This window comes from Pseudoxanthomonas sp. LARHCG66, assembly GCF_052871755.1.
Map to the genome: position 1 here is coordinate 1 of NZ_JBIXJW010000003.1, position 54,865 is coordinate 54,865.

Genomic DNA, 54,865 nt, shown 5'->3' on the forward strand with positions numbered 1-54,865 from the left:
GCTGCTTTTGCATCTTGCCGTAGGCATCGCTCTGTTGGGCGCAGGCTTTTCCGGTCTGCGGGGCGGTGCCTAACAATTCATTCAAGCCGACGCCGCTTCGCGGCGCGGCTTAATTCAGGCGTTAGGCCTCATGGAAGCTCTCGTCGCAATTCTGTTAGCAACAGCAGTCCAGATCGCCATCGCGCTATCTGCCGTCGGTTTGGTCGTTGCACTGCTCCGCGTTCCCAAGTGCTCATCCCAGCGATACAAGGTAATTTGGGCCATTGGGGCAAGCGCTTTCATCGTCCTTGCCGTCTGGACAATGCGTCAGCAATCGAACATTCTCGCTGGCAGCATCACCCCATCTGACGCACAGCCGGTTGCAGTCGCAGTTAAGGGCACCGTCAGACACGTATCACAGGTTCAAGCGTATCGCTATGACTCGGCCATGTGGACACTCCTAGCCTTGATGCTGGCTTTCACTGCAATACACAAGATTTCGGGCACCTCGAATGAGGCCTAACAGTTCATTCAAGCCGAACCCGCTTCGCGGGTCGGCTAAATTCATGTGTTAGGCGACAGGACCATGATTAATTGCACCGACAACCCAGTGGGCTGGTCCCTGCTCCTTGACGACCTTGAGGATGCGCGTGAGCACTTGGACAACCTCATCAAGGAGATATCTGCGAGTTCAGGGTATGGAGAGCCTGAGTTTCGGATAGATCTAGGTCATGTGTATGCTCATCTCAATCGGGCATGGAGGCGTAGAGACATTGCTGAGGACTTTACGGACGGCGAGTGGGCAGCTGCCGGTGCATTTCCCAATGATCTTGAGCCAGTCGCCTAACAAATCATTCAAGCCGAACCCGCTTCGCGGGTCGGCTTAACTCAGGTGTTAGGTGCCATGGAAAAAACGTCATCGCCGAGCACGCTAAAGACAGACCTAGCTGTTTTCGCGCTATTGGCGGCCTTGGCAGTCGCTGCGTTCTTGTTTAGAGATGCCCTTGGTCTTCTGGTGTTCGTCGGGCTAATTGTTGCGTTACTGGTGCAGCTCTTTCGGTTCGCGTTCTTTCGCGGGCGGAGCGAGACACTCAAAAAGCTCTGGGATGGCGTCAAGGACGCATTCTGGGGCATTGGCTAAGCAACATACCTTTCAGAGATTAGCGACCATGGCACCTAACAAATCATTCAAGCCGAACCCGCTTCGCGGGTCGGCTTAATTCCGGTGTTATACGTGGGTGGGGCTTTGGTCGTGTCGGCTTCGATTGCGGGTTGGTCATGCGGCGCCCGCGGCTTCGGTGCTGATCGATTGTTGATGCAAGCCAACCAATCGCGTCCTTCTGACTTCGCTTCACTCGGCTTCGGGTACATCGCTCTCGCGCCGCGCGGCCTCCGGATGATCTCCCAGCTTGCGGACCGGCGTCGCGGTCGGCTTCGGTCTTTACGGGCCCCACCCTGCTACGGGCTGGCGGCGAGCGATTTCCTGCTCCCGGATGTTCCGGCCCCGTTGCAGGCCGCTGGCTTCGGGCTTACCTTGGCGCATAACTATTCGTTCAAGCCGAACCCGCTTCGCGGGTCGGCTTAACTCAAGGTGTTAGGCCGCTGATGACAGTTGTAATGATCTACGGGTTCCAAGGTCGCTTTTCCGGTGACTCCAAGTACACTTGGGCCCACCCCGACGTTGGCGCCACTCACAAATGCATGCTCTTCCTTAGGCAGCAATCTGAGGCCTACGACTTCGAGGCGGCGCTGGACGAGTGTGGCCGATACTGCTTTACCAATATTGGGAATATGCGCGGCGGCAAGCTCCAGATTGACGTCCTAAACACGGACCTCTATCGGGGGTTCGCTGGCTTCTATGAAGAAGCTCTGAGTTCGGGCGCCGCTCTGGTCTACTATCCTCACAAGGGCGCGGCAGATGGCGACGCGGCCTAACAATTCATTCAAGCCGAACCCGCTTCGCGGGTCGGCTTAATTCAGGTGTTATACGTGGGTGGGGCTTTGGTCGTGTCGGCTTCGATTGCGGGTTGGTCATGCGGCGCCCGCGGCTTCGGTGCTGATCGATTGTTGATGCAAGCCAACCAATCGCGTCCTTCTGACTTCGCTTCACTCGGCTTCGGACACATCGCTCTCGCGCCGCGCGGCCTCCGGATGACCTCCCGACTTGCGGGCCGGCGTCGCTGTCGGCTTCGGTCTTTACGGACCCCACCCTGCTACGGGCTGGCGGCGAGTGATTTCCTGCTCCCGGATGTTCCGGCCCCGTTGCAGGCCGCAGGCTTCGGGCTTACCTTGGCGTATAACTATTCGTTCAAGCCGAACCCGCTTCGCGGGTCGGCTTAACTCAAGGTGTTAGGCTGCAGGAGAAGGTAATGCCGGGACATCGCACAAACAGCGGTTCGAGGCTTCTCAGAGACTGGGCTATTCCTGCAAGGCAAGCCATGTATCACCAAGGCGGCACCTTCTTCATGCCACTCGACAAGTTCCCTGGCGCTTACTGCGACCCAGATGGCTATGTTGTCTTTGCTACCGAGAGTTCCTACAAATCCTGCCCAAACATCAGCATTGGCAAGCGCGCCAATGTTCATGGCGGCATTTCAAAGTTACCGGGCTACATTCGTGCTTCGTCGTCTGCAGCCTAACAATTCATTCAAGCCGAACCCGCTTCGCGGGTCGGCTTAACTCAGGTGTTAGGCCTTGGAACATACTTATCTGCTAGCTCAGGTAATTGCAGTAGGCTACATAGCGTTTAGCCTGTTCGGATTGCTTGTCATTTCTTTTCCGTCGAACCGCCAAAGCATGTTCGAGGAGCGTGGCATTGGGCCTTTCAGGGTGGCGCACGCCTGCCTCATGCTTGCACTAATCTTGGCTTGTGGCGCCTCGGTGTGGGCCTGGCCGACCGCGGTAGTTCCATTAGCCTTTGCCGTCCTTGCTGCCGTACTGATCGGAAAGGCGATCTGTGTCGCTCAGGGAGAGTGGCGTTACTGCAAGCGTTGTATTCTCGTCGGGCCAGTAGTTCTCACTGCCACAACAGCCATACTTGTAATGGCGTTCCGCTAGTGCAGCCAAGGCCTAACAATTCAATCAAGCCGACGCCGCTTCGCGGCGCGGCTTATTTCAGGCGTTAGGCGACAGGACCATGATTAATTGCACCGACAACCCAGTGGGCTGGTCCCTGCTCCTTGACGACCTTGAGGATGCGCGTGAGCACTTGGACAACCTCATCAAGGAGATATCTGCGAGTTCAGGGTATGGAGAGCCTGAGTTTCGGATAGATCTAGGCCATGTGTATGCTCATCTCAATCGGGCATGGAGGCGTAGAGACATTGCTAAGGACTTTACGGATGCCGAGTGGGCAGCTGCCGGTGCATTTCCTAATGATCTTGAGCCAGTCGCCTAACAAATCATTCAAGCCGAACCCGCTTCGCGGGTCGGCTTAATTCTGGTGTTAGGCCTTGATGGAAAAATTCATCGCAGCCGTATTCTTTCTTTCCGCAATTGCGGTCTTGCCTGTTTTCGCGGCGTCCGTCTATAGCTCCAACCGTCTTAACCGCTATCTTCAGCAGAGGCACCCAGACACTTGGCGCAGGATCGCGCCAGATTCACTTGCGGAGCCGTCCGTTTCTGCTCCGGTTACTAGATTTGTCACCCAGCGGACCTATAGAGAGATCGGCGACACTCACCTCAACGCCCTCGGTGACCATTGCTTTCGGCTACTCTACGTTGCGATAACGATCTTCCTCGTTCTCGTGCTTTCGGGACTGACATATGGCGCACTCAAGGTCTAACAATTCATTCAAGCCGAACCCGCTTCGCGGGTCGGCTTAATTCTGGTGTTAGGCGGCAATGACGAATCTATGCAAGCTTGCTGGACTTAGTCTGATGCTAATCAGTCTTTCCGGATGCGGGCCACGGCTCACAGATAGAGACGTTCTCAACTACGCGTCTAGCAGCTATGACAAAAATCTGTACCCCCAGCCACCCAAAGTACTTGGCAGGCTAAGAGGAGTGGATGTTGTAGTTGAGTACAAGTGCAGCGACATTTGTCCCAATTACGCCGTTCGCGTGATCCGATTCGAGTTGCCGCAGGGTAAGACCTGTGACGAAGCTGGTGGCCGCTACAAAAAGTTTGAGCTTCCCCCTTTCAGTATGCAGCCTGATGGTGGTTACTGCGTCCCCGCAGTACTGGTGGACAATTGGGCGCGGTACGTAAAATGAGTTGCCGCCTAACAATTCATTCAAGCCGAACCCGCATCGAGTTCGTTAGCTTCGGTTCGTTTCTGGGTAATATCGGCTTCGGTGCCAATCCAAGGCGGGTCGGCTTAATTCAGGCGTTAGGGCCCTCATGGCACTTTCCTTCTTAGCCAACCTGTTAGGCCACCGGCTTCGTGCCGGTAACCGGGTTCGGTTAGATGGCGGCTACGACATGGAGCCGAAATGGCTCAATGGCCGGATCGCCCACTTCGGGGAGTGCGTCGGTTTCATCCAAGGCGAGAACGGTCAATCTGCTGCGCTCATCCGGCTAGATGAGCCGGTCACCTCTAACGGAGTCACAGGATCGCACTTGGTTCTACGCCTCCGTTACGTTGGCGCTCGCTGGGCCAACCGAGAGACCGTGCACCTTGAGCTGTTCACCTCGCCTCCGGCGTCATTACAAGATCCCTCAACTCGCGGCGTGTGGATCGAGTCTCATGCCAGCTATCACGTAGAGGGCCCTAACAATTCATTCAAGCCGAACCCGCTTCGCGGATCGGCTTAACTCAGGCGTTAGACCCATGCCCAGACTTCTGCTCGCATTACTACTGACACCGCTAGTTCTCCAGTTGCCCTACCTGGTGCCGCCATACGGCACATTCACGGGTTGGTGGTTCCGCTTAGAGTTGGTCATTGCTTACACGGCAATGTTCTTGTTTGGTGCACCCTTGGTCTGGCTGTTCGTGCGCAAGCGTTGGGTCGCTTGGTGGCAATCTGTTCTTGGTGGTGTAGTCGTAGCCAGCTTTTTCCTCATTTTGTGGTTTGCCACTTCATCGTGGGAGCATTTCCTACTCAACGGACTCAATCTGACGTTGTACGCATGGGCCACAGCGGCTGCAGGCGGTCTGATCTTCTGGTTCATTGGCTTGTGGCGAAATCCTCGCTTTCATGGGCCTAGCAATTCATTCAAGCCGAACCCGCTTCGCGGGTCGGCTCAATTCAGGCGTTAGGTACCATCAAGTTATCTCGCCTCCGCAAGGAAGAACATGAACCAACAACACACCGGCTCCTGCCTTTGTCGAACCGTCACCTTCAAGATAGACGGCGCGTTTGAACGTTTTTTCCTTTGCCATTGCTCTCATTGCCGCAAAGACACCGGATCAGCGCATGCCGCAAACCTGTTCTCATCGGTCGCCAAGCTCGAATGGCTCTCTGGTGGGGAGAACGTGCAGACGTACAACCTTCCAAGCACCCGCCATACACGCTGCTTCTGTTCTGTTTGCGGTTCTGCAATGCCCCACGTCGGGCACGAGTTCGTTGTCGTACCGGCTGGTTGCCTCGACACGGATCTCACCATGACGCCTGACGCACATATTTTTTCTGGCAGCAAAGCCGCTTGGGACAAGAACCTCGCTTCCATCCAGGAATTTGATACGTTTCCTCAGAGCGACACCTAACAATTCGCTCAAGCCGGGCCCGCTTCGCGGTCTCGGGCGTAACCGGATCGTATCGGGCGGGCCGGCTTAACTCAGGCGCTAGGCTGCATGAAGAAACTTCTCGCGAACGTAGCTCTAGTTCTTGGCATAGCCCTCGCAGCCCATGGCCTACTCAGCATGCCTTTCATCCAAGATCTGCTGCCGGCTGACCTCGTTTCGCCGCTCGACAGCCAGAGCTCTCGATACTGGCGCGCGGTCCCCGCCGAGCCTCAGGACGACTTTTACCCGCCCTATGTCATTCTCGCGGCAGGGCTTGCGCTCTGCATGGCTGGAGTAGCGTCTCGTCGCAGGTTGGGCGGCACTGCGGCCTAACAATTCATTCAAGCCGGACCCGCTTCGCGGGTCGGCTTAATTCAGCAACTGTCTTCCAGCCAGCGGTCAGATGGAATGACCCAACGGTTTCTGCACAGGTCAGATCGCGTCGTGGGCCAGTTCGCGCAGTTTGCCCTCGTGCAGTTCCAGCACACGGTCCAGCCGGCGCGCCAGCCGGCGGTCATGGGTCACCAGCACGAGACTGGTCTTCTGCGCACGGTTGAGTTCAAGCATCAGGTCGAACACCGTCGCGGCTGTCTTTTCATCAAGATTGCCGGTCGGCTCGTCGCCCAGCACGCAGGCGGGCTGGTTCACCAGCGCCCGCGCCACCGCCGCACGCTGGCGCTCGCCGCCTGACAGCTCACCCGGCTTGTGCGCCAGACGATGACCAAGCCCCACCGCTTCGAGCAGCGACCTGGCCTTGCTGCCCGCGTCGTCCGTGGCGGCACCGCCGAGCATCACCGGCATCATGACGTTCTCCAGCGCAGTGAATTCAGGCAGGAGATGATGGAACTGGTAGACGAAGCCCAATGCCCTGTTGCGCAGCTGGCCACGCGCGGCATCGGACAATGAAGACATCTTCTGGCCGGCCACGTACACCTCGCCCGAGGTGGGCGTATCCAGTCCGCCGAGCAGATGCAGCAACGTGCTCTTGCCGGCACCGGATGCCCCGACGATCGCCACGGTCTCGCCGGGCTGCACGTTGAGCTCCAGTCCATCGAACACGGGTGTGCGCAGCTTGCCTTCCGCGTAGGTCTTGCCGAGGGCCTCGGCGTGGATGACGGCGGTGCGGATGGCGTCGTTCATGCGGTCCGATTCACTCATAGCGAAGCGCCTCCGCCGGTTGCGTGCGGGCGGCGCGCCACGCGGGATACAGCGTGGCCAGGAAGCTCATGGTGAGGGCGACGGCGGCGATCAGCACGACCTCGCCCGCATCGAGCTCATACGGCAGGCCGGTGATGTAGTACACGTCGGGAGGCAGCAACGTCACCTTGAACACCGCTTCGATGGCGGCAAGGATGTATTCCAGATTGATGGTCAGCAGAATGCCGCCGACCACGCCCAGCACCGTGCCCATCACGCCGATCAGGACGCCCTGCACCATGAACACCTGCATGACACCGCGCGGCGTGAGGCCCAGGGTGCGCAGGATGGCGATGTCAGCCTGCTTGTCGGTCACCAGCATGACCTGGGAGTTCACCAGCGAGAAGGCGCCCATCAGGATGATGAAGGACAGCAGGATGCCCATCACCGTCTTTTCCATCTTCAGAGAGTGGTAGAGATTGGCGTTCTCGCTGGTCCAGTCGCTGATGCGGTACGGGCCCTCCAGACGCAACGCCAGGTCGCGCGCCACTTCCCAGGACTGATACATGTCGTGCAGCTTCATGCGTACGCCGGTAACACCCTCGCCCATCCTCAACACGCGCTGCAGATCGCCCATGTGGACCAGCGCCAGGTTGCGGTCGACGTCGTTGTGGCCGACGGAGAAGATGCCGGTGACAGTGAACCGCTTGATCTTGGGCATCGCCCCCATCGGCGTACCCTGGAAATCACCCGCGGTGACGACCACGCTGTCGCCCACGCCCACGCGAAGCCATGCGGCCAGTTCCTGCCCCAGCAGGATGTGGAACTCGCCCGGCTGCAGCGATTCCAGCGTTCCGGCCTTCATCTTGTCGCCGATCACCGAGACCTTCGGCTCTTCGCCCGGAAGGATGCCGGTGACCAGGGCGCCCTGCGGATCGGCATTGCCGGTCAACATGGCCTGCACGTGGATGAAGGGCGCGGCCCCGGACACGCGCGGATCGTCCATTGCGATCCGGGTGGCGTGCGGCCAGTCCTGCATCGCCTCGCCCGCCCCCATCACGGTAGCGTGCGCGGTGGCCTGCAGCAGGCGGTCGCGGATCTCGCGCTGGAATCCGCTCATCACCGACAGCGTGGTGATCAGGATCATCACGCCCAGCGCAATGCCGACGACCGAGGCCAGCGAGATGAAGGAAATGAAACCGTTGCGGCGCTTGGCGCGGAGATAGCGCAGGCCGATGGCGACTGGAATGGGCTTGAACATAGGGCCCTATGGTGCCCGATCCCCCTGACGCCGCCCAGCGCCCTCCACGTCCGCAGCAAGGCGCAGTTCACGCCGCGATGCCGCCGGCAGCGTGTCGGGCCACCACGACACGTGCCGCCAGCGGCCGCCGGGGGCCTCGCGCCACCGCAGGAACGCCAGGGGCCCGCGCCAATGCAGGCGGGCCTGATGCAGGGGCACGCCATCGACCGTGGGCATGCGTCCGTTTCCCGGAAACCAGAACGCGAGGCGGGGGCTTCGGCTTTCGCTGCAGGCGCGCCACACGCCATAGACCAGTGCCGCCAGGGCCAGCGGCCAGGCGAACATGCGCGGCATCTCGCTGGCCAGCACCGACATCCCGCCCAGCAGTCCCAGCAGGATCAGCAACGCCTGCAGCAGGCGCGACGGTCGCCACTCAAGCCGGCAGTTGACGGATCCGTTCGACCAGCGCGGCGAGTTCGGCATCGGGACACTGCTCATAGCCCATGAACCAGCGCCAGAGCTTATCGTCTTCGCAATCGAGCAGCCGTAGGAAAACCACGCGCTGCGCCTCGGATTCCGTCGGCCAGCTTCGGTCGAGATAGCGTCCGAACAACTGGTCCAGTTCGCGCATGCCGCGCCGGCAGCGCCAGCGGATGCGCTTGAGTTCGGGATCGTCCGTCATGCGGTGCCCAGGGCGATGGCGAGCCGCACCCAGAACGCGATCAGCACCAGCGTCGCCAGCGCATAGGCGATGAAGCGGGTCATCACATGATTGAAGGTGCAGTGGACCACGCTGTGCACCACGCGCAGGCCGACGAAGGCCCATGCCAGCGTGAGCGATGCGCTATCCGATACGCCCAGTTGCGCGGCCAGCAGCACACCGGCGTAGAACAGGACCGGTAGCTCGAACAGGTTGCGGAAGTTGTCGGAAGCACGGGTATCGAGCAGCAGGCGGGCCGAATCGGCAGCACTGGCGAGCGCCTGTGCGTCGATGCGCTTGCGTGCCATTTCACCCAGCCGCAGGTGGTACAGCCTGACCCACACGAGGAAGGTCAGGCTGGCCATGGCCACCGCGGGCCAGAGGATCGCCGTGGCAGGTGCGCCGGTCATGCGATCAGGCGCGACGCGCCATCATCAGCTTCTTGATCTCGGCGATCGCCAGCGCCGGGTTCAGGCCCTTCGGGCAGGTGCGCGCGCAGTTCATGATGGTGTGGCAGCGGTACAGCTTGAACGGATCTTCCAGGTCGTCCAGGCGAGCACCGGTGTCTTCGTCGCGCGAGTCGATGATCCAGCGGTAGGCCTGCAGCAGGATTGCCGGGCCGAGGTAGCGTTCGCCGTTCCACCAGTAGCTCGGGCAGCTGGTCGAGCAGCAGGCGCAGAGGATGCACTCGTACAGACCGTCGAGCTTCTTGCGGTCTTCCGGCGACTGCAGGCGCTCGCGATCCGGCGGCGCCGGGGTCTGCGTGCGGATCCACGGCTTGATCGAGGCGTACTGCGCGTAGAAGTGGGTCAGGTCGGGAACGAGATCCTTCACCACCTCCATGTGCGGCAGCGGATAGATCGGCACTTCGGCCTTGGTGCAGTCACCGATCGCCTTGGTGCAGGCCAGCGTGTTGGTGCCGTCGATGTTCATCGCGCACGAACCGCAGATGCCTTCGCGGCACGAACGGCGGAACGTCAACGTGGGGTCGATCTCGTTCTTGATCTTGATCAGCGCGTCCAGGACCATCGGGCCGCACTTGTCGAGATCGATCTCGTACGTATCGGTGCGCGGGTTGGCGCCGTCGTCCGGGTTCCAGCGATACACCTTGAAGGTGCGCACGTTCTTGGCGCCCTTCGCGGGGAAGTGCTTGCCCTTGGTGACGCGCGAGTTCTTCGGGAGTGAAAATTCGGCCATGTGTCAGGTCTCCCGGGCTCAGTAGACGCGCGGCTTGGGCGGCACCACATCCACGTCCTTGCTGAGCGTGTACATGTGCACGGGACGGAAATCGAAGCTGCACTTGCCGTCGTCGGCGACGTTGACGAGCGTGTGCTTCTGCCAGTTAACGTCGTCGCGGTCCGGGAAGTCCTCGTGCGCGTGCGCGCCGCGGCTCTCGTGGCGCTGCTCGGCCGAATTGATCGTGGCCACCGCGCTGAGCAGCAGGTTGTGCAGTTCGTAGGTTTCGATCAGGTCGGAGTTCCAGATCAGCGAACGGTCGCTGACCTTCACGTCCTGGAAGCTGGAGAAGATGTCGGCCATCTTGTCGCAGCCTTCCTTCAGCGTCTTGCTGGTGCGGAAGACGGCGGCATCGGACTGCATCGTGCGCTGCATGTTGTCACGGATCACCGACGTCGGCGTGTCGCCGTTGGCGTTGCGCAGCTTGTCCAGGTGCGCCAGCGCCTTGTCGCAGGCGTCGCCCGCCAGCGGCTTGTGCGACGAACCACTCTTGATCGTCTCGGCGCAACGGTTGGCCACCGCGCGGCCGAACACCACCAGGTCGAGCAGCGAATTGGAGCCCAGCCGGTTGGCGCCGTGCACGGACACGCAGGCGGCTTCGCCGATCGCGTAGAGGCCGGGAACGACCGCATCCGGATTGTCGCCGACCTTGCGCACCACTTCGCCGTGGTAGTTGGTCGGGATGCCGCCCATGTTGTAGTGCACGGTCGGAATGACCGGGATCGGCTGCCTGGTCACGTCCACGCCGGCGAAGATGTGGGCGCTCTCGGCGATGCCGGGCAGCTTCTCATTGATGACCTCGGGGCCCAGGTGGGTCAGGTCGAGCAGGATGTGGTCCTTGTGCTCGCCCACGCCGCGGCCTTCGCGGATCTCGATGGTCATCGAGCGGCTGACCACGTCGCGCGAGGCCAGGTCCTTGTAATGCGGTGCATAGCGCTCCATGAAGCGCTCGCCGTTGCTGTTGCGCAGGATGCCGCCTTCGCCGCGCACGCCCTCGGTGATCAGGCAGCCCGCGCCGTAGATGCCGGTGGGATGGAACTGCACGAACTCCATGTCCTGCATCGGCAGGCCGGCACGCATCACCATGCCACCGCCGTCGCCGGTGCAGGTGTGCGCCGACGTGGCCGAGAAGTAGGCGCGGCCGTAGCCGCCGGTGGCCAGCACCACGCCATGCGAACGGAACAGGTGCAGCGTGCCCGTGGCCATGTCCAGCGCGAGTACACCGCGGCAGGCGCCTTCCTCGTCGAAGATCAGGTCCAGCGCGAAGTACTCGACCATGAAGCGCGCGTCGTGCGCCAGCGACTGCTGGTACAGCGTGTGCAGCATGGCGTGGCCGGTGCGGTCGGCGGCGGCGCAGGTGCGTTGCGCCGGCGGGCCCTCGCCGAACTTGGTGGTCATGCCACCGAACGGACGCTGGTAGATCTTGCCGTCCTCGGTGCGGGAGAACGGCACGCCGTAATGCTCCAGCTCGATGATGGCCGGGATGGCCTCGCGGCACATGTACTCGATGGCGTCCTGGTCGCCCAGCCAGTCCGAGCCCTTGATGGTGTCGTAGAAGTGATAGCGCCAGTCGTCCTCGCCCATGTTGCCCAGCGCGGCGGAAATGCCGCCCTGCGCCGCCACGGTGTGCGAGCGGGTCGGGAAGACCTTGGTCAGGCAGACGGTCTGCAGGCCCTTGGCGGCCAGGCCGAAGGTCGCGCGCAGGCCGGCACCGCCGGCGCCCACCACGACCATGTCGTACTTGTGTTCGGTGATCTTGTAAGCGGACATGGTGCTCAGTTCCCCAGCGCGATGCGGGCCACGGCGAAGACGCTCACGATGGCGCCCAGCACGGCGATGAATTTGACGGTGGTCTGCACCGCGAGGGCGAGCAGCGAGTTGTGGACGTAGTCTTCCAGCACGACCTGGAGGCCGAGCTGGGCGTGCCAGAACATGGCCACCAGGAAGCCGACCAGCAGCACGGCGTTCCAGGGCTTGGCAACCGCAGCGGTGGCGGTGACGTAGTCGGCACCGATCAGGCTGAGCACGAACACCAGGAACCAGATCGTCAGCGCGACCAGCGCGGTGGCGGTCAGGCGCTGGTGCACGAAGTGTTCGGTGCCGGTTTTCGCGGAGCCCAGGCCACGCGCATTCTTGATCGGCGTACGGAAGTCGCTCATGCGCCACCTCCCAGCAGCACATAGGCCCACACCAGGGCGGTGATCACCAGGCTGGCGATCACCGACAGCCAGCTGCTGCGCACGAACGTGGCAACGCGGTAGCCGATGGCGAAGTCCTGCACGATGTGCCGGATGCCGTTGCACAGGTGGTAGGCGAAGGCCCAGGTCCAGCCGAACAGGAAGACCTGCCCGTACCAGGCGCCCGCCAGCGTTGTGAAGCAGTTCCAGGCTTCAGGGCCGATCACCAGCGTCAGCAACCCCGCAGTGATCAGCAAGGCGCCGGCGGCGAGGACGATGCCCGTGGCGCGATGCAGGATGGAGGTCGCCATCTGGATCTGCCAGCGGTAGACCTGCAGATGGGGGGAAAGCGGACGTTGTGGAGTCGCCATTCGTTGCGCTCGTTGTCTCGGCTGGGCGGTCAGGACCGCGTTGGCTTTACGTACGCTGCTCAGAAATCGATGCAGCGCCCGTTCTTTTCCCAATCCCCGTAACGCGTGGGCTCGGGCCCGTCGCGTCCACCGATCTCCTTCTGCGCAGCCGGTTCCCCTGCCCCTGCGCCTGCGGTCGGCGGTGAGGTTTCGGGCGGCTGTGTTCCGGGATCGGGGTCGGGAGTCGGAGGAGTTTGACCTATCATGTTGGTCTCGCAACGCACAAAATTTTAATCCTCACCCCCTTGGCTTACAACCTTTCCCCTACCAGTGCACCGGTTTTCACCCTTCCCGACCATGCGCTGATAACGCTGGAAGGACCGGATGCCGTGGCTTTCGCCCATGCGCAGTTCGCCAACGACGTGGCAGGTCTTGCCCCGGGACACTGGCAGTGGAATGCGTGGCTGACGCCCAAAGGGCGCGTGATCGCGGTCTTCGCGCTGGCCAGGCTGTCCGGGGATCGCCTGTGGCTGGTGCTGCCCGATCACCCCGCCGACGTGTTTGCCGATGCCCTGCGGCGTTTCGTGTTTAGACGAAAGTTGAAGATCGAGGTGCCAGCAGACACCGGCATCGCGGGCACGTTCGCGACGCCTGCCAGCGCACAGGGTGCCGCCGTAGGCGAGCGACAGGGTGTGCTGGAACTGGATTTCAGTGGCGATGGAGGCGCGCGTACCTTGTACGCGGGGCGGCTGGTGGCGTCGGACGATGCCGCCCTGTCCGCCGCGTGGCGCGTCGCCGACCTGTCCCACGGCCTGCCACGCCTGCCCGAATCGCAGCGCGAACAATGGACGCCCCAGCAACTGGCTCTCGACCGACTGTCGGCGTACAGCGTCAAGAAAGGGTGCTACCCGGGCCAGGAGATCGTCGCGCGCACGCATTTCCTTGGTAAAGCCAAACGCGCCCTGCGCTGCTTCCGCACCGACGGCCCGGTAATCGCGGGCGTTCCGGTGCGCGAGAGCGACCGCGATATCGGCGAAGTCGTCTGCACGGCGCAGGACGGCGAGCGCACAATTCTGCTCGCGGTGCTACCGCTGGAGCATGCAGGTGGTGGGCTTGCCGCCGGCGACGGTGTACTGGAACCATGCCCCTTGCTGGACGGCCTGCGTCGCTGAGCATCATCTGCAGGGCGATTGATCCACGTCAATGACGCCCGCGCACGCCGCCCTAGACTGCTCGTGAACCCGAGCAGGAAGCCTGCGCATGCAGCATGACGTCATCATCATCGGGGCCGGACCGGCGGGTCTCTGCCTGGCCAAGGCCCTGTGCGACCTCGACCTGAAAGTGGCGCTGGTGGAACGCCAGCCCCGCGCGGCCATCGCCGAGCCCGCCTTCGACGGGCGCGAGATCGCCCTGACGCATGCGTCGATGCGGCAGCTGCGCGACCTCGGCATCTGGCAGCACCTGCCCGAGGACGCCTGTTCGCCGCTGCGCGCTGCGCGCGTGATGGAAGGCGATTGCCTGCACGACATGCGCGTCGATGCCGGCCTGGCCGGCAAGCCGGAACTGGGCATGCTGGTTCCCAACCACCAGATTCGCGCAGCCGCCTGGAATGCCGTTTGCGACCTGCCCCACCTGGACGTGTTCGACAACGCACGGATACACGCGGTCCGCACCACCGACGACCAGGCCTGCGTGACGCTGGGCGACGGCCTGCGACTGGAGGCGCCCTTGCTGGTCGCCGCGGACAGCCGTTTCTCCGAGACCCGCCGTGCCATGGGGATCGGCGCGGACCAGTACGACTTCGGCAAGAGCATGCTGGTGTGCCGGATGCACCATGAGCAGCCGCACCAGGGCGTGGCGTGGGAGTGGTTCGGCCACGGCCAGACGCTGGCGCTGCTGCCGTTGCAGGAACACCTGTCCTCCGTCGTCGTCACCCTGCCCGACAGTGCGGCCAAGCGCCTTGCATCACTGGACGTGGATGCCTTCGCCCACGAGATGGAACAGCGCTACGGGCATCGCCTGGGGCACATGCGGCTGGAGAGCAGTCGCCATGTCTACCCGCTGGTCGGCGTGTATGCTCGCCGCTTCGTCGGGCGCCGCTTTGCCCTGGTGGGCGACGCGGCGGTGGGCATGCACCCGGTGACGGCGCATGGCTTCAACCTGGGGCTTGCCAGCGTGGAGCGCTTGGGCGCAATGGCGCGCGACGCACGGCAGCGTGGCGGCGACCTGGGATGCGCGGAGGCCCTGGCGCGCTATGAACGCCGGCATCGTCGCGGCACACGGCCGCTCTACCTGGCCACCCGTGCCATCGTGGAGCTCTACACCAACGATCACGCGCCAGCACGCATCGTGCGCGAGGCCGTGCTGCGCGCAGGTCGCCGGCTTACCCCCTTCCGGCGCGCGCTTGCCCGGACGCTGGCGGACGAGCATCCGGCTGTCCGCCCGCCGCTGCAACGCTTGCGCGACGGGCTGGCATTGCTGCGCCCCTAGCGTGCACCGGGCAAACGCTACGCCGCCAACCAGCCTCCGAAGCGATCGAGGAACAGTTGCAACCGCTTGCGCAGGCGCTCATCGGTGATCGCCCCGTCCGCGTCGATCTGGCCCTCGCGGTACTGGATGGCGATCTCGGGCTGCGGCAACACCGCGACATCCACCGCCGCCAGGACATTGCGCAGGTGCTGCTGGGCCGACACGGTCCCGTGCGCGCCCGGCGAGGTGCCGATCACCGCGGCACGCTTGCCGGCAAATGAATTGCTCCCGCCCGGCCGTGAGCCGATATCGATGGCATTCTTCAGCACACCGGGAATCGACCGGTTGTACTCCGGCGTGATGAACAGCAACGCGTCGCAGATCTCCACTTGCTGCTTGAAGCGCAGGCCGGCGGCGGGGAAATCCGCGTCGTCATCCTGGTCGTAGAGTGGCAGGTCACCGATGTCGATGTCCTCGAAGGCGAAACGCTCTCCCGCCAGCGTTCGCACGGCATGGCCGAGCTGCCGGTTGAAGGAGCCTGCGCGCAGGCTGCCGACGATGATGCCGATGCGCGGCGCAGTCATGTTCCGATCTCCAGGCGGGGCTGGCGACATCATGCCAGCCGGTCCGCCGCCGCGACGATGTCCTCGTCGCCCGGGAGCACCAGGAATGCCGCGCCTGCCAGCGGCGTGTACGTATCCGCGCCGACCACGCGCTGGAACGGCCGCGCACCATGGCCCGCCTCCGCGATGGCGGTGATAACGCCCTCGCCCACTCCCGCCGCGTGGCGACCCTCGTCGACGACCAGGATGCGCCTGGCGGTCTTCGCCTGCGCCGCGATGAAGGCTTCGTTGAGCGGCACCAGCCAGCGCAGATCGACCACGCGCACCTTCCAGCCGTGCTTGTTCTCGATGCTGCGTGCCGCGCGCAGACTCATCGGCACGCCATTGCCGTAGGTGAAGATGACCAGATCGTCCGCATCCTCGCCATACACGCGACCTTCGCCCAGCGGCATCGCCTCGTCCTGCGCCGGATAAGGGAACAGCCATTGCCCGTCACCCGCCTCGTGCAGGTCCTTCGTCATGTACAGCGCGATCGGCTCCAGGAACACGCTCACGCGTCCGTCCACCTTCGCCAGAGCGGTCAGCGTGCGCAGCATGGTGGCCGCATCGTCGCCGCGCGACGGACAACCGACGACCAGGCCCGGGATGTCGCGCAACGCGGTGATCGAATTGTCGTTGTGGAAGTGGCCGCCAAAACCGCGCTGGTAACCCAGACCCGCGATCCGCACCACCATCGGATTGCGGTACTGGTCGTTGCTGAAGAACTGAAGGCTGGCCGCCTCGCCCCGGATCTGGTCGCAGGCGTTGTGGAAATACGCCAGGTACTGGATTTCCGGCAGAGGCAGCATGCCCATGTTGGCGTAGCCTTGCGCCAGGCCGAGGATCATCGTCTCGTCCAGCAGCGTGTTGAACACGCGACTGCCCTTGAACGCCTTCTGCAGCCCCTTCGTGACCGTATAGACGCCGCCCTTCTGCGCCACGTCCTCGCCGAACAGCAGTGCCTCGGGGTATTTGCAGAACAGGTCGTGCAGGGCGATGTTGATCTGGATGGCCAGATGCCGTGGCGGCAGCTTCTCCGGCAGCTTGTCTTCGCTGCCGAAGGCAGCGACGCGCACGTCGTGAGGTGCGGCACGCGCGGCTTCCTTCGCCACCGCGTCGGGCGTACAGGGCGCCAGCGGCGCCATCACGTGCTCCAGCGTGGTGATGCGGGGACGGCCATCGGCATCCTCGGCGGCCGCAAAGCAGCGTTTGCGCGTGGTTTCGTACAACCCCAGCAATGCCTCCTTCGAGAGCAGGCCGGATTCCAGGGCGATGGCCGCAGAACGCAGCAGCGGATCGGTCGCCTCCACGGCGCACAGTTCCTCCAGCGGGCGCCATTCGATCTCGAAGTCGGTACCCGCATGACCCATGATGCGGGTCGTGCGCAGATGCAGGAATGTCGGCCGGCGCGTGCGCCGGCAGTGATCCACCGCCGCCTGCACTTGCCCGTAGCCCGTCGCCAGGTCGAGGCCGTCGGCGTGGAAGTAGTCCAGGTCCCTGCGATCACGGAAATTGCGGCCGATCCAGCCATCCGGCGTCTTCACCGAAATGCCGATGCCGTTGTCCTCGCAGACGAACAGCACCGGCGCGGGCAGCTTCTGGTAGGCGGTCCACGCCGCCGCATTGAACGCGGTCTGCGCGGTGGCATGGTTGCTCGACGCGTCGCCGAAGGAGCAGATCGCAATGCTGTCGTCGGGAATCGGCAGTGCATGGCCGATGCGGCGCGCCTGCTCGATCGCCACCGCCGTGCCCAGCGCCTTGGGAAGGTGGGAGGCAATGGTCGAGGTCTGCGGCAACACCCACAACGGCTTGCTGCCCCAGACCTTGTGGCGGCCTCCTGACGCGGGATCTTCGGCGCTGGCGGCGAACGAGAGCGCGGAGTCCATCACCGGATCCATGCCCGGCAGCTTGCGGAAGCGCTCGGCCATGAAGCCGCCGCTGCGGTAGTGCAGGAAGGCAGGATCGGTATGGCGCGCCAGCCGCGCGACCATGGCGTTGCCTTCGTGGCCCGAACTTCCGATGGTGTAGAAGACCTTGTTCTGCACGCGCAGTACGCGCGCCATCAGGTCGAGGTGACGCGAGATCAACTGGGATTCCAGCAGCTCGATGAAGCCTTTCGCATCCAGCGCACTGCCCGGCAGGACGGCATCACCGGCAGCAGGCCTGTCGCCGACGTACCCCTTCCATTCCTTCACGAACTCGATGAAGTTCTGGTCGCAGATCTCGGCACGGTTGAGGCCCTTCATGCGGGCGGGAATGGGGTTTGCGGTCATGTGCTCGCTCAGGATCGGGAAGACGCCAGGCGCGCGGCGACATCGTCGCTCACGCCCGGCATGGGAACAAAACCCGGCGTGGCGTACACACGCGCCAGCCAGTCGGTGATGCGGGGATACGCGGCCAGGTCGAAGCCGCCGTCGTTCGCGCAATGGGTGTAGGCGAACAGTGCGATGTCGGCCACGCCGTACGCCGGACCGGTGAACCAGATCGCGGTCTCCAGGTGTCTTTCCATCACCGCCAACGCCTGAGCGCCCCGTTCGACCAGGCGGGGAAGGTCCGCGCGACGCGGTGAATCCAGCGGCGTCCAGCCACGGATGAAGCGCGCCACGGCAATGTAGGGCTCATGGCTGTACTGCTCGAAGAACAGCCAGCTCAGTGCCTGTGCCCGCTGCCAGGCATCGTCGGGCAGGAAGGGGGTGCCTTCCGCCAGCCAGCACAGGATGGCATTCGACTCGACGAGGATGCTGCCATCGGCGCGCTCCAGCATCGGCACCTTGCCGTTCGGATTCCTGGCCAGGTACTCCGGCGTGCGCGTGCCGCCGTTGGCGCTGTCGACGTCGATCCACGCGTAGGACCGGCCCAGCTGTTCAAGCAACAGGCGGACCTTGTGGCAGTTGCCGGAGGTGGACATGCCATGGACGGTGATGGGATCAGGCGACATGCGGAGGCTCCGGCAACGGGGGAATGCGGGCGGCCTTTGCGAGATCCTTGTCGCGACCGAACGCGAGCAGGATGCGGCGCTGTTCCCGCAGCGTCGGGATGCGCAAGGCATCGCCCGCGATGTCCAGGCGCACGTCTTCGTGCACCACCAGGGCCTGCCAGCCGGCGGCGGTCATGACTTCCAGCCCGCCCATTACTTCGACCGGCATCGGCAGATGCACGAAACGCGAGAAGGTGGAACGGAACCGCGTTCCATCCGCGGGACGATATTCCGCATCGGCATGGCCGCACCATGCTTCGCGCAGCCGCAGCGCATCCGCGCGGCTGCAGAGCACATCGATATCCTGCGGCGCGATGTCGTCAATACCGGCAAGTACCATCGCGGTACTGCCGATGATCCACCAGGGATCGCGTAACGTCCGCGCCAGCTCCGGCAAGGCATGGTGCAGGCCTGCGTGCAGGGCGGAAGCCGGCATCACGATTGCGTGGCCCTGCGGGTTTTCCACTGCGCTCGCGTCTGGCCCCAGACCTCGACCGGCTTCTCGTGGTGCGGCTCGGGCAGGCGATCCATCCGCAGGTAGGTCGAGCCGAGCTTGGCGGCCACCGTCCTGGAGTTGGCGTTGGCTGGATCGATGGTGTGGATCACCTCGTCCCAGCCCAGATGATCGAACGCCCAATCGATGCTGGCCACGGCCGCTTCCGGCGCATAACCGCGACCCCAGGCTTCCCGCGCGATGCTCCAGCCGACCTCCGTGCCCGGCCATCCTTCCGGTTGCCACGGTCCTACCCTGCCAACCCAGCGACCCGTGGCCTTCTCGATCACCGAGAACATGCCGAATCCCTGCAGATGCCAGCTCCCCAACGTCGCAGCGAGGCTGCGCCACGCGGGCGAGCGCGCCTGCATGCCGCCTATGAAACGCGTGGCTTCCTCATCGGCACCGAACGCCGCCCAGGCTTCGTAGTCGTCCCGCCGCGGCAGCCGCAACCACAGGCGGGGAGTTTCAAGCTGGAGATTGGAAAGGTCCATCGACGCCACACCATCCCACCAGAAAACCGGACACACTGAGCAGCGACACTCGACTTCCCTGCAGCCGCGCTCCTGCAATGGAAGCGGGCAGCGTCAGAACGCGTTGATGCCCGTCAGCTCGCGACCGATCACCAGCTGGTGCACGGTCTCCGTGCCCTCATAGGTGATCACCGATTCCAGGTTCAGCGCGTGACGGATGGCCGCGTGTTCGGTGGTAATACCGGCGCCGCCCAGCAGGTCGCGGCATTCGCGCGCGATGTCGATGGCCATGCGGCAGTTGTTCCACTTCGCCAGCGACACCTGCGAGGGCTGCATGGTGCCGGCGTCCTTCAGGCGGCCGAGTTGCAGCGACAGCAGCTGCGCGAGTGTGATGCGGCGTGCCATTTCGGCCATCTTGATCTGCGCGCTCTGCGTCGCTGCGACGGGACGGTCGAACAGGATGCGTTCCTTGGTGTAGCCCAGCACTTCGTCGAGGCAGGCGATCGCCGCGCCAATCGGGCCCCAGGTGATGCCGTAGCGGGCCTGGGTCAGGCAGCCCAGCGGCCCCTTCAGGCCTTTTACGTTGGGAAGGCGGCTGCTGTCGGGCAGGCGCACATTGTCGAAGAACAGCGCGCTGGTCACCGAGGCGCGCAGGCTCATCTTGTGCTTGATCTCCTGCGCGGTGAAGCCGGGCGTGCCCTTCTCGATCAGGAAGCCCTGGATGCCGTCATCGTTCTGCGCCCAGACGATGGCAATGTCGGCTAGGTTGCCGTTGGTGATCCACATCTTGGATCCGTTGATGACCCAGTCATCGCCATCACGGCGCGCGGTGGTCTTCATGTTGGCCGGGTCGGAACCGCCGTGGGGTTCGGTCAGGCCGAAGCAACCGATGACCTTGCCCGCCGCCATGTCCGGCAGCCAGCGCTGGCGCTGCTCTTCGCTGCCATAGGCGTAGATGGGGTACATGCACAGTGAGGACTGCACGCTGACGAAGCTGCGGATGCCGCTGTCGCCGCGTTCCAGTTCCTGGCAGATCAGGCCATAGCTGACCGCGTTGAGGCCGGCGCAACCGTATTTCTCGGGCAGCGAAGAACCCAGCAGCCCGAGTTCGGCGATCTCGGGAACGAGTTCTTTCGGGAACCGGCCCTGGTCGAAGGCGTCGCCGATGATCGGCCGCACGCGTTCGTCGGTGAAGCGGGCCACCGCGTCCTGCACGGCACGCTCTTCTTCACTCAGGAGGGAACGGACATCGAACAGGTCGTACGGGTTCAGAGCCATCGTGCTTCAACCGGCGTCAGGTATTCACCGCATTGTATGCGTTGGCCCTTGAGGCCGGTAAGCGCCAGTCCGCACAGCAAAGGCCGGCGAAACGCCGGCCTTTGCGGGGTACCCCGTTGAAACGCAGGCCTGCCCGGCCTGCGTGTCAGCCCTTGTCGGGGGTGTCGACGCTGGCGGTCTGCGTGACCACCTGGCCATCGATCACCGGCAGGCGCTCACCCGGCTTCTGGTCCATCCGGATGGTCTTGTCCTGACCATCGAAACGGTAGGTCACGTCATAACCGATGACCTTGTCCGTCGTGCCCATCGCGATGCGGGTACCCGGCTTGCTGTCCATGCGCATGGTACCGGTGGTGCCATCCGGATTGCGGTAGGTCACGTTGTAGCCGGTCACGCGCGAGGACTCGGAGGTCGCATTCTCGGTGTGGCACTGACGCTCCGTACGACTGACGACCTTGCCACCCACGTGGCGCTTGTCCACCTGGTTGCCGATCGCACCGCCCGCGACCGCGCCCGCCACGGTGGCGGCCTTCTTGCCGCTGCCGCTGCCCACCTGGTTGCCGAGCAAGCCACCGATCACCGCACCGGCGACCGTGCCGCCGACGTTGCCATCGCGCTCGGGCGCACGCTCCTGCACCACCACGTCCTCGCAGACTTCGCGCGGCGTACTGGTGGTCGTGGTCTCGCGTACGGGTTCGGTGCCGATCACCGTGGCGTACAGTTTCTCCGAACTGGTCACCGGATCGGCCTTGACCACGGTGGCGTACTGAAGCGTGCCCACCGGAATCTGGTTGTCGGTCGCGGCGGCGTCATCGGCGACCAGGGTGCCATCGGCGGCCGTCACCAGGCCATCCTGGCCGGTCGGGCTCTTGTCGCCACCCTTGAGGAAGGCCGCAGTGGCCACACCGCCCACCAGCAGCGCGCCGACGGCGACCAGAATGGTTGTTGTATTGCTCTTCATCGCTGCCTCCAGGTCGGGCCGTGCCCGATTCATATTGGTCATCATTGCACCATTGCCAACCTGAACACAGTCCCCGCTAGTGCCCACGAAAACCAACGAAAAGTGAACGCTTCCACCACGCGCCGATCATGCTAGCGTGACGCCCGTTACACACGCCGAGAGCGATCACCGCCATGCCGAATCCCCTGTTGCTGCCTCTGCTCGAGTGGGCGCGAAAGCTGCGTTACCCCACCCTGTTCAAGATCACCGCCGCACTCTTCATGGTCACCCTGGTCCTGCCTGATCCCTTCCCGTTCGTGGATGAAATCCTGTTCGGCCTCGGTACGTTGCTGCTGGCCAACTGGAAGCGGCGCAAGGATCCGCCGCCCACGATAGAGCCCTCGAAGCGCTGATCGAAATGCTGATCGACAGCCACAGTCATTTCGACGCATCGGAATTCGACCCGGACCGTGACGCGACGCTGGCGCGCGCGCGCGCGGCGGGCGTCGACCGGCAAGTCGTGCCTGCGGTGGCGGCGGCCAGCTGGCCCAGGCTGCGCGAGGTCTGTGCGCGCGATGGAGGGCTGTTTCCGGCTTATGGGCTCCACCCGATGTACCTGGCCGAGCACCAGCCCGCACATCTGGATGAACTGCGCCAGTGGATCGAGCGCGAACGCCCCGTGGCTGTCGGCGAATGCGGCCTGGATTTCTTCGTGGAAGGCCTGGATGCGGACGATCAGCAGCACTACTTCGACGGGCAGCTCCAGCTGGCGCGGGAGTTCGATCTGCCGGTGATCGTGCATGCGCGCCGCGCGGTCGATGCGGTGATCGCGTCATTCAAGCGCGTGGGCGGCCTGCGGGGCGTGGTGCACAGCTTTTCAGGCAGTCCGGAACAGGCACGCCAGCTGTGGCACCTGGGTTTCCTGATCGGACTGGGCGGACCAGTCACCTACGAGCGCGCGAATCGCTTGCGTACGCTCGTCCGCTCGATGCCGCTCGATTTCCTGCTTCTGGAAACGGATGCGCCGGACCAGCCCGATGCCGGCATCCGCGGGCAGCGCAACGAACCCGCGCGACTGGCGGTAGTCCGCGACGTCATTGCCGGACTGCGTGATATCGCGCCCGAGGAACTTGCGCGCGCCACCACGCAGAACGCCGAGCGTTTGTTCGGCCTGCCCCCTGTCGTCCGCGACTGAGCTTTCAGCGCACGGCCCGGGCGGGATCAGCCGCCGGGGCGGGAGTTGTTGCGTGATAGGCCTTGACCGCGATCTTCCACGTATCGCCGTAACGCAGCAGCGTCATGTGGTCCAAGGCCTTCATGTCCGGATAGTCCAGTTCGATCACGGCGGTCGCGACGTCACCGGTCACCGTGATCTGGCGGATCCAGCGTTTGCGCATGCCTTCGTCCGCCGGCGCGCGGCCACTGGAAGAGGCCTTGATGTAGTCCTGCGCCGGCCAGTGCCGATACTGGCCATCCTTGTATCCCACCAGCACGGCCTCGTCGGCAAATGCCCGCTGGAAGTGCCGGCGCTGGCCGGTGGCATGGCCATCCAGATAGGCCTGCAGCGGCAGCCGCACCGCAGCCACATTGTCGCCGCTGGCAATGCCAACATTGTCCGCACCGACCGCTACGACCACCTTGCCGCGGGTGGAACCTGTGCGATTGTGCTGCTGGGCCTGGGCGATCTGGTCCAGCGGATACAGACCATCGACATGGACACCCAACCGGCCTGCCGCAATCAACGGCGCCACTCCGTTCAGCCCTGCCTGCACATCCCACGGCGGCGTCGCGGGACAGACGACGCGACCCGGCGCGCACAGCGCAGCGGGCACCTGGCCGACCAGCGTGACCAGCCGTCCTCCCTCGCGCAGCACCCGGGGTGAGCGCGCCAGCGTATCGCCCCCCACGGTGTCGACCACGATGTCGATATCGTGCACCACATCCTCGAAACGGACGTTGCGATAGTCGATCACGTCATCCGCCCCCAGCGTGCGCAGATAATCGTGATTGCGCGCAGATGCGGTCGCGATGACATATGCTCCGCGCGCCTTGGCCAGTTGCACGACCATCGAGCCCACGCCGCCGGCGCCGCCGTGCACCAGGACCCGCTCGCCGGGCCGGACATCTGCTGCGGCGACCAGATAGCGCCACGCGGCGACCGCCACGGTCGGGTACGCGGCGGCCTCCTGCATCGTGAAAGCCGGCGGCGCCGGCACGATGGACGCGACCGGCGCCGACACGTATTCCGCGTAACTGCCGGAACGCTCGCGCGGATCCACGATGCCGGCGACGCGATCACCGCAGGCGAAGGCGGTCACGCCTGGCGCGACGGCCACCACCTCCCCCGCGAAATCGCCACCCGGCGTAGCCGGAAACGGCAGCCGACCCGCTTCCTGCAGTTTCCAGTCGACGGGATTGATGCTCGCGTAGTGCACGCGCACCAGCACATCCCGTGCCTGCAGTACGGGGACAGGCACGCGCTCCACGCGCAACGATTCGGGACCGCCGGCCGCATGGATGCGCGCAGCGCGCATCGCGTCGGGAACGACCGGACAGGCATGGGCGGCTGCGGCGAAAAGCGGCAGTCCGATCAGCAGCAGGGCGCGGATATACATGGCCGATGTGGTAACGGAAGGAGCCGCACTATCCCTCTGCCCCATTGTCCTGCACAGGGGGCGTGCGCCGAAGCGCCGCGCCCATGCGCCAAGGCGAGGCACGTGACTCAGTCGCTACCAGGCATGACCTTGCGCGGCTTGGCCAGCAGCTCCAGCGCCTTGCCCACCATCGCGAACGCGAACGCACCGGTGATGTGGGTGGCGGCCCCCAAGCCCACGCCGCAGTCCAGCTTGAGCGCGGCATCCGCGCCCAGTTGAGGGCGCAGGCCGCAGACGGAGCCGTCGGCCTGCGGATACTTGACGTTCTCCAGCGAATACACCGCCTGCACGCCGAAGTAGCGATCGCGGTTCTTCGGGAAGTTGAACTCCGCACGGAGCTTCTTGCGCACGAGTGCGAGCAGCGCATCGTGTTCGGTACGCGACAGGTCGCGCAGACGGATCTGGGTGGGATCGGTACGCCCGCCCGCCGATCCGGAAACCACGATGGGCAGCTTGCGGCGGCGGCACCACGCGATCATCTCCACCTTCACCCGGAAACTGTCGCAGGCATCGAGCACCAGATCGAACCCCCGGCCCAGCAATTCGGCCATGTTGGACGCGGTCAGGAACTGCGGCACGACGTCCACGTCGATCAGCGGATTGATCGCGCGGCAGCGTTCCGCCATCGCCTCGGCCTTGTTGCGGCCGTACTGGCCCTCCAATGCAGGCAACTGCCGGTTGGTGTTCGACACGCAGATGTCGTCCGCGTCGATCAACGTCAGATGACCCACGCCCGAGCGCGCCAGCGCTTCCACCACCCACGAGCCCACGCCCCCCATGCCGACCACCGCCACGCGCGCAGCGGCATGGCGCGTCACCGCCCCCACGCCGTACAGCCGGTCGATGCCGCCGAAGCGGTCCCTGAGTTCTTTCTTCATGTCACTAGTTTAAAGCGTGGCGCGAACCGTGACGCGCGTCGTACCATCGCGGCGTCAACCACATGGAGCCCGCCGCATGGCCAGCCAGCCCGAGATCAAGAAGCCTTCCGCCGCCTCACGTTACCTGTTCCTGTTCCTGATCGGCCTGGTGGTGGGCGCCGTCTGCACGGTGATGGCCATGCGAGCGTTGCAGGCACGACAGGATCCATTCCCGCACGCGGTGATGCACGTGATGGCCAAGCACTCCGGGCAGTTGTCGGACAAGGTGAAACAGAATCGTTGCGCCGCGACCGACACGATTCCGCACGTACGCACGCTGCGGGCGATCGCCAATGACCTGGAGGTCGCTTTCCCGGACCTGGCCGACGACTCGCGCTTCAAGACCCACACCAGCCAGTTCCGGGCAGACCTCGACGCCGCCCTGAGTGCACCGCCGACCGATTGCGTCGCTGCCGGCGCGGTGGTGGAGAAGATCGGCACGGATTGCAAGGCCTGCCATCAGGACTTCCGCGGCTGACCGACGGTCGGCGTCTGAATCGCAACTGACATCCGGGCCGCTCATGCGGCCCGATTCTCATCATGTTCACGCGTTGCTGTGGAGCATGGCCATCGAACGGTCCCATCACCATGCGGGGCCGGCCATCCACAGGAGATTCCCATGAACATGCGCCTGCTCGTCATAGGCCTGACCGCCACCGTTGCGCTCGCCGGCTGCGCCAGCACTTCGCCGGGCTATGGCAGCGGTTATGGTGGCGGCTACAGCAACACGGCCCCCGCCAACCGGTACTGCGCGGATTGCGGCATCGTCGAACGCATCGATGTCGTGTCGTCGGGCCGCAGCGCACCGTCCGCCACCGGCGCGGTACTGGGCGGTATCGTCGGTGCGGTCGCCGGCCGCCAGATTTCCGATCGCACCGGCGGTAGCGAAGGCAACAAGAATGTGTCCACCGTGGCGGGCGCCGTCGCGGGCGCGGCCGCAGGCAACGCCATCCAGAACCGCACCACCGGCGAAACCTACAACGTGACCGTGCGGATGGATGACGGTCGCCGCGTTACCATCAGCCAGCGCGACCTGGGCGGCATCCGCGAGAACACGTACGTGCGTATCCAGAACGGTCGCGTGGTGCTGCGCTGATCGCGACCCCGACCCAAGGCAAAGAAAAAGCCCGGCATCAGCCGGGCTTTTTCTTGCGGAGCACGCGCCGAGGCGCGGTTCGGCGGTCAGGTCAGACGGGCTGCACGGCGTCCGCCTGCAGGCCCTTCTGGCCCTGCACGACGGTGAAGCTGACCTTCTGTCCTTCCTTCAGGCTCTTGAAGCCCTGGGTCTGGATGGCGCGGAAGTGCACGAACACGTCTTCGCCATTCTCGCGGCTGATGAAGCCGAAGCCCTTGGCATCGTTGAACCATTTCACGGTTCCGGTTTCACGATCAGACATCTACTTGCTCCTTGAAACGGGTGGTGGATACGCCTGCTGGGCGGCTGGTTGCAAGGAGGAAGCGAGGTACAAGGATGCAGCGGATCATGGATCTACCCCATCAGGCCACGATTCACGGTGACCTTGGCAACGGCAGCGGCCGCACAGTAACCCGGCATTTGGCAAAATGCAAACGCTTGAACGAGAAAGTCAACCCCCTTCCAACCCCTTGATTCACTAGGAGAATTGTTTGGATATCCAGATGCTCTACTACGCCCTGGCCGTGGTGCTGATCCTGGTTGGCATCGCGGGGGTGATCCTGCCCGCCCTGCCCGGCCTGCCCCTGGTCTTCGGCGGCATGCTGCTGGCTGCCTGGGCAGGCGATTTCCAGCAGATCGGCTGGGTCACGCTGGTGGTGCTGGGCCTGCTGACCGCGCTGTCCTTTGCGGTCGACATCTTCTCCACCGCGATCGGCGCCCAACGTGTCGGCGCCAGTCGCAAGGCATTGCTGGGAACCGTGCTGGGCACGTTTGCCGGCCTGTTCTTCATGCCTATCGGCCTGCTTGCAGGCCCCTTCGTCGGCGCGCTGCTGGGCGAACTGTGGCATGGCCGTGAATTCCGCCAGGCCACCAAGGTGGGCCTGGGCACCTGGCTGGGCATCCTCCTGGGCGTGGTGCTCAAGCTGGGTCTGGCATTCGCCATGCTGGGGCTGTTCGTGTTCGCCTGGATCTTCTGAAGGCCGCATCGCGCGTGTCATCCACGCCGGCTGGCAGAATGTCGCCGCCCCCCACCCTTCGAGTCCCTGCATGACGCACCCCACCCGTCTTCTGCCCCTGGTAATCGGAGTTACCTTTGCACTGACCGCGCAGGCCCAGGACGGCTCCCAGGCCGGCACGTCCGCCGAGGCATGCTTCTCGCTCGAGAACGACGCTGCACGCCTGGCGTGCTATGACGCTGCGCTCGGTCGCACCGCGGCCGACACCCGCCAGGCCGACGAACAGGCGCTGGCTGCCAGGGAAGCCGAAATCCAGGCGCGTGCGCAGGCCCGTGCCGAAGCCAAGGCCGCCGCCGACATGGAGACCGGCCAGGATCTGCCCCTGAGCCAGCGCACACGCCGTCGCCTGGGCGCATGGTTCCGCACGGACGATCCGGCCGACGCCGACCTGATCGCCAATGCGGGTCGCGGCTCGCTATTGGACAGCCGCTGGGAACTGGCCAAGGACTCCAAGCTGGGTGTCTTCCAGCTGCGCGCCTACAAGCCCATGTACCTGCTGCCCGCGTTCTGGACCAGCCAGGTCAACGAGACGCCCTCCTCTCCCAACCCGGACAACACGGTCACCGAACCGCAGGACCTGCAGGACATCGAGGCGAAGTTCCAGCTGAGCTTCAAGACCAAGTTCGCGGAAAACCTGTTCGGCGACAACGGCGACATCTGGGGCGCCTATACCCAGAGCTCGCGTTGGCAGGTCTACAACGGCGACGAGTCGCGCCCGTTCCGCGAGACCAACTACGAGCCTGAAGTGATGCTGGTGTTCCGCAACAACTACAGCATCGCCGGCTGGAAAGGCCGCATGGCCGGGATTGCGCTCAACCATCAGTCCAACGGGCGCAGTGATCCACTGTCGCGCAGTTGGAACCGCGTCATCGCCACCATCGGCCTGGACCGCGAGAACTGGGCGCTGGTGCTGCGGCCGTGGTACCGCGTGCCGGACGGCAACGACGACGACAACCCCGACATCGAGAACTACATCGGCCGTGGCGATGCGATGCTCACCTATGCGCGCAACGGCCATGTGTTCACGGTGCTGGGCCGGCATTCCCTGCGCGGCGGCGACGACTCGCATGGTGCCCTGCAGGTGGACTACGGGTTCCCGATCAACCGGAGCTTCCGTGCGCACGTGCAGCTGTTCCATGGCTACGGCGAGAGCCTGATCGACTACAACCACAAGGCCACCTACGTGGGCCTGGGCATTTCGCTGCTGGACTGGTACTGATGGACAACGTGACGATCTACCACAACCCCGCCTGCGGCACGTCGCGCAACACCCTTGGACTGATCCGCAATGCCGGCATCGAGCCGCAGATCATCGAGTACCTGCGGACCCCGCCGGATCGCGCCACCCTGCTGTCGCTGATCGCCGCGATGCAGGTACCGGTCCGCGACGTGGTGCGCGCCAAGGAACCCCTGTACGCGGACCTCGGCCTGGCGGAGGCCGGCGACGACACGCTCCTTGACGCGATGCTGGCCCATCCGGTGCTCATCAACCGGCCGATCGTGGCCACGGCGAGGGGAACCGCGCTCTGCCGGCCATCGGAGCGTGTGCTGGACATCCTCCCACGACCGCAACAGGGTGCCTTCGCGAAGGAGGATGGAGAACGCGTGGTGGATGCGGCCGGAAATCGCCTCGTCTGACGTAAAATCTGGCGCAGGAAGCCACTCGACCTGCCAAGGAAGCACCATGCCCCGCCCGCGCCGTTCGTTCTTCGCCTACGCCTCCGCCCTGCTCGGACTGCTCAGCCTGATGGCGGTGCTCTGCTTCCACCATCCCGAACTGCTGACCAGCAGGGAATTCCGCGCGGTCTACAACGAGCAGTTCGCGCGCCACCTGTTGCTGGTCGGCCTGGCAGCGGCCTTCGGCATGGGCACGCTGGCCATCCTGCGCGACCGCAACAAGCGCATCGCTCTGGTCGGCGTGGGTGGCGCCACGCTCGCCGTGCTGCTCGGCGGCACCAACGTGCAGTTCGATGCCATCGGCAAGACCCCGTACTCGCTGGGACTGGACTGGTTCGTGATCTCGCTGTTCTTCTCGGCGCTGGTGTTCGTGCCGCTGGAGCACTACCTGGGCAAGCGCCGCATCTCGCCGTTGCGACCCGGCTGGCGCACGGACGTGGGCTACTTCTTCATGAGCCACGTGCTGGTGCAGTTCATCCTGATCCTGGTGACGGCATCCACCTCGACCATCGCCGGGCTGGCGGCCTTCCCGGCACTGAAGGACGCCATCCAGTCGCTGCCCGTGTGGGCGCAGTTCCTGATCGCGGTATTCGTGGCCGACCTGGCCCAGGCGCTGCTGCACCGTGCGTACCACAACATCCCGTGGCTCTGGCGCTTCCATGCCGTCCATCACTCCAGCCGCGAGATGGACTGGCTGGCAGGTTCGCGCATCCACTTCGTCGAGATCGTCCTGACCCGCAGCGCGGTGCTGCTGCCACTGCTGATCCTCGGCTTCTCGGCACCGGCGGTGAACGCCTACGTGATCCTGGTCGGCCTGCAAGCCGTGCTGGCACATGCCAACCTCGGCATCCGCTTCGGCGTGCTGGAGTACCTGCTGGTACTGCCGCGCTACCACCACTGGCACCACGCGCGGCACAAGGACTACCTGGATGTGAACTACGCCATCCACCTGCCACTGGTGGACATGCTGATGGGCACGTTCAAGCTGCCGCCGAAGCAGGAAGACTGGCCCGAGGAGTACGGCGTGATGAAACTGGAGACGGTGCCGCGCGGCATCCTGCGCCAGCACCTCATGCCGTTCCAGGGCGGACGGAAGTTCGACGAGTACGTGGACTGAGTGTCCGCTGTTGCCTGCTGTAGGAGCGACGTAAGTCGCGACCGCGCGCCACGACGGGCAGGAACGCTGCTCCAAGCGATGTATCCGAGGCGCGCCCCATTCGTGGCCACGGCTTCACGCTACTTCCCGATCCACGGTCGCGACTTACGTCGCTCCTACATTGGATCAGGTGCCGGTCACGTCCAGTCCGTCAGTCCCTCACGGGCATAGACTTCCCTGAAGCTCGGCAGCGCTTTCATGCGCTGCGCGTAGGCGTGCAGCGCCGGCCAGGTGTCGGTTGGCCTGGGCATGTTGCGCGACCAGCGCATCAGCATGGTCAGCAGGAAGTCGGCCGCGCTGCGCTGTGCACCCAGCAGGTAGGGGCCGTGGGCCTCCAGATGGTCCGCGACCTGTCCCCATGCCTTTTCCAGCTTCGCCCGGGCGTGATCCTGCGTGGCCTGGATGTTGGCCTCGCCTGCGATCTCATCCGAGTAGAACCACGCGCGGTACGCGGGCATCAGCGTATTGGCGCAGAACAGCATCCAGCGGTAGTACTGCGCGCGCTGCATGCTGGCGATCGCCGGCGCGAGCTCCGCGCGCGGGTGCGTGTCGGCGAGATGCATCAGGATCGCAGCGGTCTCGGTGATCACCTGCCCGTCCATCACCAGCGTGGGGACCACGCCGGCGGGATTGAGCTTCAGGTAGTCGTCGGATTTCTGGTCGCGCTTGTCGAAGTCCAGCTCATGAAGCTCATGCGGGATGCCCAGCTCGATCAGCAGCCAGTGCACGACCAGGCTGGCGGTGCTGCGGGAGTAGTAGAGCGTCGTCGACATATGGGCCGCCTGGTCGCGATCTAAAAGGGAATTGGTGCCGGTGCAGCCATGGCGATGCGCACTGGCGTAGCGCAGTGAGGGCAGGCTTGATCGAGTTGGAAAGCATCCAACCCCGCCAAGGCATGACCACACTGCATACAATGAAATCCAGGGTCGACACGTACGCGCTCGCCAGCGGGCACGTACATCACCCCGCGCTCATCGGATTCGACCACCCACCATTGGCGCTTGATGTCATAACGCACAACGCCATGGATTTCGAGATCCTCAACGTCGTCTGATTCGTCGTAGGCCACCAATTCGAGTCCATCCCTGAGGACGACGCCCGCATTGGAAAGATCCCGCAGCGAACCATAGGTATCCAGGACCACCGCGACGCGCCCCTGCGCTGGCCCACGAACCAAACCATTGAAGTCAGCGTAGATCCGGAGCGGATTCGCAGGCACTGGATCAGGCCACCACCACCGGAATCTTGCCTATGCGCGCCTGCCATTCCTTCGGGCCGGTCTGGTGCACCGAGGTGCCCTGCGAATCGACGGCCACCGTTACCGGCATGTCCTGCACGTCGAATTCGTAGATGGCTTCCATGCCGAGGTCGGCGAAGCCGACGACCTTGGCCGCCTTGATCGCCTTCGAAACGAGGTACGCCGCGCCGCCGACCGCCATCAGGTAGGCCGACTGGTGCTTCTTGATCGCCTCGATCGCGGCCGGGCCGCGTTCGGCCTTGCCGACCATGCCCAGCAGGCCGGTCTGCGCCAGCACCTGCTCGGTGAACTTGTCCATGCGGGTGGCGGTGGTCGGGCCGGCCGGGCCGACGACCTCGTCGCGCACCGGATCGACCGGGCCGACGTAGTAGATGAAGCGGCCTTTCAGGTCGACCGGCAGCGACTCGCCCTTGTTGAGCATGTCGACCATGCGCTTGTGCGCGGCATCGCGGCCGGTCAGCAGCTTGCCGTTGAGCAGCAGCACTTCGCCGGGCTTCCAGCTGGCGACGTCTTCACGCGTCAGCGCGTCCAGATCGACGCGACGGCCCTTGGAGGCGTCGTACGTCAGCTCCGGCCAGTCTTCCAGCGAGGGCGGATCCAGCATGACCGGGCCGCTGCCGTCGAGGGTGAAGTGCGCATGGCGCGTCGCGGCGCAGTTCGGGATCATCGCGACCGGCAGGTTCGCCGCGTGGGTCGGGTAGTCCTTGACCTTGATGTCGAGCACGGTGGTCAGCCCACCCAGCCCCTGCGCACCGATGCCGAGCGCGTTGACCTTCTCGTACAGTTCCAGCCGCAGTTCCTCGGCGCGGTTGGATGCGCCGCGCGCCTGCAGGTCGGTGATGTCGATCGGCTCCATCAGCGATTCCTTCGCCAGCAGCATCGCCTTCTCCGCGGTGCCGCCGATGCCGATGCCGAGCATGCCCGGCGGGCACCAGCCGGCGCCCATCGTCGGCACGGTCTTCAGCACCCAGTCGACGATGGAATCGGACGGATTGAGCATCGCGAACTTCGACTTCGCCTCCGAACCGCCACCCTTCGCGGCGACGATCACGTCGACCGTGTTGCCCGGCACGACCTTGACGTTGACCACGCCCGGCGTGTTGTCCTTGGTGTTGGTGCGCTTGCCGGCCGGGTCGGCGAGCACGCTGGCGCGCAGCTTGTTGTCGGGGTGGTTGTAGGCGCGGCGCACGCCTTCGTGGACCATGTCCTCCACACCCATCGTGGCGTCGTCCCAGCGCACGTCCATGCCGATCTCGAGGAACACGGTGACGATGCCGGTGTCCTGGCAGATCGGGCGGTGGCCTTCGGCGCACATGCGCGAGTTGATCAGGATCTGGGCGATGGCGTCCTTCGCGGCCGGCGACTCTTCGCGCTCGTAGGCGGCGGCGAGGTTCTTGATGTAGTCGACCGGGTGGTAATAGCTGATGTACTGCAGGCCATCGGCGATGGACTGGATGAGGTCTTCTTGCTTGATCGAGGTCATGGGGCGGGCAAAGCCGGGGCTGCCGGTGGGTAGCGGGCGGAAGCGCCCATTTTAGGCCAAAGTGACACGTTGCCCGCCTGTCACAGCCAGGCACCCTGCCCCGTCTTTGGTCGCATGAACGCCGAAAACACCTTCGAAGCCCACCGTTCCCGCCTGTTCGGCCTGTCGTACCGCCTGCTGGGCAGCCGCAGCGATGCCGAGGACGTGGTCCAGGACACCTGGCTGCGCTGGCAGCAGGCTGACAGGACCGGCATCCGCGACCCCGAAGCCTGGCTGGTCACCGCAGCTACCCGGCTGGGCATCGACCGGCTGCGCGCCGCTCGGGTGCAGCGCGAGCATTACACCGGCCCCTGGCTGCCCGCCCCGTCGGAGATCGACGAATCCCCGACCCCCGAGCATTCGGCCGAGGTCGCCGAGCAGGTTTCGCTGGCCTTCCTCGCCGTACTGGAACGGCTGGGCCCGGAGGAGCGCGCGGCCTTCCTGCTGAAGGAGGCATTCGACTACGACTACGCGCAGATCGCGCCGCTGCTGGGCCAGAGCGAGGCGAATTGCCGGCAGATGGTCCATCGCGCCCGCGAGCGCGTGCAGGCCGGTCGTCCCCGCTTCGATGTGGCGCCCGAACACCATCGCCATTTGCTGGAGCGCTTCATGCGCGCGGCGCAGCGCGGCGACCAGCCCGCGATCACCGCCCTGTTGAGCGAAGACGCGCGCCTGGTGTCCGATGGCGGCGGCAAGGCGGTGGCCGTCATCCGTCCGCTGCTGGGGGCGGCGCGCATCGCGCGGTTGTTCTGGGCGGTCTACCGGCGGCACGATCCAGCCATCGCGTGGCGGATGGGCACGGTCAATGGCGAACCCGCCATCCTGCGCTACCGCGACGGCGCGCTGGCAGCGGTGATGGTGGCCGTGAGCGATGGCGAACGCATCAGCGAACTGTTCACCGTCGCCAATCCGGACAAGTTGGGCACGGCTGTCACGGCGAAGGACGGTGGCGCGTCCTGGTAGTGAAGGCGGCCACCGTGGCCGTCACGGAAGCACTGCCATGACCAAGAAGTTCCATCGCGTCGAGTATCCCAAGCACGTTCCCGAGGCGTTCCGCGGCCTCTACGCCGCAAGCACCGCGCTCCACAACGGTGCGCTGGGCAAGGAGTTCCTCGAACTCATCTTCCTGCGCGTCTCGCAGATCAACGGCTGTGCGTTCTGCCTGGACATGCATGCCAGCGCGTTGCGCAAGGCGGGCGTGGAGCCACGCAAGATCGACACCGTCGCCGGCTGGCGCGACAGCCGCTTCTTCGATGCCCGCGAAAGCGCGGCGCTGGCGTGGGCCGAGCAGTTGACCACCCTGCCGACGGGTGCCCCCGCCGAAGCCACGTACGAGGCATTGAAGGAGCACTTCGACGAGCACGGCATCGCCGAGCTGACCATGGCCGTGGCCACCATCAACGCCTGGAACCGGCTGGGCGTGGGCATGCAGCCGATCCTGCCCTGATCCGACGTGGCGTCGCGGGGCGGTGCATGCTCGCCCCGCACGCACCACGGCGGCACAATGGCGGCATGGAAGCCCTGGTCCTCATCCTCGATCTGGTCGGCACCTTCGTGTTCGCGCTGAGTGGCGCGACCATGGGGGTGCGCCGTCGCCTGGACATCTTCGGCGTGCTGGTGCTGTCCTTCGCGGCCGCCACCGCCGGCGGCATCATGCGCGACCTGCTGATCGGCGCCACGCCACCGGCCGCGCTCAGCGACTGGCGCTATCCGGTGACCTCGCTGGCAGCCGGCATCGTGACCTTCTTCCGCGCACCGCTGATCGAGAAACTCCACCATCCCGTACGCATGTTCGACGCGATGGGGCTGGCGCTGTTTGCCGTGGCCGGCACCCAGAAGGCGCTGGAATACGGCCTGTCCCCGCCCATGGCGGCGGCGATGGGCATGCTGACCGGCATCGGCGGCGGCATCCTGCGTGACCTGCTGCTGGCGCAGGTGCCGCTGGTGCTGCAGGCCGAGTTGTACGCGGTGGCCGCGCTGGCCGGCGCGCTCATCGTGGCAACGGGGCACTGGCTCGCCCTGCCTGCGGTGCCCTGCGCCCTCGTCGGCGCCGGGGTGTGCTTCGGCCTGCGCATGATGGCGGTGACCTATGGCTGGCATCTGCCGGTGGCGCTGCAGTCCGGTGGCGATGGCGAGCCGCCCGGTCCGCTGAAGTAGCCCAACGCCGGCCGCCTTGCGCCCAAGCGTGGCCCGGCGCCGACGAACCGTGCGGACCGCCGCGCCCGGTGGCGTTAGCATGGCGCCACCTGCGTCCTGATCGACACCATGGCCATCGCCACCTCCCATCCGCTGGACCTGCCCCGCCAGCGCGTCTTCTGGCTTCTGCACCTGTCGGGCTGGGGCGCCTACTTCGCGCAGGGCTGCCTGTATGCCGTCGCCCACGGCAAGCCGTCCGGCTACTGGGTGGTGCCCGCGACCGCCGCCACCATGGGCGCACTGGTCACGCTGGGCCTGCGCTTCCTGCTGAGGACCTACTGGAGCCTGCCGCCCCGCCAGCTGCTGGCATTGATGATTCCGGTGGTCCTGGCCAGCTCGGCGCTGATCGATTTCGTCACCCGTGAAGTCCTGGTCGACTTCTGCGAGACCTGCAAGCCGACCACCCGCCTGGAGTTCATCGCCTATTCGCTCGGCTACATCTATGTGGTGCTGGCGTGGGTCGGCGCGTACATGGGCATCAAGTACTACCAGCAGCTGCAGGGCGAAACCGAGCGCACGCTGGCCGCACGCAGCATGGCGCACCAGGCGCAGTTGAAAATGCTGCGCTACCAGCTCAACCCGCACTTCCTGTTCAACACGCTCAACGCGATCTCCACGCTGATCCTGGACCGCGACAATGCCACCGCCAACCGCATGGTGCAGGGCCTGTCGTCGTTCCTCCGGCACTCGCTGGACAACGACCCGATGCAGCGCGTCACGCTGCGTCAGGAACTCGATGCGCTGACGCTGTACCTGGACATCGAGAAGATCCGCTTCGCCGAACGGTTGCGCATCGAGACCGATATCGACGAGGACTGTTGGCGTGCGCTGCTGCCCAGCCTGTTGCTGCAACCGCTGGTGGAGAACGCCATCAAGTACGCCGTGGCCAAGCAGGTCGCAGGTGGCCTGTTGCGCATTGAAGCCGAGCGGGACGGCGCGCAACTGGTGCTGCGCGTCACCGATGACGGGCCCGGCTGCGGGAGCCTGGAAGGCGACGAATTGCCGCCCGGCAAGGGCGTGGGCCTGCGCAATACGCGCGAACGCCTGAGCGTGCTGTACGGCGGGTCCGGTGGTTTCTCCGTACGCAATCTGGAGCGCGGCATCGAAGTCACTCTGCGCCTGCCGTTCGAAACCTCGCAGACGCTGGCGGACTGAGCCGATGGACCACGCCACCTCACTGCCCCGCCCGGCACGATTGCGCGCCTTCATCGTCGACGACGAACCACTGGCGCGGCGCGGGCTGGAAATCCGCCTGGCCGCGCATGCCGACATCGACATCGTCGGCCAGTATGGCGATGGCGCATCGGCCATCGCCGGTCTGCGCGAACACCGACCGGACCTGGTGTTCCTCGATGTGCAGATGCCGGGGATGGACGGCTTCCAGACACTGCGCGCGATTCCCGCCAGCGAGATGCCGCTGGTGGTGTTCGTCACCGCTTACGACCATTACGCCATCCGTGCCTTCGAGGCCTCCGCCACCGACTATCTGCTCAAGCCTGTGGACGATTCACGGCTGGCGCAGGCCCTGTCGCGCGTGCGCCAGGCGCGCGCGCAGCGCGAGGCCAGCGGCCATTGCGCCACCCTGCTCGGCCTGTTGGGCGAACTGAGCGGCCGTCCCCCCCTGCACCTGGACGACGCCCTCAAGCCCGATGCGCTGGATCTGCTGCGGCGCGAGGAAAAGCTCGCGATCCGCGATGGCGGCCGCACCGTGCGCGTGGACCTGCACAGCATCCGCTGGATCGATGCCGCGGGCGACTACATGTGCATCCACGTGGATGGCGAAGGCCAGACCGGCACGACCCTGATCCTGCGCGCCACCATGCGCGAGCTCGAGAAGCAGCTGGATCCGCAGCGCTTCCCGCGCATCCACCGCTCCACCATCGTCAACGCGCGGCGGGTGGTGGAGATGCGGCCGCATACCAACGGGGAAAGCTTCCTGCGGCTGGACTGCGGCCAGGAACTGAAACTGTCGCGCAGCCATCGCGACAAGCTGGCGGTGTTGCTGTAACCCGTTCTTCTGCAGGAGCGACGTGAGTCGCGACCGCACGGCTGCCATTGCCGTGGCACATGAAGCGCGCGAATCGATCTCGACATGCCGACATCGCGCCCTCTGTCGAGGCGCGACGAAATCCGACGCGTGCGGTCGCGACTCACGTCGCTCCTACATCAGTGCCAACCCGGCGTAACGCGGATTCTCGATCTTCGGTTCATCGCGCCCGCTCCACCACTTGCCGCAATACGGCACGCGGCATGACTTCCGGGCCATAACCATCACGGAAGACGCGCGCATCGTGCGCTCCGCCGAGACCAGAGCGGACCTGTACGATGAAACTCACCGAAGCCTCCCTGCGCAATCCCGCTGCCGTCGCGGTGGTCGTCGCCATGGTCTGTGCCTTCGGCCTGATGAGCCTGATGAAGCTGCCACTGCAGCTGTTCCCCGACATCGAGCGACCGCAGATGTCGATCCAGACCGGCTGGCGCGCGGCATCGCCGCAGGAGATGGAGTCGGAGATCGTTGAACCCATCGAAGCCGTGATGCAGGGCCTGCCCGGGCTGGAGGAAATCTCCTCCAACGTCAACGCGGGCAACAGCTTCATCAACCTCACCTTCGCCGTCGGCAGCGACATGGACGCGATGCTGGTGGAGGTGCTGTCGCGCATGAACCGGCTGCAGCCGCTACCGCGCGATGCGACACCGCCGGTGGTGCAGGCGGGCGCCGACAATGCCAACAACTCGCTCACCTATTTCTTCGTGCAGAAGCTGCCGGGCACGCGCGGCGACATCCTCGACTACCGGCAGATGATCGAGGATCGCATCGTCCCGCGCATCTCCGCGGTGCAAGGGGTGGCCGGCGTCGAGATCAACGGTGGCGCCGAGGAAGAGCTGACCATCACCCTCAATCTGGAACGTGCCGCCGCGCTGGGCATCCAGATTCCCGAGGTCGCCGCCGTCGCGGCGCGCGCCACCGATGTGTCCGGCGGCGTGGTGGAAGCCGGGCGGCGCGAGTACGTGCTGCGTTTCGCCGGGCGCTATTCGCCCGAGGCCCTGGGCGAACTGATCCTGGCCTGGCGCGATGGCCGGCCGGTACGGCTTGGCGATGTCGCACGCGTCGAAGTGAAACGGCCGGAGCAGCGCTTCTTCGCCTACCAGAACGGAAACCCCGCCATCGGGCTGCGCATCCTGCGCGAGAACGGGGCCAACGTGCTGGATACGCTGGATGAAGTGAAGCGCGTCGTGGCGGACGTTCGCGAACGGGAACTGAAGCCACTCGGGCTGGAGATCGCGCAGAGCTTCGATGCCTCGGTATTCATCAACCGCGCACTTGGCCTGCTGTCGGGCAGCCTCACCGTCGGCGTGCTGCTCGCGGTCGGCTGCCTGTGGTGGTTCCTGCGCGACGTGCGTGCCACCGCACTGATCGCGTGCGCCATTCCCATCTCGTTGCTGGCCACCTTCATCGTGCTGCAGCTCACCGGCCGCAGCCTCAACGTCATCTCGCTAGCGGGGCTCGCGTTCGCGGTCGGCATGGTGATGGATGCCGCCGTGGTCGTCGCGGAGAACATCGTGCGGCTGCGCGAGGAAGGCATGCCGGCAGCGCGCGCCGCCCTGGAGGGCACGCGCCAGGTGGGCGGCGCGCTGGTTGCGTCCACGCTCACCACCGTGGCTGTGTTCCTGCCGGTGATCTTCATGGATGACGTGGAAGGCCAGCTGTTCGCCGACCTGGCGCTGACCATCTCCATCGCGGTGGGGATCTCGCTGCTGATCGCCGTCACCGTGCTGCCAGCCGCCGCCGGCAGCTGGCTGCGCACGCGTCCCGGCGATGCCACGCAGCACCGTGCCTGGTCGCGCGTCAGCGACTGGGCACTGCGTGTCACCGAGGGTCGCCCGCGTCAGCTTGCGTGGGTCGGCGCACTGGTGCTCGCGCCCGTGCTGCTGGCGACGCTGCTGATGCCGCAGATCGACTACCTGCCGCCGGTGAAGCGTGCCGCGGTGGATGCCTTCTTCAACTTCCCGCCCGGCATGAGCCCGGAACGCGTGAACCGCGAGATCGCCCCCGTGGTGCTTGAGCGCATGCGCCCGTACTTGGAGGGCGAAAAGGGGCCGCAGCTGAGCAATTGGTACCTCAACCTGTGGCCGGGTGGTGGTTCGCTCGGCGCGCGCGTGGTCGATCCCGCCGATATCGGCGAGCTGGAACGCATCGTGCGCGACGAGATCGTCGTCGGCTTTCCGGACACGCGGGCCTTCGCCAGCGAAGGCGAACTGTTCGGCAGCTTCGGCGGATCGGCACGCGCCATCGCCATCCACCTGCAGCACAGCGATGGCGACGCACTGGCCCGGGCGGCGGAAGCAGGACGCAAACTGCTGTCGGAGCGCTTCGCCGGCGCCAACGTGCAGGCGTGGCCCAGTGCCGATGCCGGCACGCCGGAACTGCGGGTGAATCCGAACGACCGCCGCCTGGCAGAAGCGGGCTGGCGGCGGCCCGAGCTGGGCACCGTCGTACGTGCGCTGGGCGACGGCCAGTGGCTGGGCGAGCATTTCGACGGCGACCGACGGCTCGCCATCATCCTGCGCAGCGACCGCGCCGACGATGTCGAACGGCTGGGCGCCGCGCCCCTGGCGACACCCCAGGGCGGCGTACTGAGCCTGGCCGAACTCGCACAGGTGGAAACGGTGCTCGCACCCAACCAGTTGCGCCGCATCGACCGTCGCCGCACGGTGACGCTGACCGTCGATCCCCCGGCCGCGATGTCGCTGGAAGAAGCGCTGGACATCGTCAATGACGAGATCGTGCCTGCGTTGCGCGATGGACTGCCCCCCGATGCCGCCATCCGGATTTCCGGCAGTGCCGACCGGCTCGGCGAAGTGGTGCGCAGCATGGGCACGAACTTCGTGATCGCGCTGGTGGTGCTGTTCATGCTGATGGCGGCGATGTTCAAGTCGTTGCGCGACAGCGCTTTCGTCATGGCGACCCTGCCGATGGCGGTGCTCGGTGGCGTGCTGGGCCTGCGCGTGCTCGACGTGGCGGCCGGACAGACCCTGGACCTGCTGTCGATGATCGGCTTCATCATGCTGCTGGGCATGGTGATCAACAACGCCATCCTGCTGGTGGCGCAGGCGCGCGAGGCCCAGGCGGGCGGCGCATCACTGGACGAAGCGCTGAAACAGGCCCTGGACCAACGCCTGCGACCGATCCTGATCGCGGCGCTGACCGGTGTACTGGGCGCATTGCCGATGGCGATCAATCCCGGCCCCGGCGCGGTGATCTACCGCGGCCTTGCGGCGGTCTCGGTGGGCGGCGTGGCGCTGAGCCTGCTGTTCACCGTGGTGCTGGTGCCCGCCCTGCTGCGGCTGGCTGGCACACGCGCTGCCCGCGCGGATGTGCGCGACACCCCCGCCACGCCGCTTCCGTCCCCTGCAACCTGATCCCCTCCCCCTTCCTGGAAAACGACATGCGCACCCTGCACAAGACCCTGATCGCCGTCGCGCTGGCCGGCGTCCTCGCCCTCCCCCTGCTCAAGCTGGACGCCGATGCCAGCGCGCCGGTGAAGCCTGACGCACCGCCGGCCATCGTCAGCGTTGCCCCGGCGGTGACCGCGGAATTCGCGCCGCGCCACTGGTCGCCGGGCAGCGTGATCAGCCGGCAGGACGCGCGCGTCGCCAGCGAACAGGGCGGGCGCGTCGTCGAGGTGGTCGAGGTGGGCGAACGCATACGCGCCGGCCAGGCGCTGGCGGTGCTGGACGACACGGCATTGCGACTGCGCGAACAGGAGGGCCGCGCCGACCTGGCCCGCATCCAGGCCCAGCTCGACCTTGCGGCCCGCCAGGAACAGCGCTACGCGCAACTGGCCGCACAACAGAACATCGCGCGTGCGCAGTACGAACAACTGCGGGCCGATCGCGACATGCTGGTGCAGGAGCGTGCGCGCGCGCTCGCGCAACTGGCGCAGACGCGTCACCAGCGCGAGCAGATGGTGGTGCGCGCTCCGTTCACCGGGATCGTCGCCGAACGCCACACCCAACTGGGCGAATACCTGACCACCGGCGCGTCCGTAGCGCGCCTGGTGGACACGGCGTCGCAGGAAGTCCGTGTGCGTGCGCCGGTGGACCTGGCGCAGCACCTGGGTACGGGCACCTCGGTGCTCGTGCGCGCGGGCGACACCGAGCGCGCGTGGCCGGTGACCGCCCTGGTGCCGGTCGGCGACGAATCCTCGCGCCAGCTGGAACTGCGCATCGCCATCGATGCTACCCAGATGCCGGTGGGCAGTGCGGTGGATGTCGGACTTCCCAGCGCAGGCACGCGCAGCGTGGTCGCGGTGCCGCGCGACGCGGTGATGCTGCGTCGCGAAGGCGATTTCGTGATGCGCGTGGATGGCGCCGGCAAGGCCGAACGCCTGCCGGTGGAAACCGGCGCCGAAGTCGATGGCCTGGTGGAGGTGACCGGCGCTGTGCGCGTCGGCGACCGTTTGATCGTGCGTGGCGGCGAACGCATCGAACCCGGGCAGGCGGTCAGCATCCAGCCGGCATCACTGGCGGTCGCGATGCGCTGAGCATGGTGCGAGGCGGCGCGGATCGCGGCTGGAGTTGTCCGTCACCTGGAGAGGTCCGGTCGAACGGGGTCATACCGCTTCCCCGAACAACTGGATACGGATGCACGGAGAACTTCCAGTCGCGATCCGCGTCGCTTCCCGATGATGCCCCTGACGCCCCTGTGGGAGCGACGTCGGTCGCGACTGGACAGATGCGATGCCTGATCGCGACTGACGTCGCTCCCACACCGCAGCCAGCCGCGCTTTCACCCCAAATCCATCCGGGGCAGGCACAATCCACGCATGGCCTCGTCACCCCCGCCTGCGGGCAAGCCCAAGGGCGCCGCCCCGCGCCCTGCCAACAAGCCCAACCTGCGTGAGCGCTTCGATGCGATGCGCAACCTGGCGCCGTTCCTGCGCCAGATCTGGCAGACAAGTCGTGTCCTGACCACCGCCAGCCTGGGCCTGCGCGTGATCCGCGCGCTGCTGCCCATCGTCACGCTGTACATCGGCAAGCTGATCATCGACGAAGCCATCCGCCTGGTCGGTGCCGGCGTGCCGCAGGAAGGCCTGATGGCCGCGTGGCGCAGCGGTGTGCTGGACCACCTGCTGTGGCTGCTGGCCGTGGAGTTCGCACTCGCGATCCTGTCCGACCTGCTGGGCCGCATGGTGAGCTATGCCGACGCCCTGCTGTCGGAGCTGTTCACCAACGCCACCAGCATCCGCCTGATGGAACACGCCGCCACGCTGGACCTGGAGGACTTCGAGGATCCGGACCTGCAGGACAAGCTGGACCGCGCGCGCCGACAGACCATGGGCCGCATGAACCTGATGAGCCAGCTGTTCGGCCAGGTGCAGGACGCCATCACCGTGGTGGGCTTCGCCGCGGGCCTGCTGGTCTACGCGCCGTGGTTGATGGTGCTGCTGGCGGTGGCGCTGATTCCCGCCTTCATCGGCGAGGCGCACTTCAATGCGGTGGGCTATTCGTTGAACTTCCAGTGGACGCCGGAGCGCCGGCAGCTGGAATACATGCGGCAGATGGGTGCCAGCGTGGAAACCGCGAAGGAGGTGAAGATCTTCAATCTCCACCGCTTCCTGATCAGCCGCTACCGCACCCTGGCGGACAAGTTCTTCATCGCCAACCGCGCGCTGGCACGCCGTCGCGCGGTGTGGGGCACGCTGCTGGCGGCGCTGGGCACGCTGGGGTACTACGTGGCGTACGGCTACATCGCCTGGCGCACGGTGCGCGGCGACTTCAGCATCGGCGACCTGACCTTCCTGGCCGGCAGCTTCCGCCGCCTGCGCCAGCTGCTGGAAGGCCTGCTGGTGGGTTTCTCGCAGGTCGCGGGCCAGGCGTTGTACCTGGACGACCTGTTTTCGTTCTTCGAGATCGAACCGGAAATCACCTCGCCCGCCGATCCCGTCCCGGTGCCGAAACCGATCACCCGCGGCTTCACTTTCGAGAACGTCGGCTTCCGCTATCCCGATGCCGAGCGCTGGGCGGTGCGGGGGCTGGACTTCGAGCTGCGCGCCGGCGAAGTGCTGGCCCTGGTCGGCGAGAACGGCGCCGGCAAGACCACGCTGGTCAAGCTGCTGGCGCGCCTGTACGACCCGGACGAAGGCCGCATCCTGCTGGATGGGCGCGACCTGCGCGACTACGACATCGACGAACTGCGCGCCAACATCGGGGTGATCTTCCAGGACTTCGTCCGCTACCACCTGACCGCTGGCGAGAACATCGGCGTCGGCCAGATCGACGCGATGCACGACCAGGCCCGCATCCGCGACGCCGCCGCGCGCTCCATGGCCGACGAAGTGATCGCCGGGCTGCCCCAGGGTTACGACCAGATGGTCGGGCGCCGCTTCAAGAACAGCGTGGACCTGTCCGGCGGACAATGGCAGAAGATCGCCATTGCGCGTGCGTACATGCGTGATGCGCAGGTGATGATCCTGGACGAACCGACCGCCGCGCTGGACGCGCGCTCGGAATTCGAGGTCTTCCAACGCTTCAAGGAATTGTCGGACAATCGGACGGCGGTGCTGATCTCGCACCGTTTCTCCAGCGTACGCATGGCGGACCGCATCCTGGTCCTCAATGAAGGACGCCTGGAAGCCAGCGGCACCCACGAACAACTGCTGGCCGAAGGCGGCCGTTACGCCGAACTGTTCGAACTGCAGGCCGCCGGCTACCGCTGATTAAGTTCCCCACAGGAGATACGACGTTGCGCAACGCATCCCATCGACTCGCCACCGCCCTGCTTCTCGCGCTGCCCCTGGCTGCGTGCAATTCGCCCGCGAACGGTGAAGCCAAAGGCAACGCCACCGCCGCTGCGGAGCAGCCTGCGCCCGCGAGCCAGCCCGCGCAGACACTGACCAGTGCCAAGGGTCAGGTCCGGGCCACGCAGGTGGCGGGGGGCCTGGATCATCCCTGGGGGCTCGCGTTCCTGCCGGACGGCAGCATGCTCGTCACCGAACGCAGCGGGCAGTTGCGCCGCGTCGGTGCCGACGGCGCGGTGTCCGCGCCGGTCACGGGCGTGCCCAAGGTCTTCGCCACCGGCCAGGGCGGCCTGCTCGACGTGGTGCCCGCGCCGGATTTCGCCACCAGCCAGCGCATCTACCTGAGCTATGCCGAGCCGGGCGACAACGGTACCGCAGGCACCGCAGTGGCCTACGGCACGCTGGCCGACGGCGCGCTCGCCGACGTCAAGGTGATCTACCGCCAGGAACCGAAGGTCGATGGCCCGAACCACTTCGGCTCGCGCCTGGTCTTCGATGATGCCGGCCACCTCTTCATCAGCCAGGGCGAGCGCAACAAGCGCGCGATGTCGCAGGAACTCGACAAGCTGCAGGGCAAGCTGGTGCGCCTCAACCTGGACGGCAGCGTGCCGCAGGACAATCCCTTCGTCGGCCAATCCGGAGCGCGTGCGGAAATCTGGAGCTACGGCCACCGCAACATGCAGGGCATGGCGCGCGACCCGCGCACCGGCACGCTCTGGCAGAGCGAGCATGGCCCGCGCGGTGGCGACGAGATCAACCTGCCCCAGCCTGGAAAGAACTATGGCTGGCCGGTCATCACCCACGGCATCAATTATTCCGGCCAGCCGATTCCGGAAGCGGTGGGCAAGGCGAAGGACGGCATGGAACAGCCGCACCACCTGTGGGAGAAATCCCCCGGCGTGTCCGGCATGGCGTTCTATACCGGACGCCCGGAGAGCCCCTGGAACGACAGCCTGTTCCTCGGCTCGCTGGCCGAACGCAACCTGATCCGCCTGACCCTGGACGGCGACAAGGTCGTCGGCGAAGAACGCCTGCTGAACGAGATCGGCGAGCGTGTGCGCGACGTCCGCGTCGGGCCGGACGGCAACGTCTACGTGGTCACCGACGAAGACGACGGCAAGATCTGGCGGGTCGAACCGCCGAAGGCGCCGTGAGGAGTAGCCAGTGATCAAACACCTCCTGCTCGCATTCGGATTGTGCTGCGCCCCTGCGGCGCACGCACAGGCAACGCTCGACTACACGCAAGCCAAGCAACGCGCGGATGCCGACGAAGCCGCGCTGGCTCCAGAGCAGGCGGCATCGCTGCGCGATGCGCAGGCCGTCGCGCTCGATGCCGGCGTCAGCGCATGCGCGACCCCCACGGCGGACACCTCGCCGTTCGTGGTCGTGGCGGAGCTGGACGCCACCGGCAAGGTGGTACGCACGTGGCGGGAAGGCACGACGCCCCTGGCGATCTGCGTGCAGAAGCAGATCGCGGGCAAGACGCTGTCGGCGCCACGGCGCGCGCCTTTCTTCACTTCGTTCGAGTTGAGTTTCACACCATGAGCGACGGCAACGACATCAACGCCCTGCTGCGCGCGCGCCTGCCTGCCGGCGCACCCCTGCAGATTCCGCCGCCATGCCTGCTCGACATGCAGGGCGAGCCGGTCGCCTACGTGGAAGGCGTATCGCTGGCGATGCGTTTTCCCGTGCTGCCCCGCTACCAGAACCCGATCGGCCACATGCAGGGGGGCTTCATCGTCGCCGCGCTGGACAACACGCTGGGCCCATTCTCATACCTGATCGCGCCGCCCAGCGTCACGACCTCGCTCAACACGCAGTATCTGCGCCCGGTGACGCCGGACATGCCGCACATCACCTGCCATGCGCGGTTGATGGAGCGCACGCGCAATCAATTGTTCCTTGCGGGCGAGGTGCGTGACGACGCGGGCCGCGTGCTGGTGATGTGCCAGGCGGTGTGCCAGATCCTCCCGCAGAAAAGCACCTGACCTGTTTGACCTACCTGCGCTTGAAGCCCTGCGCTTGAAGCCCCTCTCCCTGCGGCGACCGAAGGAAGTCCTGTGGGAGAGGGGGGTTGGGGTGAGTGGCAACGAAGACGACACACCTGATGTCGCGCGATTCGACAACAACCGCCGCGAGCGCGATATCCACACGCGCCCATGAGCCTATTGGGCTCATGAGTCTGCTGGGAAATGGCTGTGGGTTTAGGCATGGTGCCGCTCGCCGGGGGGGCCCTGCTTTTCTTTGCTTGTGCAAAGAAAAGTAGGCAAAAGAAACACCCCCCGGCGGTCCGCCCGCCGCTGCGCGGCGGGTGCGCAGTCCCGGCGGGAATTTTCGGACGGGGCCTCCTGACCCGGCCGAAAACGGCGCACATCCTTGTGCGCCGTCCTGCGGGTTTTGCCCGCCGTGACTGCCGGACCTTAAGGGGCCCCAAGAGCCGCGCCTGACAGATCGACGAGCACCGTGGCTTTGCTCTCGCTCCTGCCTTCGGGCCCCCATGAGGCACGGCGAGTGGGCCGGGTAAAACCCGAAGGGCGCCGCCCCGGATGGGCGGCGTTTTCGTATGGCACAAGGATGTGCCTTACGAAAATTCCCGGGCCGCTCGCGGACCCGGAGCGAAGCGCAGGGCGTGCCGCCTGGGGTGTGTTTCTTTGCTTCTTTCTTTGCACAAGCAAAGAAAGAAGGCCTCCGCGGCGAGCGGCACCATGCATGAAGCGCGTGAACGCATACGACGAGGAAACGTCTTGCGCTCAGACATGATGAGCGCATTGCGCTCATGGTGGGCGTTGATGGTTCCGGAGTAGCCGGGACATACGGGCTTCGTTGCCCCTCACCCCAACCCCTCTCCCGCAGGGAGAGGGGCTCAACTCAGCGCAGCTCGAACCTGTCCGCATCCAGCATCGCCGGGAACCGCTCCCGGTGCGCCGCCAGCGCCTCCGCCGAGATCGTCGACGTCGTCACTCCCTCGCCTGCCGGCAACTCCACCACCGGCTGCCCCAGGAAATCGATCACCGCACTGTCGCCGCTGTATTCGTGCCCATTGCCATCCGTGCCCGCACGATTGACCGCCGCGACGTAGCAGAGATTCTCGATCGCCCGCGCGCGCAACAGCGTCTTCCACGGATACGCACGCGCCGCCGGCCAGTTCGCGACGAATATCTGCAGATCGAAGTCGAGCTGGCCCGGGCGCTCCACGTCATAACGGTTGCGCGCGAACACCGGGAAACGCAGGTCGTAACAGACCAGCGGATTGATCCGCCAGCCCTTCCATTCCACCGTCAGCCGCCCGCTGCCGGCCGCATAACGCTTGTGCTCGTTCGCATAGCGGAACAGATGCCGCTTGTCGTAGTGCTGCAGCGCGCCGTCGGGCGTGGCGAACAGCAGACGATTGAACACCCCCTCCGACGTGCGCAGCTGCACGCTGCCGGTAACCGCGGCACCCAGGGTCCCGGCCTGCTCGCGGATCCACGCCACCGTGGCGCCGTCCATGCCCTCGGCCTGGTCGATGGCCTCGTTGCTGAAACCGCTGGTGAACGTCTCCGGCAGGATCACCAGATCGGTCTGTCCCGCGAGCGGCGCGATCAGCCCGCCGTAGTAGTCGCGGTTGCCCGCCGGATCGTGCCAGCGGGTTTCGCCCTGGATCAGGGAAATGCGCAGGTCCTGCATGGTGTCGGTGTTCCTGATCCTGTCGAAAGGACGTGCATTGTAGGAGGGGCTTCAGCCCCGACGCTTCTCCGTCAGCCTTCCGGATACTCCGGCAAAGGCGTCGGGGCTGAAGCCCCTCCTACAGGGCTCAGAGTTTCTTCAACCTTGCGATCGCCGCGTCCAGCGTCGCCTCGTTCTTGGCGAAGCACAGGCGCGCCAGGCGCTGGCCCGCCGGAGGCTTTTCGTAGAACGGCGACAGCGGGATCGCAGTGACGCCGTGCTCCACGGTCAGCCACTTCACGAACTCGGTATCCGGCAGGTCACTGACGGCGGAATAGTCCACCAGTTGGAAGTAACCACCCGGCACCGGCAACGGTTTGAACTTCGTGCCCAGCAGCTGTTCGCGGAAACGGTCGCGCTTGTCCTGGTAGAACGCACCCAGCTGCTCGTAGTGTTCCGGCTCGTCGCGGATCATCGCGGCGAAGGCGAACTGCGCCGGCGCGAAGGTGCAGAACACGTTGTACTGGTGCACCTTGCGGAACTCCGCCGTCAGCGCCGGCGGTGCGACGGCATAGCCGATCTTCCAACCCGTGCAGTGGTAGGTCTTGCCGAAGCTGGACACCACGAACGCACGCGCGGCCAGCTCGGGGTAGCGCAGGATCGACTCGTGGCGACGCCCGTCGAACACGATGTGCTCGTACACCTCATCGGAGATCAGGTAGATGCCGGTGCCTTCCAGCAGCGCGGCCAGTGCGCGGATGTCGGCGGCGTCGAACATCGCGCCGGACGGGTTGTGCGGGCTGTTGATGATCAGCAGGCGCGTCTTCGGGGTGATGGCCGCGCGCACGCGGTCCCAGTCCACGGCGAAGGTCTGCGGATCCAGCGGGACATGCACGGCACGCGCGCCGGCCAGGTCGATGGCGGGCTCGTAGCTGTCGTAGGCCGGGTCCAGCACGATGACCTCTTCGCCCGGGCGCACCACCGCATGGATGGCGTTGAACAACGCCTCGGTAGCACCACTGGTCACGGTGATCTCGGTGTCGGGATCCACCTCGCGGCCGTAGCAGCGCAGCGCCTTTTCGGCGATGGCCTGGCGCAGTGGCGCCACCCCGGTCATCGGCGCGTACTGGTTGTGGCCGGCCCGCATGGCGGCATCCAGTTCGTCCACCAGCCGCGGCGGCACCGCGAAATCCGGGAAACCCTGCCCCAGGTTGACCGCGCCATGTTCGGCGGCCAGTTGCGACATCACGGTGAAGATGGTGGTGCCCACCTTGGGCAGCTTGGTCTGGGGCTGGAACATCCCGGGTCAGGCACTCGATGAAGGGGAAGGCGGAGTGTACGCGCTCCGCTTTACGCGCGATGATGCGGCCATGGGCGACTCCCGCGATCCCGACGCCATCGACCAGGTTCCCGAGGCCGAACGGGCGCGTCTGGCCACCGCGTGGGCAGCCGCGCATTACTTCGTGGCGGTGGGGCGGCAGGAATGGCTGTTCCGCACCGGCCTGACCGCAGCGGATGTCGAGCGGCAGATCATGGCGACCCGCTATCTGTTCATCACCGCATGGAATCCCCCGCCCGGCGACACCTCGCGCCCGCTCAATGACGCCGCGCAGGAACGCCTGCATGCCCGCGTGCAGGCGCTGGGCCTGTCCTTCCATCCCGCGCTGGGCTGCAACAGCCGGGGCGGCATGGTGGAACACGGGTGCCTGGTGCTGGATGCCACTCCGGAGCAGGCCGATGCCCTGGCCCGCGAGTTCGGCCAGGGCGGCACCCTGTTCTGGCAGGCCGGCGAGCCCGTCCGCCTGCGCATGATGTGGCCGCGACCGGCGCAGGCCGACGGCGACCCGCATACCGACTGGGTGGGGTGACGGACCGCGACCGTCTGTCGCAGGCGGCCGGACCGGCCCCTCCGTTTAGAATGGGCGATTGAGTCTCCAGGACACTCCAGCCTCCCGCCCGGGAACGCCCGATCCGATGACCGACGCCGCTCCCCGCCATCCGCCGTTGCTGGCCGCCCGCGCCTTGGCGTTCTCGCGCAATGACGAGCCGGTGTTCGGGCCGCTGGACTTCGCCGTGGACGCAGGCGAGGCGCTGCTGGTGCAGGGCGGCAATGGCGTCGGCAAGACCACCCTGCTGCGCGTCCTGGCCGGCCTGCTGCGGGCCGATACGGGCCACATCGACATCGACGGCCAGCCCGCCGGCCCGGCGCGTCGCGCCCACGCGATGGCCTACCTCGGCCACCTGCCGGCGCTGAAGGCGGACCTGAACGCGCTGGAGAACCTCAACTTTCTCTGCGGCCTGCACGGTCGCCGCGCGCGGCAGATGCCGGGCAATGCCCTGGCGATGGTCGGCCTGGCCGGCTACGAGGACGCGCTGGCGCGGCAGCTCTCCGCCGGCCAGAAGAAGCGGCTGTCGCTGGCGCGCCTGTGGCTGTCGCCGTCGCCGCTGTGGCTGCTCGACGAGCCCTACGCCAACCTCGACCTGGACGGCATCACCCTGGTCAACCGGATGATCTCCGCGCACCTGCGCGACGGCGGCGCTGCGCTGGTGACCACGCACGGCGCGTATGCCGCGCCACCGGTGCAGACCCGCACGCTGCTGCTGGAGCGGGGAGACGCGACATGAGTCCGACGGCTGTGTCCTCGAACCCGCTGCACCCCGCCCTTTCCCCCGCAAGCGGTGGACGGGGTTGCTTCACGGGAGCTCGCGCATGAGCACCGCGCCCTCGCTCCTCCAGACTGCCCGCGCGCTGATCACGCGCGACGTGCAACTGCTGTGGCGCCGCCGTGGCGACGCACTGCAGCCTGCCCTGTTCGCCATGCTGGTGGTCGTCTTGTTCGCACTCGGCCTGGGCACCGCGCCGCAGGCGCTGTCGAAGGTGGCGCCGGCGGTGCTGTGGGTCGCCGTGCTGCTGGCCGGCCTGCTGTCGCTGGACACGCTGTTCCGTGGCGATGCGGAAGATGGTTCGCTCGAACAATGGATCCTCGCGCCGGTGCCGCTGGCGTGGCTGGTGCTGGTGCGCGTGCTGACCCACTGGGCCACCACCGCCCTGCCCCTGGTGCTGGTGACGCCGCTGCTGGGCGAGATGCTGCACCTGCCGCGCAGCGACCTGCCGATGCTGCTGGCCACGCTCGCGCTGGGCACGCCGCTGCTGAGCCTGCTGGGCGCCGTGGTGGCCGCGCTGACGGTGGGCATGAGGCGCTCTGGTATCCTTGTCGCCCTGCTGGCGTTGCCGTTGTACGTGCCCGTGCTGGTGTTCGGCGCAGGGGCCGTGACCGCCAGCGCGCAAGGGCTGGATGCTTCCGGCGCCCTCCTCTGGCTGGCCGCCGGCCTGCTGCTCTCGCTGCTGCTGGCGCCGCTGGCCGCCGCCGCGGCGATCCGCATCGCCCTGACCTGAAGACCGCCGCCGCATGAATCCTCTCGTCCGCTGGTTCCACCAACTCGGCTCACCGCCCTACTTCGACCGCTTCGCCGCGCGCTGGACGCCGTGGTGCTACCTGGCGGCGCTCGTGCTGTTCGGCGTGGGCCTGTGGCAGGCGCTGTTCGTGGTGCCGGCCGATTACCAGCAGGGCGACAGCTTCCGGATCCTGTACATCCACGTGCCCAGCGCGTGGATGAGCATGTTCGTCTTCGGCCTGATGGCGTTCTATGCCGCCATCGCGCTGGTCTGGCGCATCAAGCTGTGCGAGATCCTGGCGATGGCCTGCGCCCCCACCGGCGCCGCGTTCACCGTCATCACCCTGGCCACCGGCAGCATCTGGGGCAAGCCGATGTGGGGCACCTGGTGGGACTGGGATCCGCGCCTGACCACCGAACTGATCCTGCTGTTCCTCTATCTCGGCGTGATGGGCCTGTACGGCGCCATCGACGACCGCCGCAGCGCGGCGCGCGCGGCCGGCCTGCTGGCCATCGTCGGCGTGGCGCTGCTGCCGGTGATCCGCTACTCGGTGGTGTGGTGGAACTCGCTGCACCAGGGCCAGACCATCCGCGTGTTCGGCGAGTCCAGCATGGACGACAGCATGCTGCTGCCGCTGGTACTGATGGTGATCGCCACCAAGTTCTGGTTCGCCGGCTCGCTGCTGGCGCGCGCGCGCGCCGACAACCTGCACCGCGAAGCCGGCAAGGCCTGGGTGGCGAAACTCGCGTCGGACGGAGCCGCCCCATGAGCTATCTGGAATACGTCATCGGCGCCTACGCCGTGTTCGCCGCCGTGCTGGCCTGGGACTTCATCGCCCCGCGCCTGCAGGTGCGCCGCGAACTGCGCGCCGCCCGCCTGCGCGTCGCACGCGACTCGCGCCGCAACGCCGCCCCCACCGACCTGGAACGCTGACCGATGAATCCCGTGCGACGCCGTCGCCTGCTGTTCGTGCTGCTCGCCGTCGTGGTGGCCGGCATTGCCACCGCGCTGATCGCGATGGCCCTGCAGCGCAACGTGGCCTACCTGTACACACCGGCCGAAGTGTTGCGCGGTGATGCCAAGCAGTCCCGCTTCCGGCTGGGCGGCATGGTGGAAAAGAACTCGTTCAAGCGCGAAGCCGGCTCGCTGACCTCGCACTTCCGCGTCACCGATGGCGACGCGCAGCTGACGGTGCGCTACGACAAGATCCTCCCGGACCTGTTCCGCGAGGGACAGGCCGTGGTCGCCACCGGCACCCTGCAGGATGGCGTGTTCGTGGCCGAGGACGTGCTGGCCAAGCACGACGAGGCGTACATGCCGAAGGAAGTCGCCGACAAGATGGGCAAGGCGCACCAGAAGCACGACGTGCCTGCAGCACCTGCGGGGTCGGCGAATTGATCGCCAAGCCCACCGTGATCTCCCTTCTCCCTGCTTGCGGGGAGAAGGTGGCCGAAGGCCGGATGAGGGGCGCTCCTGCTTCTCGGCGTGTGGCCGACGGGGAAGCCGCTGGCCATCGCATCCGGATATCTTCCCGTTGCTCTTATCCCGGCGACTCCGCTGGTCCCTCACCCGCCTTCGGCACCCACCCCGGCCGGGCGCAGCGCGCCCGGCGTTCAAACGATCTGCGCGGCATGCCGCGCAAGCAGATCGTTCTCACCCCCGCCAGCAGGGCGAGGGAATGGATGACTGATGCTGCCTGAACTCGGACAAATCGCGCTGATCCTGGCGCTGCTGGTGGCGATGCTGCAGGCAGTGCTGCCACTGGCCGGCGCGCAGCGCGGCAAGGCGTCATGGATGGAAGTCGCACGCCCGGCGGCCTACGCACAGCTGTGGCTGGTGATGCTGGCCTTCATCGCGCTGACGGTGGCCTTCGTGCAGCAGGACTTCTCGGTCAAGTACGTGGCGGGCAACTCCAACTCGCTGCTGCCGATGGTCTATCGCTACACCGCAGTGTGGGGCTCGCACGAAGGCTCGCTGCTGTTGTGGGCGCTGGTGCTGGCGATCTGGACCGGCGCCGTGGCGCTGTTCTCGCGCGGTCTTCCGGACGTGGTGATGGCGCGCGTGCTCGGCGTGATGGGCGTGGTCGCCATCGGCTTCCTCGCCTTCCTGATCTTCACCTCCAACCCCTTCATCCGCCTGCTGCCGTCGCCCGGCGAAGGCCGCGACCTCAACCCGCTGCTGCAGGACCCGGGGATGATCATCCATCCGCCGCTGCTGTACGTGGGCTACGTCGGGTTCGTGGTGCCGTTCGCGTTCGCCATCGCCGCGCTGCTCGACGGCCACGTGGACGCACGTTGGCTGCGCTGGACGCGGCCGTGGACGAACGTCGCCTGGGGTTTCCTCACCCTCGGCATCGCGCTGGGCAGCTGGTGGGCGTACTACGAACTGGGCTGGGGCGGCTGGTGGTTCTGGGATCCGGTCGAGAACGCCAGCTTCATGCCCTGGCTGGTGGGCGCGGCACTGATCCATTCGCAAGCGGCCACCGAGAAGCGCGGTGCGTTCCGTGGCTGGACGCTGCTGCTCGCCATCGCCGCGTTCTCGCTGTCGCTGCTGGGCACGTTCCTGGTGCGCTCCGGTGTGCTGACCAGCGTGCACGCCTTCGCCGCCGATCCCACCCGTGGCCTGTTCGTGCTGATCTTCCTGGGCGTGGTGATCGGCAGTTCGCTGCTGCTGTACGCCTGGCGCGCACCGCAGCTGTCCGAGGGCGAATCGGAGAAGTCGTACTTCGCCGCCAGCTCGCGCGAGACGCTGCTGCTGGCCAACAACCTGCTGCTCGCCGCCGCCTGCGCGATGGTGCTGCTGGGCACGCTGTACCCGCTGATCGCCGACGCGCTGGAACTGGGCAAGATCTCGGTCGGCCCGCCGTACTTCAGCCTGCTCTTCATCGTGCTGATGGCGCCGCTGGTGGCACTGGTGCCGTTCGGGCCGATCACCAAGTGGCAGCGCGAGAACCTGCGCAAGCCGCTCGCCATGCTGCTGCCGTGGGCCGGGCTGGCGATCGCACTGGCCGTCATCGCCTGGTTCGTGGCGCCCCAAGGCAAGCTGAAAGCCGCCGCCGGCATCCTCGGTGCGGCGTGGGTTGGCCTGGGCACGCTGCGCTTCGTGTGGTCGCGCCTGCGCGCGAACGGCCGTTTCACTCCTGAGATGCTGGGCATGACGCTGGCGCACACCGGCATCGCCGTGTTCCTGGTCGGCGCGCTGCTGGTGGAAGCGCTCAACGTGCAGCGCGAACTGGCGGTGAAGCCCGGCCAGACGGTCGAGGTCGGCCGCTGGGGCTTCCACTTCCAGGGCGTCGATGAAACCCAGGGACCGAACTACCTCTCTGACCGGGGTCACGTGCAGGTACTGCGCGATGGCAAGCCGGTGACGTTGCTGCATCCGGAGAAGCGCGCATACGCCAGCGGTGGCCAGGTGATGACCGAGGCCGGCATCCGGCCCGGCGTGCTCGGCGATGTCTACGTCGCCATCGGCGAACCGCTCGGCGACGGCGCCTGGGCGCTGCGCGTGCACATCAAGCCCTTCGTCCGCTGGATCTGGCTGGGCGCCGCCCTGATGGCGCTGGGCGGCTTCGTCACCGCCGCCGACCGCCGGTTCCGCAACCACCGCAAGCCCGAGGCCAATCCCGCATGAGCAACGCGTCCGAACTCCCGCCATCGCCGCCGCGCTCGCGTGGCGCGATGACCTTCGCGCTGATCATCATCGGCCTGTTCTTCATCGGCCTGATGGGCCTGCTGTACTACGGCGTGAAGCAGTCCGACCGTGCCGGCCGCGATG

Annotated in this window: 58 protein-coding genes and 2 pseudogenes (1 of these 60 cut by a window edge); 35 read left to right on the forward strand and 25 right to left on the reverse strand. The window is 66.0% G+C overall.

All coding sequences use genetic code 11. The features are described 5' to 3' along the window. Positions 1 to 130: 130 nt before the first annotated feature. The 5 genes from ACIPRS_RS10050 to ACIPRS_RS10070 all read left to right on the forward strand — a co-directional run bounded on the left by ACIPRS_RS10050 (position 131) and on the right by ACIPRS_RS10070 (position 5,627). A complete protein-coding gene (locus ACIPRS_RS10050) occupies positions 131 to 502 on the forward strand; it encodes a hypothetical protein (protein ID WP_446538459.1) in 372 nt (123 codons plus the stop codon). 1,094 nt (positions 503 to 1,596) lie between these two features. Continuing rightward, on the forward strand, positions 1,597 to 1,914 hold the full coding sequence (locus tag ACIPRS_RS10055; RefSeq protein WP_446538460.1) for a hypothetical protein: 318 nt from the start codon (positions 1,597 to 1,599) through the stop codon (positions 1,912 to 1,914). A 434-nt stretch (positions 1,915 to 2,348) separates the two neighbouring features. After that, on the forward strand, positions 2,349 to 2,618 hold the full coding sequence (locus tag ACIPRS_RS10060; protein ID WP_446538461.1) for a hypothetical protein: 270 nt from the start codon (positions 2,349 to 2,351) through the stop codon (positions 2,616 to 2,618). 2,133 nt (positions 2,619 to 4,751) lie between these two features. Beyond that, entirely contained in the window at positions 4,752 to 5,180 is a 429-nt protein-coding gene (locus ACIPRS_RS10065) for a hypothetical protein (RefSeq protein WP_446538462.1), read from the forward strand. Positions 5,181 to 5,216: 36 nt separating this feature from the next. Next, a complete protein-coding gene (locus tag ACIPRS_RS10070) occupies positions 5,217 to 5,627 on the forward strand; it encodes a GFA family protein (RefSeq protein ID WP_446538463.1) in 411 nt (136 codons plus the stop codon). Between the two features lie 450 nt (positions 5,628 to 6,077). Here ACIPRS_RS10070 and lolD read toward each other — a convergent pair whose 3' ends face one another. From lolD to ACIPRS_RS10120, 10 genes are read right to left on the reverse strand one after another with little or no spacing between them, the layout of a single operon-like run. Then, positions 6,078 to 6,785, reverse strand: coding sequence for a lipoprotein-releasing ABC transporter ATP-binding protein LolD (gene lolD / locus ACIPRS_RS10075; RefSeq protein ID WP_446538464.1), 708 nt, complete (start codon positions 6,783 to 6,785; stop codon positions 6,078 to 6,080). A 10-nt stretch (positions 6,786 to 6,795) separates the two neighbouring features. Next, positions 6,796 to 8,043 carry a lipoprotein-releasing ABC transporter permease subunit gene (locus tag ACIPRS_RS10080; RefSeq protein WP_446538465.1) on the reverse strand — a complete coding sequence of 416 codons (1,248 nt, stop codon included), beginning with the start codon at positions 8,041 to 8,043 and terminating at the stop codon, positions 6,796 to 6,798. Positions 8,044 to 8,049: 6 nt separating this feature from the next. After that, positions 8,050 to 8,505 carry a hypothetical protein gene (locus ACIPRS_RS10085; RefSeq protein WP_446538466.1) on the reverse strand — a complete coding sequence of 152 codons (456 nt, stop codon included), beginning with the start codon at positions 8,503 to 8,505 and terminating at the stop codon, positions 8,050 to 8,052. Next, positions 8,456 to 8,704 (reverse strand): FAD assembly factor SdhE, encoded by a 249-nt coding sequence (locus tag ACIPRS_RS10090; protein ID WP_446538467.1) that lies wholly within the window; start codon positions 8,702 to 8,704, stop codon positions 8,456 to 8,458. The genes ACIPRS_RS10085 and ACIPRS_RS10090 overlap by 50 nt, the downstream gene beginning before the upstream one ends. Further along, the gene (locus tag ACIPRS_RS10095; RefSeq protein WP_446538468.1) at positions 8,701 to 9,132 is read right to left on the reverse strand and encodes an MAPEG family protein; all 432 of its coding nucleotides are present in this window, start codon (positions 9,130 to 9,132) and stop codon (positions 8,701 to 8,703) included. The genes ACIPRS_RS10090 and ACIPRS_RS10095 overlap by 4 nt, the downstream gene beginning before the upstream one ends. A 4-nt stretch (positions 9,133 to 9,136) precedes the next feature. After that, positions 9,137 to 9,919, reverse strand: a complete 783-nt coding sequence (locus ACIPRS_RS10100) for a succinate dehydrogenase iron-sulfur subunit (RefSeq protein WP_337730910.1) — start codon at positions 9,917 to 9,919, stop codon at positions 9,137 to 9,139. Between the two features lie 18 nt (positions 9,920 to 9,937). Continuing rightward, complete coding sequence (gene sdhA, locus ACIPRS_RS10105) at positions 9,938 to 11,728, reverse strand: succinate dehydrogenase flavoprotein subunit (protein WP_446538469.1); 1,791 nt, start codon at positions 11,726 to 11,728, stop codon at positions 9,938 to 9,940. A 5-nt stretch (positions 11,729 to 11,733) separates the two neighbouring features. Continuing rightward, positions 11,734 to 12,117: a succinate dehydrogenase, hydrophobic membrane anchor protein gene (gene sdhD, locus ACIPRS_RS10110; RefSeq protein WP_192201314.1), complete on the reverse strand. Its 384-nt coding sequence runs from the start codon at positions 12,115 to 12,117 to the stop codon at positions 11,734 to 11,736. After that, positions 12,114 to 12,506, reverse strand: a complete 393-nt coding sequence (sdhC, locus tag ACIPRS_RS10115; protein ID WP_192201315.1) for a succinate dehydrogenase, cytochrome b556 subunit — start codon at positions 12,504 to 12,506, stop codon at positions 12,114 to 12,116. The genes sdhD and sdhC overlap by 4 nt, the downstream gene beginning before the upstream one ends. A gap of 59 nt (positions 12,507 to 12,565) precedes the next feature. Continuing rightward, a complete protein-coding gene (locus tag ACIPRS_RS10120) occupies positions 12,566 to 12,751 on the reverse strand; it encodes a DUF1674 domain-containing protein (protein ID WP_192201316.1) in 186 nt (61 codons plus the stop codon). A gap of 39 nt (positions 12,752 to 12,790) precedes the next feature. Here ACIPRS_RS10120 and ygfZ point away from each other — a divergent pair, with 39 nt between their 5' ends. Continuing rightward, complete coding sequence (gene ygfZ, locus ACIPRS_RS10125) at positions 12,791 to 13,657, forward strand: CAF17-like 4Fe-4S cluster assembly/insertion protein YgfZ (protein WP_446538470.1); 867 nt, start codon at positions 12,791 to 12,793, stop codon at positions 13,655 to 13,657. An 88-nt stretch (positions 13,658 to 13,745) separates the two neighbouring features. Next, the gene (gene ubiM, locus ACIPRS_RS10130; RefSeq protein WP_337730913.1) at positions 13,746 to 14,975 is read left to right on the forward strand and encodes a 5-demethoxyubiquinol-8 5-hydroxylase UbiM; all 1,230 of its coding nucleotides are present in this window, start codon (positions 13,746 to 13,748) and stop codon (positions 14,973 to 14,975) included. A 17-nt stretch (positions 14,976 to 14,992) separates the two neighbouring features. Here the strand turns inward: ubiM and ACIPRS_RS10135 are convergent, their stop codons facing one another. The 7 genes from ACIPRS_RS10135 to ACIPRS_RS10165 form a co-directional block, all read right to left on the reverse strand. After that, complete coding sequence (locus ACIPRS_RS10135) at positions 14,993 to 15,538, reverse strand: NADPH-dependent FMN reductase (protein WP_446538471.1); 546 nt, start codon at positions 15,536 to 15,538, stop codon at positions 14,993 to 14,995. 29 nt (positions 15,539 to 15,567) lie between these two features. Then, positions 15,568 to 17,829, reverse strand: a complete 2,262-nt coding sequence (locus tag ACIPRS_RS10140; RefSeq protein WP_446538472.1) for a thiamine pyrophosphate-dependent enzyme — start codon at positions 17,827 to 17,829, stop codon at positions 15,568 to 15,570. 8 nt (positions 17,830 to 17,837) lie between these two features. Beyond that, a complete protein-coding gene (locus ACIPRS_RS10145) occupies positions 17,838 to 18,494 on the reverse strand; it encodes a glutathione S-transferase family protein (protein ID WP_446538473.1) in 657 nt (218 codons plus the stop codon). Then, on the reverse strand, positions 18,484 to 18,969 hold the full coding sequence (locus tag ACIPRS_RS10150; protein ID WP_446538474.1) for a hypothetical protein: 486 nt from the start codon (positions 18,967 to 18,969) through the stop codon (positions 18,484 to 18,486). The genes ACIPRS_RS10145 and ACIPRS_RS10150 overlap by 11 nt, the downstream gene beginning before the upstream one ends. Continuing rightward, positions 18,969 to 19,520 (reverse strand): GNAT family N-acetyltransferase, encoded by a 552-nt coding sequence (locus ACIPRS_RS10155; RefSeq protein WP_446538475.1) that lies wholly within the window; start codon positions 19,518 to 19,520, stop codon positions 18,969 to 18,971. The genes ACIPRS_RS10150 and ACIPRS_RS10155 overlap by 1 nt, the downstream gene beginning before the upstream one ends. 93 nt (positions 19,521 to 19,613) lie before the next feature. Further along, positions 19,614 to 20,777, reverse strand: a complete 1,164-nt coding sequence (locus tag ACIPRS_RS10160; RefSeq protein WP_446538476.1) for an acyl-CoA dehydrogenase family protein — start codon at positions 20,775 to 20,777, stop codon at positions 19,614 to 19,616. Between the two features lie 145 nt (positions 20,778 to 20,922). Continuing rightward, entirely contained in the window at positions 20,923 to 21,738 is an 816-nt protein-coding gene (locus tag ACIPRS_RS10165; protein WP_337730920.1) for a glycine zipper 2TM domain-containing protein, read from the reverse strand. Positions 21,739 to 21,911: 173 nt separating this feature from the next. On the opposite strand from ACIPRS_RS10165, the gene ACIPRS_RS10170 reads away from it, so the two are divergent. Further along, a complete protein-coding gene (locus ACIPRS_RS10170) occupies positions 21,912 to 22,130 on the forward strand; it encodes a DUF6116 family protein (protein WP_192201324.1) in 219 nt (72 codons plus the stop codon). Beyond that, positions 22,130 to 22,912 (forward strand): TatD family hydrolase, encoded by a 783-nt coding sequence (locus tag ACIPRS_RS10175; RefSeq protein ID WP_446538786.1) that lies wholly within the window; start codon positions 22,130 to 22,132, stop codon positions 22,910 to 22,912. Before ACIPRS_RS10170 ends, ACIPRS_RS10175 begins: the two co-directional genes overlap by 1 nt. A gap of 4 nt (positions 22,913 to 22,916) precedes the next feature. Here the strand turns inward: ACIPRS_RS10175 and ACIPRS_RS10180 are convergent, their stop codons facing one another. Then, the gene (locus tag ACIPRS_RS10180) at positions 22,917 to 24,332 is read right to left on the reverse strand and encodes a nuclear transport factor 2 family protein (protein WP_446538477.1); all 1,416 of its coding nucleotides are present in this window, start codon (positions 24,330 to 24,332) and stop codon (positions 22,917 to 22,919) included. Between the two features lie 107 nt (positions 24,333 to 24,439). Then, the gene (locus ACIPRS_RS10185) at positions 24,440 to 25,249 is read right to left on the reverse strand and encodes a tRNA threonylcarbamoyladenosine dehydratase (protein WP_446538478.1); all 810 of its coding nucleotides are present in this window, start codon (positions 25,247 to 25,249) and stop codon (positions 24,440 to 24,442) included. Between the two features lie 76 nt (positions 25,250 to 25,325). Between ACIPRS_RS10185 and ACIPRS_RS10190 the strand changes: the two genes are divergently transcribed. After that, the gene (locus ACIPRS_RS10190; protein ID WP_192201327.1) at positions 25,326 to 25,766 is read left to right on the forward strand and encodes a cytochrome c; all 441 of its coding nucleotides are present in this window, start codon (positions 25,326 to 25,328) and stop codon (positions 25,764 to 25,766) included. 141 nt (positions 25,767 to 25,907) lie between these two features. Beyond that, entirely contained in the window at positions 25,908 to 26,384 is a 477-nt protein-coding gene (locus ACIPRS_RS10195) for a glycine zipper 2TM domain-containing protein (RefSeq protein ID WP_142124166.1), read from the forward strand. Positions 26,385 to 26,475: 91 nt separating this feature from the next. On the opposite strand, the gene ACIPRS_RS10200 is transcribed toward ACIPRS_RS10195, so the two are convergent. Then, positions 26,476 to 26,685: a cold-shock protein gene (locus tag ACIPRS_RS10200; protein WP_055944114.1), complete on the reverse strand. Its 210-nt coding sequence runs from the start codon at positions 26,683 to 26,685 to the stop codon at positions 26,476 to 26,478. A 229-nt stretch (positions 26,686 to 26,914) separates the two neighbouring features. On the opposite strand from ACIPRS_RS10200, the gene ACIPRS_RS10205 reads away from it, so the two are divergent. The 4 genes from ACIPRS_RS10205 to ACIPRS_RS10220 all read left to right on the forward strand — a co-directional run bounded on the left by ACIPRS_RS10205 (position 26,915) and on the right by ACIPRS_RS10220 (position 30,233). Then, complete coding sequence (locus tag ACIPRS_RS10205; protein ID WP_192201329.1) at positions 26,915 to 27,400, forward strand: DUF456 domain-containing protein; 486 nt, start codon at positions 26,915 to 26,917, stop codon at positions 27,398 to 27,400. 70 nt (positions 27,401 to 27,470) lie between these two features. Continuing rightward, on the forward strand, positions 27,471 to 28,658 hold the full coding sequence (locus ACIPRS_RS10210; protein WP_337730923.1) for a phospholipase A: 1,188 nt from the start codon (positions 27,471 to 27,473) through the stop codon (positions 28,656 to 28,658). Further along, on the forward strand, positions 28,658 to 29,077 hold the full coding sequence (gene arsC / locus ACIPRS_RS10215; protein WP_446538479.1) for an arsenate reductase (glutaredoxin): 420 nt from the start codon (positions 28,658 to 28,660) through the stop codon (positions 29,075 to 29,077). Before ACIPRS_RS10210 ends, arsC begins: the two co-directional genes overlap by 1 nt. A gap of 46 nt (positions 29,078 to 29,123) precedes the next feature. Then, a complete protein-coding gene (locus ACIPRS_RS10220; protein ID WP_446538480.1) occupies positions 29,124 to 30,233 on the forward strand; it encodes a sterol desaturase family protein in 1,110 nt (369 codons plus the stop codon). 176 nt (positions 30,234 to 30,409) lie between these two features. Here the strand turns inward: ACIPRS_RS10220 and ACIPRS_RS10225 are convergent, their stop codons facing one another. From ACIPRS_RS10225 to ACIPRS_RS10235, 3 genes are all read right to left on the reverse strand, one after another. After that, positions 30,410 to 31,045: a glutathione S-transferase family protein gene (locus ACIPRS_RS10225; RefSeq protein WP_446538481.1), complete on the reverse strand. Its 636-nt coding sequence runs from the start codon at positions 31,043 to 31,045 to the stop codon at positions 30,410 to 30,412. Between the two features lie 20 nt (positions 31,046 to 31,065). Next, a complete protein-coding gene (locus ACIPRS_RS10230) occupies positions 31,066 to 31,416 on the reverse strand; it encodes a hypothetical protein (protein WP_446538482.1) in 351 nt (116 codons plus the stop codon). Between the two features lie 79 nt (positions 31,417 to 31,495). Further along, positions 31,496 to 33,013 (reverse strand): fumarate hydratase, encoded by a 1,518-nt coding sequence (locus ACIPRS_RS10235; protein WP_446538483.1) that lies wholly within the window; start codon positions 33,011 to 33,013, stop codon positions 31,496 to 31,498. Between the two features lie 114 nt (positions 33,014 to 33,127). Here ACIPRS_RS10235 and ACIPRS_RS10240 point away from each other — a divergent pair, with 114 nt between their 5' ends. From ACIPRS_RS10240 to ACIPRS_RS10295, 12 genes and pseudogenes are all read left to right on the forward strand, one after another. Next, positions 33,128 to 34,015, forward strand: coding sequence for an RNA polymerase sigma-70 factor (locus ACIPRS_RS10240; RefSeq protein ID WP_192201336.1), 888 nt, complete (start codon positions 33,128 to 33,130; stop codon positions 34,013 to 34,015). Positions 34,016 to 34,052: 37 nt separating this feature from the next. Continuing rightward, complete coding sequence (locus ACIPRS_RS10245) at positions 34,053 to 34,499, forward strand: carboxymuconolactone decarboxylase family protein (RefSeq protein ID WP_446538484.1); 447 nt, start codon at positions 34,053 to 34,055, stop codon at positions 34,497 to 34,499. Positions 34,500 to 34,564: 65 nt separating this feature from the next. After that, positions 34,565 to 34,754, forward strand: a pseudogene (locus tag ACIPRS_RS10250) (trimeric intracellular cation channel family protein); the annotation flags it as partial. 68 nt (positions 34,755 to 34,822) lie between these two features. Then, positions 34,823 to 35,209: pseudogene (locus tag ACIPRS_RS10255) on the forward strand (trimeric intracellular cation channel family protein); the annotation flags it as partial. Positions 35,210 to 35,317: 108 nt separating this feature from the next. Beyond that, positions 35,318 to 36,403: a sensor histidine kinase gene (locus ACIPRS_RS10260; RefSeq protein ID WP_337730931.1), complete on the forward strand. Its 1,086-nt coding sequence runs from the start codon at positions 35,318 to 35,320 to the stop codon at positions 36,401 to 36,403. 4 nt (positions 36,404 to 36,407) lie between these two features. After that, entirely contained in the window at positions 36,408 to 37,256 is an 849-nt protein-coding gene (locus ACIPRS_RS10265; protein WP_192201339.1) for a LytR/AlgR family response regulator transcription factor, read from the forward strand. Between the two features lie 317 nt (positions 37,257 to 37,573). Then, positions 37,574 to 40,669, forward strand: coding sequence for an efflux RND transporter permease subunit (locus ACIPRS_RS10270; RefSeq protein ID WP_446538485.1), 3,096 nt, complete (start codon positions 37,574 to 37,576; stop codon positions 40,667 to 40,669). A gap of 26 nt (positions 40,670 to 40,695) precedes the next feature. After that, a complete protein-coding gene (locus ACIPRS_RS10275; RefSeq protein WP_446538486.1) occupies positions 40,696 to 41,793 on the forward strand; it encodes an efflux RND transporter periplasmic adaptor subunit in 1,098 nt (365 codons plus the stop codon). A gap of 282 nt (positions 41,794 to 42,075) precedes the next feature. Continuing rightward, positions 42,076 to 43,968, forward strand: coding sequence for an ABC transporter ATP-binding protein (locus ACIPRS_RS10280; protein ID WP_446538487.1), 1,893 nt, complete (start codon positions 42,076 to 42,078; stop codon positions 43,966 to 43,968). A gap of 26 nt (positions 43,969 to 43,994) precedes the next feature. After that, positions 43,995 to 45,203, forward strand: coding sequence for a PQQ-dependent sugar dehydrogenase (locus ACIPRS_RS10285; protein ID WP_446538488.1), 1,209 nt, complete (start codon positions 43,995 to 43,997; stop codon positions 45,201 to 45,203). 10 nt (positions 45,204 to 45,213) lie between these two features. Further along, positions 45,214 to 45,594 (forward strand): hypothetical protein, encoded by a 381-nt coding sequence (locus tag ACIPRS_RS10290; protein ID WP_446538489.1) that lies wholly within the window; start codon positions 45,214 to 45,216, stop codon positions 45,592 to 45,594. Beyond that, the gene (locus ACIPRS_RS10295; RefSeq protein WP_446538490.1) at positions 45,591 to 46,037 is read left to right on the forward strand and encodes a PaaI family thioesterase; all 447 of its coding nucleotides are present in this window, start codon (positions 45,591 to 45,593) and stop codon (positions 46,035 to 46,037) included. Before ACIPRS_RS10290 ends, ACIPRS_RS10295 begins: the two co-directional genes overlap by 4 nt. A gap of 880 nt (positions 46,038 to 46,917) precedes the next feature. Here the strand turns inward: ACIPRS_RS10295 and ACIPRS_RS10300 are convergent. Continuing rightward, entirely contained in the window at positions 46,918 to 47,715 is a 798-nt protein-coding gene (locus ACIPRS_RS10300) for an amidohydrolase (protein ID WP_446538491.1), read from the reverse strand. Between the two features lie 127 nt (positions 47,716 to 47,842). Beyond that, positions 47,843 to 48,994 carry a pyridoxal phosphate-dependent aminotransferase gene (locus ACIPRS_RS10305; protein ID WP_337730939.1) on the reverse strand — a complete coding sequence of 384 codons (1,152 nt, stop codon included), beginning with the start codon at positions 48,992 to 48,994 and terminating at the stop codon, positions 47,843 to 47,845. Positions 48,995 to 49,064: 70 nt separating this feature from the next. On the opposite strand from ACIPRS_RS10305, the gene ACIPRS_RS10310 reads away from it, so the two are divergent. The 8 genes from ACIPRS_RS10310 to ACIPRS_RS10345 all read left to right on the forward strand — a co-directional run. Then, on the forward strand, positions 49,065 to 49,562 hold the full coding sequence (locus tag ACIPRS_RS10310) for a DUF3293 domain-containing protein (protein ID WP_446538492.1): 498 nt from the start codon (positions 49,065 to 49,067) through the stop codon (positions 49,560 to 49,562). Positions 49,563 to 49,668: 106 nt separating this feature from the next. Next, complete coding sequence (ccmA, locus tag ACIPRS_RS10315; protein ID WP_446538493.1) at positions 49,669 to 50,319, forward strand: heme ABC exporter ATP-binding protein CcmA; 651 nt, start codon at positions 49,669 to 49,671, stop codon at positions 50,317 to 50,319. Positions 50,320 to 50,404: 85 nt separating this feature from the next. After that, positions 50,405 to 51,091 (forward strand): heme exporter protein CcmB, encoded by a 687-nt coding sequence (ccmB, locus tag ACIPRS_RS10320; protein ID WP_337730942.1) that lies wholly within the window; start codon positions 50,405 to 50,407, stop codon positions 51,089 to 51,091. A gap of 13 nt (positions 51,092 to 51,104) precedes the next feature. Next, positions 51,105 to 51,860, forward strand: coding sequence for a heme ABC transporter permease (locus ACIPRS_RS10325; RefSeq protein WP_192201350.1), 756 nt, complete (start codon positions 51,105 to 51,107; stop codon positions 51,858 to 51,860). Beyond that, positions 51,857 to 52,024: a heme exporter protein CcmD gene (ccmD, locus tag ACIPRS_RS10330; RefSeq protein WP_337730943.1), complete on the forward strand. Its 168-nt coding sequence runs from the start codon at positions 51,857 to 51,859 to the stop codon at positions 52,022 to 52,024. The genes ACIPRS_RS10325 and ccmD overlap by 4 nt, the downstream gene beginning before the upstream one ends. 3 nt (positions 52,025 to 52,027) lie before the next feature. Continuing rightward, positions 52,028 to 52,489 (forward strand): cytochrome c maturation protein CcmE, encoded by a 462-nt coding sequence (gene ccmE, locus ACIPRS_RS10335; RefSeq protein WP_337730944.1) that lies wholly within the window; start codon positions 52,028 to 52,030, stop codon positions 52,487 to 52,489. Between the two features lie 291 nt (positions 52,490 to 52,780). Then, a complete protein-coding gene (locus ACIPRS_RS10340) occupies positions 52,781 to 54,721 on the forward strand; it encodes a heme lyase CcmF/NrfE family subunit (RefSeq protein WP_446538494.1) in 1,941 nt (646 codons plus the stop codon). Next, a protein-coding gene (locus ACIPRS_RS10345; protein WP_446538495.1) for a DsbE family thiol:disulfide interchange protein crosses the window boundary here: on the forward strand, positions 54,718 to 54,865 show its beginning. 449 nt of this gene lie beyond the right edge of the window; the window shows 148 of its 597 coding nt (coding positions 1-148); it begins with the start codon at positions 54,718 to 54,720; the stop codon falls past the right edge of the window. The genes ACIPRS_RS10340 and ACIPRS_RS10345 overlap by 4 nt, the downstream gene beginning before the upstream one ends.

Bases quoted from the DNA above. Each gene is read 5' to 3' on its own strand.
- ACIPRS_RS10050 (WP_446538459.1), top strand. From the start codon at position 131: ATGGAAGCTCTCGTCGCAATTCTGTTAGCAACAGCAGTCCAGATCGCC.
- ACIPRS_RS10055 (WP_446538460.1), top strand. From the start codon at position 1,597: ATGATCTACGGGTTCCAAGGTCGCTTTTCCGGTGACTCCAAGTACACT.
- ACIPRS_RS10060 (WP_446538461.1), top strand. From the start codon at position 2,349: ATGCCGGGACATCGCACAAACAGCGGTTCGAGGCTTCTCAGAGACTGG.
- ACIPRS_RS10065 (WP_446538462.1), top strand. From the start codon at position 4,752: ATGCCCAGACTTCTGCTCGCATTACTACTGACACCGCTAGTTCTCCAG.
- ACIPRS_RS10070 (WP_446538463.1), top strand. From the start codon at position 5,217: ATGAACCAACAACACACCGGCTCCTGCCTTTGTCGAACCGTCACCTTC.
- lolD (WP_446538464.1), bottom strand. From the start codon at position 6,785: ATGAACGACGCCATCCGCACCGCCGTCATCCACGCCGAGGCCCTCGGC.
- ACIPRS_RS10080 (WP_446538465.1), bottom strand. From the start codon at position 8,043: ATGTTCAAGCCCATTCCAGTCGCCATCGGCCTGCGCTATCTCCGCGCC.
- ACIPRS_RS10085 (WP_446538466.1), bottom strand. From the start codon at position 8,505: ATGCCGAACTCGCCGCGCTGGTCGAACGGATCCGTCAACTGCCGGCTT.
- ACIPRS_RS10090 (WP_446538467.1), bottom strand. From the start codon at position 8,704: ATGACGGACGATCCCGAACTCAAGCGCATCCGCTGGCGCTGCCGGCGC.
- ACIPRS_RS10095 (WP_446538468.1), bottom strand. From the start codon at position 9,132: ATGACCGGCGCACCTGCCACGGCGATCCTCTGGCCCGCGGTGGCCATG.
- ACIPRS_RS10100 (WP_337730910.1), bottom strand. From the start codon at position 9,919: ATGGCCGAATTTTCACTCCCGAAGAACTCGCGCGTCACCAAGGGCAAG.
- sdhA (WP_446538469.1), bottom strand. From the start codon at position 11,728: ATGTCCGCTTACAAGATCACCGAACACAAGTACGACATGGTCGTGGTG.
- sdhD (WP_192201314.1), bottom strand. From the start codon at position 12,117: ATGAGCGACTTCCGTACGCCGATCAAGAATGCGCGTGGCCTGGGCTCC.
- sdhC (WP_192201315.1), bottom strand. From the start codon at position 12,506: ATGGCGACTCCACAACGTCCGCTTTCCCCCCATCTGCAGGTCTACCGC.
- ACIPRS_RS10120 (WP_192201316.1), bottom strand. From the start codon at position 12,751: ATGATAGGTCAAACTCCTCCGACTCCCGACCCCGATCCCGGAACACAG.
- ubiM (WP_337730913.1), top strand. From the start codon at position 13,746: ATGCAGCATGACGTCATCATCATCGGGGCCGGACCGGCGGGTCTCTGC.
- ACIPRS_RS10135 (WP_446538471.1), bottom strand. From the start codon at position 15,538: ATGACTGCGCCGCGCATCGGCATCATCGTCGGCAGCCTGCGCGCAGGC.
- ACIPRS_RS10140 (WP_446538472.1), bottom strand. From the start codon at position 17,829: ATGACCGCAAACCCCATTCCCGCCCGCATGAAGGGCCTCAACCGTGCC.
- ACIPRS_RS10145 (WP_446538473.1), bottom strand. From the start codon at position 18,494: ATGTCGCCTGATCCCATCACCGTCCATGGCATGTCCACCTCCGGCAAC.
- ACIPRS_RS10150 (WP_446538474.1), bottom strand. From the start codon at position 18,969: ATGCCGGCTTCCGCCCTGCACGCAGGCCTGCACCATGCCTTGCCGGAG.
- ACIPRS_RS10155 (WP_446538475.1), bottom strand. From the start codon at position 19,520: ATGGACCTTTCCAATCTCCAGCTTGAAACTCCCCGCCTGTGGTTGCGG.
- ACIPRS_RS10160 (WP_446538476.1), bottom strand. From the start codon at position 20,777: ATGGCTCTGAACCCGTACGACCTGTTCGATGTCCGTTCCCTCCTGAGT.
- ACIPRS_RS10165 (WP_337730920.1), bottom strand. From the start codon at position 21,738: ATGAAGAGCAATACAACAACCATTCTGGTCGCCGTCGGCGCGCTGCTG.
- ACIPRS_RS10170 (WP_192201324.1), top strand. From the start codon at position 21,912: ATGCCGAATCCCCTGTTGCTGCCTCTGCTCGAGTGGGCGCGAAAGCTG.
- ACIPRS_RS10180 (WP_446538477.1), bottom strand. From the start codon at position 24,332: ATGTATATCCGCGCCCTGCTGCTGATCGGACTGCCGCTTTTCGCCGCA.
- ACIPRS_RS10185 (WP_446538478.1), bottom strand. From the start codon at position 25,249: ATGAAGAAAGAACTCAGGGACCGCTTCGGCGGCATCGACCGGCTGTAC.
- ACIPRS_RS10190 (WP_192201327.1), top strand. From the start codon at position 25,326: ATGGCCAGCCAGCCCGAGATCAAGAAGCCTTCCGCCGCCTCACGTTAC.
- ACIPRS_RS10195 (WP_142124166.1), top strand. From the start codon at position 25,908: ATGAACATGCGCCTGCTCGTCATAGGCCTGACCGCCACCGTTGCGCTC.
- ACIPRS_RS10200 (WP_055944114.1), bottom strand. From the start codon at position 26,685: ATGTCTGATCGTGAAACCGGAACCGTGAAATGGTTCAACGATGCCAAG.
- ACIPRS_RS10210 (WP_337730923.1), top strand. From the start codon at position 27,471: ATGACGCACCCCACCCGTCTTCTGCCCCTGGTAATCGGAGTTACCTTT.
- arsC (WP_446538479.1), top strand. From the start codon at position 28,658: ATGGACAACGTGACGATCTACCACAACCCCGCCTGCGGCACGTCGCGC.
- ACIPRS_RS10220 (WP_446538480.1), top strand. From the start codon at position 29,124: ATGCCCCGCCCGCGCCGTTCGTTCTTCGCCTACGCCTCCGCCCTGCTC.
- ACIPRS_RS10225 (WP_446538481.1), bottom strand. From the start codon at position 31,045: ATGTCGACGACGCTCTACTACTCCCGCAGCACCGCCAGCCTGGTCGTG.
- ACIPRS_RS10235 (WP_446538483.1), bottom strand. From the start codon at position 33,013: ATGACCTCGATCAAGCAAGAAGACCTCATCCAGTCCATCGCCGATGGC.
- ACIPRS_RS10240 (WP_192201336.1), top strand. From the start codon at position 33,128: ATGAACGCCGAAAACACCTTCGAAGCCCACCGTTCCCGCCTGTTCGGC.
- ACIPRS_RS10245 (WP_446538484.1), top strand. From the start codon at position 34,053: ATGACCAAGAAGTTCCATCGCGTCGAGTATCCCAAGCACGTTCCCGAG.
- ACIPRS_RS10260 (WP_337730931.1), top strand. From the start codon at position 35,318: ATGGCCATCGCCACCTCCCATCCGCTGGACCTGCCCCGCCAGCGCGTC.
- ACIPRS_RS10265 (WP_192201339.1), top strand. From the start codon at position 36,408: ATGGACCACGCCACCTCACTGCCCCGCCCGGCACGATTGCGCGCCTTC.
- ACIPRS_RS10270 (WP_446538485.1), top strand. From the start codon at position 37,574: ATGAAACTCACCGAAGCCTCCCTGCGCAATCCCGCTGCCGTCGCGGTG.
- ACIPRS_RS10275 (WP_446538486.1), top strand. From the start codon at position 40,696: ATGCGCACCCTGCACAAGACCCTGATCGCCGTCGCGCTGGCCGGCGTC.
- ACIPRS_RS10280 (WP_446538487.1), top strand. From the start codon at position 42,076: ATGGCCTCGTCACCCCCGCCTGCGGGCAAGCCCAAGGGCGCCGCCCCG.
- ACIPRS_RS10295 (WP_446538490.1), top strand. From the start codon at position 45,591: ATGAGCGACGGCAACGACATCAACGCCCTGCTGCGCGCGCGCCTGCCT.
- ACIPRS_RS10300 (WP_446538491.1), bottom strand. From the start codon at position 47,715: ATGCAGGACCTGCGCATTTCCCTGATCCAGGGCGAAACCCGCTGGCAC.
- ACIPRS_RS10305 (WP_337730939.1), bottom strand. From the start codon at position 48,994: ATGTTCCAGCCCCAGACCAAGCTGCCCAAGGTGGGCACCACCATCTTC.
- ACIPRS_RS10310 (WP_446538492.1), top strand. From the start codon at position 49,065: ATGGGCGACTCCCGCGATCCCGACGCCATCGACCAGGTTCCCGAGGCC.
- ccmA (WP_446538493.1), top strand. From the start codon at position 49,669: ATGACCGACGCCGCTCCCCGCCATCCGCCGTTGCTGGCCGCCCGCGCC.
- ccmB (WP_337730942.1), top strand. From the start codon at position 50,405: ATGAGCACCGCGCCCTCGCTCCTCCAGACTGCCCGCGCGCTGATCACG.
- ACIPRS_RS10325 (WP_192201350.1), top strand. From the start codon at position 51,105: ATGAATCCTCTCGTCCGCTGGTTCCACCAACTCGGCTCACCGCCCTAC.
- ccmD (WP_337730943.1), top strand. From the start codon at position 51,857: ATGAGCTATCTGGAATACGTCATCGGCGCCTACGCCGTGTTCGCCGCC.
- ccmE (WP_337730944.1), top strand. From the start codon at position 52,028: ATGAATCCCGTGCGACGCCGTCGCCTGCTGTTCGTGCTGCTCGCCGTC.
- ACIPRS_RS10340 (WP_446538494.1), top strand. From the start codon at position 52,781: ATGCTGCCTGAACTCGGACAAATCGCGCTGATCCTGGCGCTGCTGGTG.